This is a genomic window from Bacillus horti, from assembly GCF_030813115.1.
In the GTDB taxonomy this organism is placed as follows: Bacteria; Bacillota; Bacilli; order Caldalkalibacillales; family JCM-10596; genus Bacillus_CH; species Bacillus_CH horti.
This window is the reverse complement of sequence record NZ_JAUSTY010000005.1, coordinates 230,686-288,356: the sequence shown is the minus strand read 5'-3', so window position 1 is coordinate 288,356 and position 57,671 is coordinate 230,686. Positions and strand designations below refer to the sequence as shown.

Sequence of the window (57,671 nt, the reverse complement as noted above, 5' to 3'; positions counted from 1 at the left end):
ACCCTTTCATCATATCAGTACATAAAACTTTTTTATCGTATCTTCATTTACCGGTTACGCCATCCTTAGACTTTAGCTCTCATACTTGATAAGGCTCCGACCAAAAAGATAGATATACAAAGTACTAATCCAAGAAAAATGATCGATGTATCTTCAGCACTATATTTTATTAGTAAAACCAGCCTTTGTCTTGGAGGTAAATAATCTATAACGTTTATGTATTGATTTAATAGGGTTATTGATAAAAAAGAATAGATGATACCAGTGCTGACAGAAGCAACTATTAATTCAGCATGCTTCAGTTTAACTATTTGTTTGATAAATAATAGAGGTGCTACAATAACCACAGGAAGAGAAGCCCAAAAATAATAGATGATTGGGCCAAAATAATCATTCCCAGCAAAACTATCCGCTAACCAAAGCACACCTATTACGAATGAAAATAGGAAAGAAACACTCACAGACAGGAAGCCCAGAACCATGCTTATAAAAGCCGTTCTCCGTAGATAACTCAAAGAATCCCCCCTTTGTTTGGGTATGTCTTTTATAATCGGCTACACCAAATTAGATTAACTAATTTGAAGTTTGACTATTTAAAGCGAAATATTTCCTCCAAGGATTATACTGACTTTTTAAGATATTTCATTGTTGACTCTAACTCGAATAGTCCACTTTCCTCAAGAAATTGATAAAGAATCTGCACATGACCAGCACCAATAATTAACATAATGCGATCGTCACTACTAGTTGCTAAACGAGCAATATTAGAAAACAAAATTAAGTTTCTTTGGTACCACCAAATCAACCAATCCATTCCCACATAGTTATTTATTTCTCTAATCCGCGCCATATTTACATACATCTGATGGTGTTTCTTAATTTCAGAAAGCTCATTACAATTACAATATAGATCGAGTATCGTTGACTCCTTATTTTCATCATTCGCTTTTTGCTTCAGCCAGTTAAAAAGGCTACTGAATAGCTCTGGTTGGTTCGCTTTTGCCCATTCATAAACTTCTCCTACGCTACGTCTCTCCGCGCCTTTTTCCATCCAATCTATCGCGTACACTTTCTCATGATTTAATTCAGCAGCCATACGAAAACCAAGTTGATGTACTTCATTCATTTCAAGCTCAAAGCTTCCAGTGGTATAGTCTCTGTACTTTTTATTTAGGGATTCCTCTTCTGCGGGAACGATCTCTACGGCTATTTTAGTTGGCTTGTATTGTTTGAGTAAATCCACCACTTCACGGATTTCTTGTTGTCTTGTCCTTGATTGAAGATTATCTACTTCAGTCTGATACAAATCGGAAGAAGGGCTCATGTGAAATGTACCAAGAATTAAAACTTTTGGTTTTTTCTCCATCTTAGTACCTACCTTTTTAAGTAAATTGAAATCGGGTTGATATCATTAATGACCAAGGCTCAGCAGGTGTATCATTCTCAAGATGTGTATTCCTACCCTTTATAAACGTATTCTAAATATTCATGCTGATTTTCTTGTTCTAATGGCTTTCCTACTAATCTGTCACCGTTGTTTGTATATAGGGTTAGCACTATCCCTATCCGTAACCTCGTCAGCAAAAGGGACTATTCTCAATAATTAAAAGGCTCTATTTCAACGCTACCAAACTTTTTCTGGTAAAGGGAAGTCACTTCTCCTGATGCAAACCCAAAGTTTATAAAGAGTATATCTTGACCCATTCTATTTCCACTTCCTAAGTATTTCTCACCTTCATAAAGAACTTTTTCCTCGCCAGTATCTATATCCATCCGACTCAGCTGATGTTCACCATTTCCATCATTCACAATAATAGGGGAATTGATACGAGATGAGTCAATAAGCTGATCCACACTATCGGAATTTTCTTTGTGCACCCTCTAAAAGCCAGATTTCCCTTCATAATGATGTGGGCTTCCAGTAAAGTATATGGATCGCCTGTAACATTAAGTCCACGACCATACGCATCATCATATGTTTCAGTTACAGTTCCATTGGTCCTAGCAATCATATTTTCATGATTCACATAGTAAAGCCATTCTCTGTCCTGTGCAGCAAAACCTAAATTTGCCGCATTTATCGGATTGTTACCGTATTGATATGGAGGTTCTAAAACTTTAGAACAGCCAGACAGTATTAATATGATCAATAAAAATATCGATGTGGAGGTTATTTTCATAAGTTCACTCCTATCACTATCTTGCATCACCCTTCACAAAATTCATTTCCGTATTATTCTCATTTCTTATGATCATTCTACTTCTATTTAACTCAATGTCATAAAGCTTCTCATTAATTACAATATGATTTCCTTCCATTAGCTCATAGCCCACTCGTTTTTCATTTTCACCAAATACCATAACCAATTGATCATCCTGCGTCGTATAATAAAAGTACTTTAATATCATTTCATCCTTAAATACTCCTAAATAATTAAACTCCAACAATTCATTTTCTTCAACTATTCCTTCCACCTGACTTACACTTTCTCCTACCCAATAACCTACTATCTTTTTCTCCTCTGAACAGCCTACTAGGAGAATGAGTGTTAGTATAACCTTTATCAAAAATATTGATCTAACCACTTACTTTCTCCTTTCAAAGTTGATTAAAGATAGAGTAACATATAAAAAAATAGAGAATTACATCTATGTAATAGTCTCAGTGAAGTGAAAGTGTCTTTTTATGCGATATGCCTAGATGATGATATTTAATAGTAACCTCTTCAATTGGATTATCATGCACGATTGAAATAGCATAGAGGATATCTTCCTCCGTTGCGGTACCTTCTCTTAACTTAACGATTTGATCAGAAGGAACAGTCCCGGTTTGGAGTGATACAGAATGAAAATCTTCAAACAAAATTGTACTTTGTTCCTCATTAAAAAAGCGATCAGTAACGGTCAACCCAACTAAGGGATTGCTTATCTGAAGCTTTGCATTTGAAGGTACAACATTGTTATTTATAAGCACCTCTTTAATTTGAATATCTCCGAATAACCCTTTATTCCCAACTCCAATCACCTGAATTTGTCTATCCGTTGTATAACCAGTTTGTGTAGCTACTAAGCGTGGGTTTACTTTTAGATATGTATAGCTACCTGCTAATAAAAGAATGACTAGAGCAACAGTAACAAGCACCTTTTTATTCATTTCTATTCTCCTTCTATTCTATTTATTTTCGTTAGAACGATAGAGACGAACTAGTTGATGTGCTGTAGATCCTGATTAACTCCTGATCTCTTTCCCACACTTAGGGCAAAATACATAGGAGCTCCCACTTATTTTATTGCCACAATAAGGACAAAAATTGATCTTGTCTAGTCTCTCAGGCTGACTTGTATTGATTTGCTTATCTTCTTGCTTAACATTATTAATATATTCATTTAAAGGATCGGGTTCATCATTAGCATCAGTAATATCAAATAGAGACATACGATTTTTCCCTGATGCATTTTTAAAGTGATAGATACCTTGAACAATTGCAATACCTACAAATACAACACCAGCTAGAACAAAGAAGCTAGGTGCCCCCATACTGGCTGCTCCAATAGTCCAAAATACCCCTAATACTCCAACAACTACACTGCCAATTCCGCCCAGTGCAGATGGTCCACGTCCAGGTTTTATGCTTTTCATCGCTAGCATCTCTCCTAACAAATACGACTTTAATTAATACTACGAGAAGGAATCAAGAAGGTTACGAATATTCACTACCTGACGTTCTTCTAGCCTTTAAATAATCAAGTGCGTGCCAATAACCATCAAAGACAAAAACCTCTTCACCCTCGAATTCTTCAAGGACACATTCATCACTTTCAATAACGTTCGCTATAAAAGCCACAAATTCATGAATGCTATCTGCTATGACGATCTTTTCATTCTCATCATTTCCAAAGTTAATAATTTGTCCAGAAATCCCTTTTACATCAGGGTCTAGATCAATTCCTATGTAATTTCCACCCGCATCGTCTGCAAGCGGTAGCCACAAATTATTTAAACAGTGACATTTAACCCTTCCAGGATCTAATGACGTACATTGTTCATTCATATTCTGTAGGTCTGCGGCTGAAAGTGATGAAAGGAGCTCTTTTTGTCTATTCCACTCAGAATAGACCTTATCTAGAGACAGGAACTTCATTCCCAAAAAGGAGCCTGCAATAAATGTGTCGTTATCTCCGTTACATAAGGAGTATAGTTCCTTCATTGCCTCAGGTAGTTAAAGTCAAATAGAAGTTCATACCTATTCCATTCACCTTCCTCAATCCCAGCATTAAAATTAGTACTAAATCCACTATATTTTCTTTCACAATTAGTAACTAGTCTCTTCCAATCGTCCTTAAGTCCATTATTTTGGGATAGCACAAATCTTCCTCCTATGAAGTATTATTTTTTATGATTGTTAGAAGAATTCATCCTCTTCTCTTTCTAACTGAGATTCAGTTCCATTACCCTTAATCACTTTACTTGTCGTTCAAGTTGATGATCCTCTACTAATTCTATATTCTTCTTGTTCTCTGCATAGGCTTTAATCTCATTCTTGATGTTAGGAAACAGCAAAATTGAATCTAAGTCATGTAAAGGAACCCACTTTACGGCAGTCTGATGAAGATCAGGCTCAATAGGTAGTTGTGGAGTTGATCCTTCTTTTAACTTACATTCAAATATAAGATGTATTCCATGTGGAGCTTCCTCCCTATATTCACCAGATTGATTGTGTGGAGCCATTTCATAGACTAAAGCAAGTGGTCCAACTGTTACTTCAGCGGTTGTTTCTTCTAATACTTCTCGGGCTACTCCCTCTTTAACTGTTTCACCCTGTTCTAAGCCTCCACCAGGCAGGTTATAATGAATTCCGTTATCATCATATTCAACAAGCAGAACACTGTCATTCTCTATGATTAGACCCGTACATCTTACTCTAACATGCATCAAAAATCAGCCTTCTTCCAAAAGTTATTTGTTTTCTGTTATTCTCTCTGTGCCCGTACAATTGGATAAGACTAACTCCTTATTGCGTGTAAAATCTACTTGCATTCTATCAAGTGTGATATCCAAAACAACTGAGCCATCATCTAAAAATACTAATTTATGAAATAGATCATTATCAAGAGGGTATTCTCCCAAAAAATTCTTACTCTCAATCAGGTATGAAAAATAAGAAGTTGCCGTAGTCCATGTTGTACCAAGTCTCTCCTCCATTTCAGTACGCGTTGTATATGGGTAAAATATGTGTAGTTCATCCCATTGGAAAGGAGTTATATCCTTCATCACAAACGTTGTTTGATCCTTAATCGATCTTAACAAGTTATTTTGAAACTCTGCTCGATGCTCATTTATTATCCTACTCTGCATATATTCTATGTAGCTAGAAAGGAATGGGTAAATGATAAGGCCTAGAACAAGCACTAATGTTACAGTAACAATATGCTTTTTGTTTATTATCTTTATTCTAGAGTCCTTCATAATCTATACGTCCTCTCCATTACCCTTGCACGTTAATCTCATCCAAAGATAAATTTTTCTATTTCACTTCCTAGTTAATACGGACCAACTGTCTTGTTCGTTTAGTAATAACTAGTTTTACTACTTCTTTGGTCACTATCCTGTCAATTACATCTTGATCTCTCACAGTATAACTAACCGTTTTTCCTTTGTCCGTTTCGAACCAATATTTATTTTTATGATTTCTTACCATTTTAGCCTTTTTGATTATCCAGTCTTTTTTATACAAGTCTAAGCTGGTTACTACAAGAAGCAAAGACAAGACTACTAAAATTAATCCATACAAATATACAAGTAATGAAACCTCGTCACTTAAATATCTAATGAATTGAACTAATGTTATGACAAAGTTTAAGGATGAGATTGAAATTATAATCCAAAGTGATTGCTGCGATTTCATGGACTTCTCCTTTTATACATCCAACTTATAGTTCTTTCCATGATAGGTATTTAAATTCTTAATGTATTGTTGAATGTTTCTATAATATTGTTCAGAACTTTCATAGCCCCACTCCCAAAAATGAACACCATTACAAATAATTAATCTTTCCAGCCACCTCTCGAAATTCAAGTTGATTTTAATCGCATCATCTACAAATAACAATTCCGTCCAATATAAATAGGATGAATACCTATCTACATTCTCATTGGAATTGACAAACAGCATATCACCATTATCTGAACCTATTGGAAACCATCCTTTGGGAATTAAACTTCTATAATCATATTCAACATAGTACTGCCAGATCTTATCTAAACCAAAGATCTCTATGCCTCCTCCATACTGTGGATGGACAAACAAATTTGCTCCATTATGCCTTAATAAAAATTTTCTATAATCATGAGGGAGGTTAATCTTTAGTTCTCTAGAAAATTTATTTAGGTCTTCTTCCTCAGCTTGTGGAAAAAAGTGAAATATTGCTCGTTCACTATAACCTGTTTCAGCTTGTATGAGTAAACTATTTTCCTTGTCTAGCCTCTTTTTTAATCCTGCAAGAGTTATATCAATAATACTAAAAGTCTCCGGTTTGCTCATGTTCTTCATCCCTTTGCTTGAGAATTCTCAAAGCTTCTTACAACTGCTTATCAAACATCATACACTCATGTACTCTCTTAAACTGTTCTTTTATTTTTTCTTTTTCTTCTCCTACATAGTGGGCAAAAGCTTGGATTGGATAGAGCTTAGGAATTTCAGGTGTAATGGCATCTTTAATTTCATTTCCACCCTCCATGTAAACATGTAGATACGAATCTCTTTCAATAAAATTATGTTTTATGTACCAATTTCTTACGAATTCATCATCTCTCGTCCATGCTTCAATCCTTTCAATACCATGTTGCTTAGAAAGTTCTTCTGCTTTGTCTAATAGCTTAGACGCGATACCTTGTTTTCTGTAATCAGGGTGAACAGCAATATGCCAAATCATTCCACTTAGAAATTGATCATTTGAGCAAACCTGTCCAATATCAGACTCTAATTCGATATCAATTAATCCTACTATATTACCTTCTTCAACGGCTACAAGTTCGATTGAGTTATTTTCATATTTTTCTTTTTCTTTTAGGACGTTATCAAAATAGGCTGAATCTAAAAATGAAAGCACTCTACATCGAACCCATCCTTTTTCATCCTTCGGTTCATACTTACGAATAATCAATATATCCTCCCCTTTATTAATTCACTATTCTAGTCTATTAAACATTTTCATTAAGAAATCCCTATCCTCTGGAAAACTGAGTACTAAATCTTCTATCTCATTGACTGACTTCCATTGAATATCATGGATTAATCCATCAGGATCCTGAACATTTCTTTCTCCACCAACTACTTGGATTAAAAAATAATGAACCTCATAGGAGAGATTATGTTCTTCAGAAATGCCCTCTTTCACCTTAAGTTTTTTAATAATCTTGATGTCATACCCTGTTTCTTCATGCACTTCTCTGATACAGCATTCTTCAAATGTTTCGTTTCCTTCTTTACCTCCAGATGGGATCGACCAAGTTTTATCTTCATCAGTTTTTCCTTGTAATACCATTAACACTTCACCGTTACTATTCAAACAAACGCCTGATGAGCCAAACCATTTTTTCAATTGAGATGGCCTCCTTGTGTGTGTATTTTAATATCCCAACATAATGACAATGAATTGATTAACCTTTCCATTACTGTAAGCAAGACTTGACCTAATCAGTCACTTCTAATTTCTCTATATTTCAATATATACGGTAATAATAAGATTAACGCTAATGCCATCAATACTACAATTAATACTGAAGTAAAAAGAGAGGAACTATTGAACAAAACATTTCTCAAAGCTAGTGGAATAATAACAACCAAAACTGCTGTTAATACCCTCGACCATAGAGTAATACTATGATCCTGTCCACAAATGTTACACCGAATGTTTTTGTAACCAAATAAGTTGGAACGTAGTATTTCCTTGTATGTAAATGAGTTTTCACATTATAAGTATCTTTGCTTTTGAGAATTGCTCCTTTCTTTAATGCTCACTCATTAATATTATGAATTTATATGCTCCAATGCTAAGCTCACTCTCTCACTTATCGAGGTATCCCCTTCTATTCTTAAAATAGGACACGTTAAGCTAGATATCCAATTCTCGTGTAACTCTTTACTTCTTATGTCTAACCCACCGTTATCATATAAAGCGGACCAATCCAAAAAAGCCCTTGATTGTTCATACAAACTGCCCCCAAGCAATACTTTCTCACCATATCTGAAAATCTCCCTATCCTTTAATCTTTGCAGTCTAATATCACTAGGAACATAGAGAAAGATGACTAATTCAAAATCTGACTTCAAAGCATCTCCCCATCCACATACCGCACCTGATACTATCCATTGTCTGTGTTGAGAGAGATCAGAAGTAAGTAATTGAAGCCTTTCAACTGGTTCTCTAGGCTCACTAAATTTCTCTCTCCAGTAGTAATCATCACCATCAAAATTAATATGTGGCAGACGGCTAGATAGCTCTTGTCCTAATGTTGATGCTCCAGATCCTGAAGCACCAAATATATGTATCCGATTTTTCATAGAGTTAACTCCCCCAAAGCTTAATTCACTCATTAAAATTCACAAAGCATGCTAAAACAATTAAGTATTAAAGGCCGATTCAACATCGGCCTAATCTTATCACTAAGGAATGTCACTAGCAGTACCTCTTACATATTAAAATTTTTAACCATCTTGATTTCTCCCTCAAATCATTCATTGTGCTATTTAATGGTGTCATACAGGTCTACTTCAATTTTACTTAAATCTGTTACTCCCCAATCTTCAAAGATCTCTAAGTGCCATGCCTTGTGAAATCTTTCGAGATTCTGTTCTTCCATCCAGCGATGAAGGCGTTCATATGTGTTTCTAATTTCAGTGTTGGGCCCCTTATGCTTTACAACTGCATAACTCTGTTTAGGGACAACTATATAGACCATACCTTCAGGAATTTGACTTACATCATTTACTTCCACACAAACCCAATAACCATCTTCCTCGTCTGAATAATCGCCTGCGATAAAAGCACCTATTAGCCTTGCAGGACTTTCTTTGTTCTCAATCTCACTAAGCCTTTCTTTTAGACGTAGAGTAGCTTTTGGAATTTCATTGACATACTGATCACCCGGACATACTACCCTAATTCCAACTAACATCATTTCATCTAGTTCAACTACTTTCACAGAACTCACTCTCCCTCTTTAGTTACTTAATAACCAATCCTTGGTCTCCTTTAAAAACTCTCGTTTCTCCCAAGCAGTTATCGCCTTTACCTCACTTTTATTGCGAATTAAACTTTGAAAAAACATATCTCCTATAAAGTACCCTAGTCTACTAAATCCAAATCTTTTACCACCGTTAATAGAAAACCATTCTCGAAACAATGATTGTGGTGTTTCACTTGTATAATCTTTCGCAAACTCAGTAATAATATCTGCTTTGTTTAATTGAGCAAATTGTAGCCATTCATTTCCTTCTTCGTTAAATGAAAAGTAAACGGATTCATGCAATTGTGGAACTGTTCTTCTCGAAAAATGTGTAGCAGCTCCTTCTTGAAAAAGCCAAACAAGAGGACTGGTCCACTGAATTTCCTTCCAGTTAATTGCCGTCTGATTTGAAATGATATTATGAGTAGCATGACCAAATTCATGTGCGACTATCGCTTTTAAATGCTCAGGTATTGGAGACAGCTTTTCTAGAGCAAATGTGATGTTAGGGATAATCTGTCTATAGGTAAAGGCGTTTGAACCAAACCCTCCTACAATCAGATTCACCTCGATTGGAAATGTAACATTAAATATTCTGCTATATTCATCTGTTACTTCATGGATAATAGGAGTAATATTCCTATGAACTTCTTCAATGGTTGTTAAGTATTGAGGATATTTTGAAATGGACTGCTTATGTCGTTCCTCCGTATCTTTGCAATGATAGGCAAAGTATTCTTCAAAAATTTCTGGATATGTATCGTAGTAGCTTCTTAAAAACTGTAATGTCGGTTTATAGTTCTCTTTAAAGAATGGTACCGTATCGATGATTTTCAAGTAAATCCCCTCTTTTATTTTTTACTACAAATATTTTAAAAAGGTGATAACCAAAGACCTACAATCATACCTAATATAAAAATAATGATGTACGTAACCTTTGTTTTATTTCTCAAGAATTACTACCTCCTTCCATTGATGCCACACTTATTATCTATAAATATTCCATTTACCAATATCCCGAAAACCAAGACGCTTATATATCCTACCAGCTGCAGGATCCTCATAAAACAAACATAAGGTCTTGCCCTCACCCAAAACTTCATCACAAAGCGCTGACATGCAAACAGAAGCATAGCCATTATTTCTGTAATCCGCAAGCGTACAAACTCCCACAATCATAGCAGATTGACTGTTTTCAGCCGTTGTTGAAGCAGCAGCAATCATGACCCCATTTTCTTCTAGATAAAAAGTTCTACTGATCCCACTCTCCATCATTTTTAATAAACCTTCGCGAGAATTTTTATTTGAAAAAGTACTAATTTGTAAACGTAGTTCTACTATACGTTCGATATCGTCTAATGTAGCTTTTAGTGCAGCCTTCTCATAATGTCTGTTATGTACGTAGTCCTCAGTCACTAGCTCGCAGAAGTATGTACTCGTTTTTTTACCCAAACAGTTAATTACATTATTTTCGAATTGCTCAACAACAACATCTCTACCAGATAATTCGTAAAAATCCTCATCTGAATTAATTATCTCAGCAAATCCATTAACATTTAGCCCTCCTGTAGAGCTTACGATATACGAGCTATAGAGCCTTAACATGACAGCTATTAATTGTCCACTCTCATTAAATTCTCCCCAAAGATCTTGAAAGTCTGACTCATATCCAAACGCTTCAATATCTCCTATGATAAAGAGATTAAATGACGGCTCCTTAGCTAAATAGCCCATAACTTGCTCATGATCAAATTGGTTGAGCTTTCGAATCAATGTACTCTCCTCCATAAATAGAACTAATACCTAAGCTCTTAACTTCTGTTAGCCTTTTCATTTATATAAATATCTAATGCCTTAATTCCTCTATGAGCAAGTTTAATATGATCTTCTCCCTTGTAAAAAATGAATTTTCACATTGTAAGTAGCTTTGCATTCGAGAGTTACTCCTCTCTCCTAAGATATTTTCATACCATTTAATAGATTCTACTAGATTCTTGACAGGAATAAAAATACTCCCGATTTTTTTGATTACAGATTTCATAGGATCACCTCAAGCATCTAATGAATTGAACGATCTCTCTATCATTAATTTCACCACGTTCTTCTGATAGATTCCCCTGTAATAAGATAATACCCTACGCAAAAAATCAAAGCTAAAATAAAAATAATGATTTGAATAATTCCTGTTTTATTTATCAAAAATAGTACCTCCCTCCGTTTATCTACACTAATAAACTACAAATATTCCATTTGTCAAAATCCCGATCTTTCTGTTGAGCTTGAGGATCATCCAACTCCCATCTCTTGCAACACAGATATCTCTAGCTTCTATTTGTCTTCTCATCAATATAAATGTCTAATGCCGTAATTCCTTTTAATGCGAGCTTAATAAATAAAATGCATCCTTCAAACAGAACCAATAAACACAAAATTTGTAAAACTCACTTTCCTAGTTTCGACACCATCCAGCAAATTCCTTCTAGAAAGTATTATATCTTTAGATTACTGGTAGTCTAACTTCGAAAATCGCCTGTAAATAATAAAAAAGACAAAATGCAATAAGCTCATATAGAAGCATAACTACATTAAGTCATCATTTTGATAGATTTGAGCATATATACCAAGTACTTTTGGGCAATGGAGTTGAATAATGGTAATTTGTACCTGCTTTTATTTGACTGCTCAAAGTCAAACGTAGGTTTATTTAGGCTAACTCCATTTCTTGCTCTAGCATTGATTCGTGTTGTATACAGGGTTACAAGTTCTCATATTTCTTTCTATAATGACTTAACGCAACGAGTGGCCAAATATGCCTGTAACTATGGTAATGAATATAGAACATTCCTGGAAGTCCAGCGCCTGTCGGATAAGAAGTCATCCAATTGTCTTCGTGCAATAATGTGATGAGTTTACGGATTCCTTTGTCTATTTCATCTGTTGGCTGAGGATGAACAGCGATGAGTGCATCGAGGGCCCACGCAGTTTGAGAGGGAGTGCTTGCTCCTAACGGAATATAACGTCGAAGCTTATCGCTTCTGCAGGATTCTCCCCATCCTCCATCCGTGTTTTGAATACTGAGCAGCCACTGGACTCCTTTTTGGATAGTTGCATGTTGGGGAGAGACACCAACGGCCGTTAATCCAGTTAACGCAGCCCATGTACCATAGATGTAACAAATTCCCCATCTTCCGTACCAGGAGCCATCTTGCTCCTGATGATTCATCAGCCACTTGGTGCCTCGTTGGATAAAGTCATGTCCAGTATCAAGCCCGGCGAAGTTCCCGAGATACTCTAGGGTGCGTCCTGTCAGATCCGCTTCCGAAGGATCGATGGCTGCGGATCTTGCGCCATCTATGGCGATCCATGTAAGGATTTCTTTGTTTGTGTTTTTTTCGAAAGCCGGCCATCCTCCATCATCATTTTGCATAGATATGACCCAAAAAAGTCCACGATTCCACGAATCCAGGTAGGAATCACTCGATGCGGAAAAGCTTTCTATCGCCCTTAGAGCCGCCGTTGTGTCATCTACATCTGGATTGATGGTATTGCTCTCCGAGAATCCCCATCCCCCAGGCGATATATTTGGGTTATGAATGCTCCAATCCCCCAATTTATAATGCTGTCTGGTATACAGGTAAGTAGCGGCACTCTGAATCGACTTATTATTCTCGTCAAGTTCAGATTCCTGCATAGCGTAAGCAATTAATGCCGTGTCCCACACGGTCGAGGGAGAGTTTTGAATCGTGGTTATCTGATTCGTACGCCATTGCATCTCAATGATACCTTGAACCGCATGCGTAATGAGGGGATCCTGTCTATCATAACCGAGGGCAAGTAGGGAGAATATCATCAGTATCGTACTGCTCGCATAGCTGTAAAGAGTTCCATCAGGTTCAATCCGCTCCAGCATGAATTGTTCGGCTTTTGTGATGGCAGCATTATGGAGAAAATGGGGAGTGCCTATTAGTTGCTCCAATCCCTTTTGCAGATAGTTGAGGATATTCTGAAACTCACGCGAAAGGGGTTCGGTGTCCAAACGACCTAATTGAAGATCAGTTAGCAGAGGCGTATGCTCGTTCTGAATCGAGAACTTCCTATTGGCCATGATTAGCATCGGGACAAAATGGACTCGAGAATACCCCGAGAAATCAAACAAGTTAATAGGAAACAAAGTAGGGAGAAGAAGACCCTCCAATGGAATAGATGAGATTGAAGCTGGCCATTTTGCTTGTCCTGTAGCTGCCAGGATCGCCTTCGTCAAGATACTCGTAGCTTTGGCGAGTCCCCCTCTGGACTGGATATAGTTTTTTGCTCGTATCATGTGCTCATCAGCCTTGTGACTGTATCCCGAATAGAGTAATGCATAGTAGGCATCGATCGAAGCAGATAGATTACCTTCATGATCATCGTGAAATAATTTCCAGTGACCCTCAGGCTGCTGTTCAATAAGAATTCGGTCATGTAGTTCATGTATAAGTTCTTCGTTAGAAACATTCAGAGATCGAAGAAGGATGATTACAAATGCATCAATGGACATGCCGTTCTCAAAACAAAAATGCCATGAGCCGTCATCCTTCTGCTGCTGAATAAGTGTTGTGGTCAGTCGATGGATTTCCGGACCTATTTCACTTAAAACCTTGCTCATTTCATGGGTACCTCCGAAGTCATTTTTACTAATGTATGATGATCTGCCTAGGGAGGTGTGAATGAAGCAGCACCGTGAAGGATAATTACTCATTACGAGAGGAGATGCCTTCATTTCAATGAATAAACTTCTGCAGGTTTTCCTGAAAACTTATCCATTAACCAATTTCTTGAAAAATCAACCTAGTATTCTTTCACCTTCAGGTAAGTTCCCTTTACATATCCAAGCTTCTAGCATTTCATTAAAAAGATCAGGATTTGCCATAGTAACTCCATGTCCAATTTTAGGTATAATGACACCTTCACAATTTGAGTTGCTTGCCACAATATCTTTTGCAGACTTTTTCATAACGGATTTCTCTTGATCACCTACTGTAACCAATATCTTTCCAGTTGCTGCTTTAAAATTCTTAGGTATTTCAAATGACATATTTTCTTCTAATATTCGAATAAGTGTATCTGCTTTCATTTGACAGCTCTCTTGATAATACTTTTCAAAATGGTCTTCACCAACATACAAAGTTTTGGCTTGTAGCTTAGCAAATGATCGATTACGCATTAATGGAGATGTTAATTTAATAGAAGGCCGAATCCACCCTTTCATAGATGACATTGGTCTTACCAAAGCACTGTTTATCATGGCAAAATCAATCAAATCTGGTTTCATACTTAATAGCTGAATCGTTACTTGAGCCCCCAAAGAAAAGCCAACAACAATCACCTTCTTGCCCATAGCTTTTCCCTGTATTAATTCGATAAGCTGCTCTGCACTATTTTTAATAGAGAAGTCTACCCCATCACCACTCTGACCTTGTTTAGGTAAATCTGGAACCACACAGTGAAAATGAGTAAAGTATTCAATTTGCTTATCCCACATCCAGCCACTCACTCCACCACCATGTATAAATACCATCAGATCAGCGTTTTTATCCCCATATTCTTGATAATATAAAGCCATCCTCATCATCCCTCTCTAATTTAAAGACGTCTATCTAATCTTTCTTAGCTACCTTCATTTACAATGCCTTGTAACTTCCCCAGGATGCTTGCCAACTGTTTCAATTCTTCTAGTGACAGCTTTCCATAAACCTCTCTATTGATCTCATCCTTCAATGAGTCTAAATCGTTAAAATATTGATTGGCTTTATCAGCGAGCTTCAAGACAATTTCACGACGGTTCTTCGGATTAATAAACCTTTCAACGTATCTTTTATCCTCTAATTTATTCAGTAATTGACTTATAGCACTTGTTGAGACATTTAGCTTATCTGCTAGATCCTTTGTTGAGGTAACACCTGTCCTTATTAATTCAAGTATTAATACTTGCTTTGTTGTTAACTCATTATCCAGCCTGTCCTCAAACTTATTGGCTATCTGGATATTTATCTCGTTACGTAAAACGTTTATCTGCTTAATATAGTGATCCTTCACCTTACATAACACCCCGCTTAATTGTTAATACGACTTAACTATAAAGTAACTTTAATAAAAAGTAAATATTTTTGCGCTATTGGATAGCTTGAAGATCGATAAATCCGTCTGGGTTGGATATTTATTGGGGATGCTTCTATGGGTTGAAACCAAGGATCATTGCCGTGCCCCCGTTCATCTAGCATCACCCTATGTGACATGGAAGAAATCAGATACCTTCGCATATGGAAAAGCTAGAAGATCCAGACGCATTCGTGCGTTGTGCTTGAATGGTTGAATAGCCTCTCTGTTGAAACCATTTGAAAATAAAAGGGCTGTCTTCGAAGGACTATATTCCTTTGAGACAACCCTTATTTAAAGCCAGCTAATCTACAAGAGGCTGTGACCCAAACGGGTGATCGATAATATACAACCAGCTTCCGTCTGATTGTCTTCTGGCAACTTCGGAGGAATGTCCTTCAATTTGTGTGGGATTTCCTTCAGGGTCTATGGTATGAATAACAAAGTGACAGCGTAATAGGGCAATGTCTTCAAAGGGAGTACAGTGGATATTTTTTGATACCATTGTCCCTTTAATCTGTAACAGTTTTGCCAACGTTTCTCGTACAGGACCTCTTCCTTGATGTGGCTTGCCTCCGTGATCGAACAGTATAGCATCATGCTCGAACAAAGCTAGCAAATTTTCTAGCTTGCCAGAATTAAACGCTTTGGCGAAGGCAGGGTTCATCTCCTCAGGTTTGTAGACTTTATCATTAGAATTTGATAGTGACATAAGCTCTCCTCTTTCTTTATACTAAGATATAGCTATACGTTACCTTAATCGAGAAAGAAAAGTAAGTAGGCAGAAATCAATGACTAGGTCATCTATTAGTGACTAGGTAGAGGGGGACAGACGATATGCCTTATCAAGATGGAACTTATGGATGCCCAGTAGATGTAGCCGTTCAAATGATCAGTGGAAAATGGAAGCCACGTTTGATCTTTGAATTGCAGGGGCAGACGAGACGGTTTGGGGAACTTCATCGATTGCTTCCGGGAGTTTCGAAGCATGTGCTGACAGTACAGCTCCGAGAGTTAGAAAAAGACGGTATCATAAGTCGTACCGTGATTCCAACTATCCCTCCACAAGTGAACTATAATTTAACAGAATTCGGGTCAAACCTGACTCCTATCCTTGAACAAATGATCAAATTGGGCGAGGTTCGTATCTCCAAAGAAAAGGAAATAAAAGATAAAGATCGAGGAGAGAATTAGGAGGCATTTCTCTTACCAAAAAAAACTCATTTGCAATTTCAAATGAGTTTTTTATTCCTGAAGCGGATTCTCCTTTGGCACTGCTAACAGACTAATCGGTTTGCGCCTAGTTGAAACTGTAATCCCGCCAAACACTATTCTTTTCATAAAATAAAAAGCGACCGTCACAAATTTTATTGCCCACCTGTGATTTTCCTATCCCCAGGTCTGAAGTACCATGAGGCTACAGTTAGAATAAGAAGTAATAAGGACTGATATATGTCTCCAAATGAATCCCCTAATATAATATGTGAAAAGAGCGCTCCTGCCATTGTAAAGAAAAAACCTGCGTAAGCCCATTCTTTTAGCAAAGGAAATTTAGGAACTAATATGGCTATCACGCCCAAAATTTTAGAAGCGCCAAGTAAAACGAGAAAATAGGCGGGATAACCCAAATGTAGCATCATATCAACTTCTCCATCCAATTGGATCAGTTGAACGATTGCTGCTGAAAGCATTCCAAGTGCGAGCCAAACTGTAAAAATCCAATAGATTACTTTTTTTCGCTTTGTTATGTTCGTTTTCTTTTTTTGCTCCGTACTGATTACCGTACTCATATGCTTCCTCCTTCTAATCATTGTTCATGTAGAACTAATTTCAGATTGCAAAATTTATAATAGAGATTATTTTTCAGACACCAAACGGTGTCTCATTTAGTTATAGATCACCATTTGGTGTCGTGTAAAAGAAATTGTGTCTAAGACATTCTAATCTCTGAATGACTTAAACTGCAGTCAGCTATTTGCTACTATTACAACACCTGTTCAAATTTACTGAACCATTCATTCCAGCCATACTTAGCGCCTTCAAGTCCTTCAGCATTTGAGAATCCTGTTTGTTCGAGATGAAGGTTAACCTTCCCGTCCCCTAAATCCTGCAGCTTCCAAGTGACCGTTTGTCGCTCGTCTCCGGTACCCCAAGAATAGGATAAGTGGTTAGGTTCTTCTACACTAAGTACTTCGCCGTCAACGATTCCATCCCAATACTCGTACGGCTGATGGCGAAACTGAAATCGTTCTCCCTCAACAGGCTTAAAATCATTTTCTGTGATCCACTGTGCTAGTTTGCTAGAATCGGTTAAAGCAGACCAAGCCTTCTCCACCGATGTTGTGTACTGAAAATCCAAGGTTAATGTTAAACTCATTTTTCTTCCTCCTCTAATAGTTGGTTTAAGCGCAACATATTCATATTCCAAAACTTACTGTAGAAAGCCACCCAATCTTGTATTTCTTTGAGTGGATGGGCGTTAAGTCTAAATCGAGTTTCTCTCCCGACTTTTCGATCAAGTACCAGTCCTACCTCTTTGAGAATGGTCAAATGCTTGGATACCGCTGTACGGCCTATTGAAAACTGTGATGTCAACTCGTGGAGCGGCAACTCCTCTACCTCTGCTAACAGACGAATTAGTCTGCGTCTAGTAGGATCAGCAATAGCGGCAAACACGTCCCGCAACTGGTTGTTCTCGCTCACAACACCCCCTCCTAAAATTGTACCAAAGGACACTCTTTTTGATTTCAGACCAAGTGTGCGCAAGGATAGAAATCCTAACTTAACTTTTTGTAGTGTCTCTTCGAGATTATGACACCATTCAGTGTCTTTTTAATTATAAGACACCATTCAGTGTCCTGTCAACCTCTATTATTTATTCGTATTTTTGTATCGATTATTTGATAGAATGTATCACTAGGCTCCTGGATACGTATAAAAGCTTCAGCGCAGTAACGCTGAAGCTTCATCTGTAGAGAAATTATTATGTCCATTCGTATTTATTCTTAACTAGTACCCATAAAAGGCATCTTTTTTAATATTCCGTTTTGAAATATCATTACTTTGCAAATAGCTAGTGACTGAATCTACCATTGACTTTGGTCCGGCAACAAAGTATTTACCATCGTTTTTATATTTGGCATTAAACTTATCAATTTCCTGATTTAAATCATGGCTTGAATCAAGGTACGTTACACTAATTGAAGTATTATTAGCCATTTCATCAAGCTCATCTTTATAGATGTATGACTTTTTACCATCCATATAAAGTAGATGTATGGGCATCTTACTGCCATTTCCTTCTGCCTCTAATTGTTTTAGGATCGATCGAAATGGTGTAATTCCGATTCCACCTGCAATCAGAAGGGAAGGACTATTATCTTGTAGACAAAATGACCCTACAGGTCCACCCATCTTAACTTTCATTCCCTGTTTTAATTCTATTAAGGCTTTCTTAAAATCACTTGGGGCATCACTAATACGCGTTGTGATTTTAATAACATTCTCTGTAGGAGCAGAGGCCACACTGAATGGTTTTGTAGGATTTTTTACTTTCTTATGTGTAATACTAAACAAACCATATTGTCCTGCTTCCCAGGTTAAATCTTTGTCTTTTTCAAATAGAAAAGAATATACACCTTCAGATTCTTGGTAGCTTTCTAAAAATAATAGTTCCCTCTTTTTGAAAATTGAGACGAAATCTTTGAAAAAACTCATTTCCCCATCTCCCTTTTTTAAATTTGCAAACCGTACTCTTCTGAAAAAATTCACATTTAACGTAGCAATCTATTGCTGTATTACATCAAGTATCTTCCAGTGATGGACTTCTCCGCATGAATCATCTGTGATGGCTGACCCTCAAATACCACTTGACCACCTTTGCTTCCCCCATCTGGTCCCATATCAATGATCCAATCCGCTTGACTGATTACATCAAGATTATGCTCTATGACAATAACCGTATTGCCCGCATCCACTAGGCGGTTCATGATGCCTAGAAGATGACCAATATCTGACATGTGTAGGCCAGTCGTAGGCTCGTCCATCACATAGATGCTGCCCTTCTTATGCAGTTCGCTTGCTAGCTTAATACGCTGGCATTCCCCGCCAGAAAGAGTACTGAGGGGCTGACCGAGTGTAATATAGTCTAGTCCCACATCGCTCATCGCCTGAAGCTTACGTACAACCTCTTTAAGCTGAAAAAATTCTAACGCCTGCTCCACAGTCATCTCCAGCACCTCAGCTATGGACTTGTCATTTAGCTTGTAAGCGAGTACTTCTTCCTTGAATCGTTTGCCTCCACAAACCTCACATGGAAGCTTTACGCTTTCGAGAAAAGCAAGGTCTGTATAGACAACTCCTAGGCCTTGACAGTTTTCACAAGCTCCCTTGGAGTTGAAGCTAAACAATCCTTGATTGACCTTGTTCGCCGAAGCAAACGCTTTACGCACATCATCCATAATTCCTGTGTAGGTTGCTGGATTCGAACGTGTGGACACGCCAACAGATGATTGATCTATAACGATTGCATCAGGATGCTGACTGAGGAACACCTCGTTAATCAGCGTACTTTTCCCTGAGCCTGCAACGCCAGTAATTACTGTTAGCACGCCGGTTGGAATGTCTACACTCACATTGTGCAGATTATGCAATGTGGCATTCTTAATCGGTAGCTGACCCGATGGCTTTCTGCAATCCTGTTTCAGCACGAGTGGTCTCTTCATATAATTGCCTGTCAGCGTATCGGAATCTAGCAGGTTTTCAAAGCTTCCTTCAAATACAATGGTACCCCCGCGGCTACCGGCGTGAGGACCGACATCAACAATATGATCTGCCACTTTAATCACATCAGGGTCATGCTCGACCACAATGACCGTGTTACCTTTATCACGAAGCTTCTTAAGTAATTCATTTAATCTGTGTACATCACGCGGATGTAAGCCAACGCTTGGCTCATCAAAAATATAGGTAACGTCCACCAAACTACCGCTAAGATGCTTGACCATCTTTACGCGCTGCGACTCGCCCCCGGATAATGTATCCGTCTCACGATCAAGAGACAAGTAGTCAAGTCCGATTTCTACAAGGTGCTGCAATCGCTCAATCAGTGACTTGACTACTGGCGCTGCGACCGGATCGTCAATCTCCCTAATAACACGAATGAGCTGGCCGACCTCCATGGAGGACATCTCCGCAATGTTAAGTCCATTGATCCTGCAGTTAAGAGCGGCTTGACTAAGCCTTGCTCCATGACAAGTAGGACATGAACCTTCTGTGATGAACGGAGCAACTGCTTTTTGTGTGCGCTCAGACTTCGCCTTCACATCCTGCTTGATGTACTTGTTGCTAAATTTCTCTATGACACCTTCCACAGTAATATTCGTTGCCTTCCCGGCAAAATCCATCTTCACTTTCCTCGCCTTGCCATACAGCAGCTCTTCCAGCTCCTCATCAGCATACTCACTTAGCTTCTTATCTGCATCATAAGAGCCTGACTGCACAACCAAGGACCAATCCCAGCTATCTACCTTATAGTCAGGTAATAAAATGGCCCCTTCATTCAACGATTTTGACATGTCTAACGCCTTACTCATATCAACGCCTAATTTACGACCGATCCCGTTACATTCAGGACACATACCTTGCGGATCGTTAAACGAAAACATACTCGCATGTCCAACAATGGGCTGACCCACTCGTGAGAAGAGAAGTCGGAGAATGGGAGAAATATCTGTAATCGTCCCCATTGTTGAATGTGACCCGCCTCCCAACCGCTTCTGATCTACAATAACAGCCATGCTCAAATTTTCGATGGAATCAGCATCAGGCTGTGGATAGGTAGGCAGGAAGCTACGCACAAACATACTGAAATTCTCATTCAACAATCTTGTGGACTCAGCGGCGATTGTGTCGAAGACAATGGACGATTTCCCGGAACCAGATACCCCGGTGAAGATCGTAATCTTACGCTTCGGGATACGCAAGGATACATTCTTTAGATTGTTTTCCCTTGCAGCCGAGATTACGATATATTCCTGATTAGGTTCAGTCATCATTAACATCCTTCCGATTTTGTTAATTTGCTTACTCGAGTATGGGAAGCATACATAAACCGGCTACATACTCTACTTGCACCCGGTTTTTGCAATCGCTTTATGATAAATAAGGTCAAGCTATCTTTCTCAGCTTAAACCGAATACTTTTATTGTCCTAAAACCTTTTCAAGCTCAGTACTCCATGCCGTCCAACCATGCTTGGCTCCTGCTAGACCATGTGGATTTGAGAATCCAGTTTGGTCAAGATGAAGATTAACATTTCCATCTCCTAGATCCTTAAGTGTCCAGATAACTGTGTGTTGTTCATCTCCACTTGCCCAGGTATAGGACAACTGATTTGGTGGGTCTACCATAAGGACTTCACCTTCAATAAGACCATCCCAATATTCGTTCGGCTCTGCCTGAAACTGAAAACAGTGCCCTACAACAGGTTTAAAATCATTAGCCAAAATCCACTTGGCAAGCATTCCTGAATCAGTTAATGCCGTCCAAAGCCTCTCAATCGATGTCTTGTACTGAAAATCCAAAGATAATTTTAAACTCATTCCTCTTCCTCCTGTAATAGTTGTTCCAAGCGTAGCATATTCGCGCTCCAGAATTGGCTGTAGAATGACACCCAATCTTGAACTTCTCTGAGTGGTTTGGGATTCAGCTTAAAGCGCGTTTCCCTGCCGACTTTTCGGTCATGTACTAGTCCTGCCTCTTTAAGGATAGTTAAGTGCTTGGATACCGCTGTACGGCCCATTTGGAACTTAGCCGTTAACTCATAAAGCGGTCTTTCCTCTGCCTCTGCTAAAAGATGAATGAGTTGGCGCCTAGTTGGATCTGCAATCGCGTCAAACACATCACGCTGTTGATTATTCTCGCTCACTACACCCTCTCCTATACATTTATTACTAAGGGATTGATATAATTTCGCCATCACCTCAGTTTAATTTAAGTAAAACTAATCCATATTCCAAACTTCCTAGATAACTACTGTCTAATTGAACACCAATTGGTGGCGTTTTAATTATAGGTCACCTTTTGGTGTCGTGTCAATAATAATTTTAAACTTTGATCAAAAAAATGCCCTTCGTACGGTATTAAAATAAGTACAAAGGGCAAGCGATATTCAACATCTAATGCTTCTTTCTTTTTTCCATACATTTCTTGCTAACGTGAGGTTGATAAGTTGAGCTGTTCTGCACCTCGTCTTTGTCTTGAATTCATTGATCAATTGATCAATCGAGCATGACCTCTAATAACGCATCAAATAGATCGTTCTGTAGGTTCATACTTCTCATCTCGGATAGAATATCTATCTTTTCTTCGTAGCTTGTGAATAATTGATAGAGCTTATCCTTAACCATAGTGGATCTAAGCCTTCGACTCCACTTGTAGTTCCCTGCTCCCAATCAATCCACCAAAAATCCACCCCTCTAGCTTCTTCGGGTCGGTGTAAGTAGGTAAAATACGCGTCTCTAAAGGCTCGACTTGCTATATTAAAAGGAATCGGATGCTCGTTAACGTAATCAATACCTAACTCCTTCGCCATTTCTTCATACATCTCTTCATGAGGTCGTACACCATCCGCAGGATGAACGTTCAGTGTGACTCGCATGTTTTGCTGATGTAGCCAGCATTCATGTTCGGAGTATAATTATATTTCTTTAGTATAGCTTGCACCCGTGCCACTGTTTCAGAGGAAACCTTTGACGTTTTATTGTGGATCACGTTAGAAACAGTCATCACACTAACATTAGCTTCCCTTGCAATATCCTTTAACGTTGCCATATCGTTTCACCTGGTCCTAACTTATCGTAAAATTTTTGAAGCCATCCATTCAGCGAAATAACGCGAACTAATTATATAGTATAACAAACTGGCATAATTAATAAACTTTTTGTTTAAAAAGTATATGGAGCCTTATACCATTCTCGGACTAAAAGTTGCCATCCAAGCCTCTGCATTCAGTTCACTGTTTATGCCTGCCGCGGCAAATGAACCCATAGAAGCAGCAGCAATGGCTTGATGCATACGTGTTGCTGAATCTCCAGCACTATAAATACCAGGTATGTTCGTTTTCCCAAGCTGGTCAATAGCTACCGTTCCTATTTCCGTTATTTCGCATCCGATTTGTTTCGGCAGATCTGAACCCATAACCAAATCTGGCTTGAAGAAGATACCTCTACAAGGAATGCTCGTCCCGTCCTCAAGAATAACCTGCTGCACAATCCCGTCCTTTGATTCTATGTGTTTAATCGGAGAATCGTGCAATGACACCTGGCGCTTCAGTCCCTCACGCTCTGAGTCCGATAACTCATCGGGTCCGTTTGTACAGATTGTAAAATCCTTCGACCATCCAGAAATCAATGGAGCAAAGTGCATAAGCTCTGCCCCCTTATTAATGATAACAAGCGGTTGATCCCTTAGCTCCCATCCATCGCAATATGGACAAACAAACGCGCTTTTTCCATACACTTCAGTCAGCCCTGGAATGTCCAATGGTCGATCCTTCATACCTATAGCAAACAGAACCTTTTTGCTCTCATAAAGCTTACCTTGAGTCGTCATAATTTTAAAATGACCATCTGTTCCCGTAATAGACTCAGCCTTTTCCAGTGCAAAGGAAACAGAGGGATAGGCACTGATCTCTTCCTTCGCAAGTCTTCTAAATTCACTAGGGCTAACTCCGTCACGCGTAAGAAATCCATGGGTCTCGCGAGTCACCGCATTACGCGGTTTCGCTTCATCGATGACGATAACATTTTTTCTAGCTCTACCTAGAACAAGTGCAGCACTCAATCCTGCAGGACCTCCACCGATAATTGTCACATCGTTTAATTGTTCATTTTTCATTATATATATCCTCCTTTTGTAGACCTGCAATATCCATAATATAAGCACAAGAAGTCTATTACTTCTTGTTTGCTTCAGGATTCCAGCCTCTCTTAATCGCCTCGTCCACTACGAACTGAATCGTTTTCTCTTGCAAATATTCGTACAACCGCTGTTCCGCACCTTTCATCACCTGTTCAATCAAACAGCCATTTCTTTTAGGCTGTTCCTGTTCTTCCAGCCCATCTCCTTCATTAGCTAACAGCTGGTGCTGCTGAGATTTTGAATTCGAGCATTCGAACATCTGCTGTCTGCCCTCAATGACTTGGATAACATCAAAAAAAGTGATTTGTTCAGGCGTTCGAGCCAGCTCATAACCACCTTTTACCCCTGGTACAGCTCGTACAATCCCGTCCTGCCTCAGCTTAGACATGATTTTAGATAAATAGCTCTCTGATACCCCGAGTGTGGAGGATAACTCCTTGACACCTACGTTTTGATTACTCTCCGAGTAAGCCAAATGAAATAAGGCATGTAGAGCATAATCAGTACTTTTGGAAAACTGCATATTCCTCCTCCCTTTCTTAAATTATTTGTCTAGGATAACATAATCATATCATTATAGACCTGAGATGTCCATAATAAACGATTTGCTTTTATTTTGCAAGTTTTAAAAGCTTCAAGAAAAAGTCACAATATACTGGCTGTCACCCGATACATTGCGACTATTTCAGGAAGTCTTAGTTCATTTACCTTCCTCGTCAGCAGAAGGGCCATAAAGACCAGGTACTGGGATATCAAGAAGGCGCAAATAAACGCCTAACTGCGCCCTGTGATGAACCATGTGGCTCACTCCAAAAGTGCGAAGTGCCAGTGCCCTAGGTTGACGTAGAATAATATGGTCGCCATTCCGTAAGGTCCATTCCTCACCTAGCGTTTTCTCGTCACATTCAGCTAATAGCTTTTCGAGCTTAACTACGTTCGCATCAAATTCCTCTAGCAGGTCTTCGCGTCTTTCTAAAGGCTCCCGGCGAAGTGGCACGGTCGAAAGATCGAATTCAGGGTATAGAAAAATCGGAGCTTGCCAGTTCAATATGTTGATCAAGTGAGTAGCCAGCCCACCCAACGTCATCGATTTTTCGTGCGGCTTCCAGGTCATATGCTCATTAGGCAAACACTCTAGGATACGGCGGGTAGTAGCAAACTCATGCAAAGCGTCTCCAATGATTAGTTGTTTCAAAATTGATCCCCTCCCTTATATGACTAGCATACTAGAAACAAAGTCGAGTTAAAAGGTTGATCTCCAAGCATTAATTTATTTTTCAATTCTCGCCGAAATTTGGATTTAACATAAAATAGTGACTCTTAAAAAAGAGCCACTACTAAGTAATCGAAAGCTCACCTGTCTATGCTTGTATTCCATTTACAGCTATATTAGGTATTTAGATTAGATTCTTGCTCAACAGCTTTATTTTCATTTTTTTCACTTACTTCTACCACAAATAACCCCTTTAAACTAATTCCCTTTTTAATCTTTAACACAAGACGCATCGGTAAATATAGAATGATCGAAGAAAAAATTCCTAGTAAAAGAATCATGATAGGAGTCACAAATAATAAGAAAAGGATTTGTTGCACTCCTGTTAGCTGTTCTCCATTCAATGTAGCTTCTACCTCAAAGCCTACCAGACTTAGAACGGAAAATAATAGACCAAGTATAATTCCAGCTGATAACGTAACGTAAATACTCCATTTTACCAAAGAACCAAATTTCAAATGTTCCACTCGTATCTCTGTGTGCTTCATTCAAACCTCCATATGTCTTTTTTAGATAGAGCGCTAACATCCTTTCCATTCATCAAGACTATTGATACAACATACTTCATATACTTTTAGAAAATCTATTGTCTTTCTTGCTTGTTCATGTCTAGTTATGTATTCGAGCAATAGGATTCTATATACTTTTATCAATAGGAAACATAAGGATACTTAACGCACTTAGTATAAATACCCCTCATTTTCCATATCAAAACCTACTTATACATATAATTGTTATTTATTATCCAATAATTCTTTTATATCTATTAATATGCTTTCAATTTCTCTAGCATCATCAGGGTGATAAATATGAGAAGACTTTTCTAGCCAAAAAAAATGTTTGCCTGCAGGTGCTTCTAACGCCTCATAAAATTCATCCACTAATTCACCGTATACATGTACATCTTTTCTTCCATGCAGAAAATACACAGGTACCTCAACCTTTTTAATCGTCTCATTAAAATTAATCTCAGCAAAGTCCTCAATCATTCTTTGTGTATATATTTTTTGAAATCCTGCCATCGTGTTTATCGTGTCTTGTATTGAATAATCCGGGGACCTCAGAAGAAGACTTATGGCTAGTTTCATCCCTGGATGTTTTACATGCCCATCTGTGTAAATCATCGTTTTATACTTTGCCATCCATTTTCTTAAAGTAACCCATTGATCAGGACTTTCCGTGTACGGAGGATGACCACATTGTTCTAATTCTCTAATGGCTTTATCATTCTTGTTACTTCTAGCTTTGTTCAGAGTCCATTCTAAACATAATACATCATTTTGAGTCCAGTTCACTATTTGAGATATACCGATATATGCGTGAAAATCACTTGGATTCTCATGAACCAAACGGAGTCCAAGAATAGTACCCCAAGAATACCCAGCAAGATATATTTTCTGCTCATTAAATTTATTCTTCAAAAATTGTACAACCTCATGAGTATCTGAGATAAATTGATCTATATTTAATGATTCCATACTAATTTGTTTGTCAAAAGTCTTTCCAGAACCCCTTTGGTCCCAAAAAATCAATGTGTAGTGCTTGACTAATTCTTTAGTAGTTGTCGCTAGAACAAAGTCGCTTGATCGGCTTGACACCCCTGGAATAGGTAGTCCAGGCCCTCCATGTAGAATAAGTAATACAGGATTAGAAACATTCTCTGACTGTATCAAAAGGTACTGCTGAATTCCTCCAATCATAACTTTTTCAATTTGACTAATACCCTGTTCTGAAATCATAAAATCCTTTTTTGTGCTGAAAAGTTTCATTAGCGTCACCCTATTCTATTCAATTTTGATTTTAGATACTCCACATAAGTTATGGTACCTACTAAAAAACTCCAGCCATAGATAGCACTTAACTTAGGCTGGAGCTTTGATGTCTGATCTTTTTTACTTTATAGTAAATTCGTCAACTATTTGCTTCTTATCTATATTACCAGAATATACTGTTAACTAGTGTGGATTATCTTATCTATAATTTATACAGCTTTTTGAGCAACGATCATAAACCGATGTTCTTTTGTTTCTATAAATCCTTGTCTATCAATAGTAGACTGTAATTTACAAAGCTGTTCAAAGCAATGTTCAACTGAGAAACTCGGGAATTCCCATTCTATGATCTTTGCCAAGTAAACTAAAGCACCAACATCAATGAATTTTAATCTAGGGAAATACTCATTTGAAAATAGAACTTTAAATTTAATCCCTCTAATCCATTCAATAGTACGATCAAGAGCGAAGTCACTATTTGTTATTTCTTCAAAGCTTCCTAATAAATACTCAGCTAGCTCCTTATTATTTTGTCCTCCAACCTGCTGAGTAATAAATAAACCATTTGGTTTTAAAATTCGATTGATTTCATGGATATCAAATGATTCATGCCTGTTAATGATTATATCAAACATACTGTTCTCAAAAGGAAGGTTCGCATCATCAACAACTTGTCTTACTCGAATACCAAGCGGAGATAGCTTCCTTTTACAGAGATCATAATTTGGTGGATAAGCTTCGGTTACATAAGTATTTGAGTATGGATGGTTGAGGGTTAATAAATACTCTCCACCTCCCGTACCCATATCTAGGAGGATAAAGTCTTTTATCAGGTATTGCCGAACGATTTTATCGTAATCCCATGGTAGTGGCTCTCCAATCACTCTCTTTGTTATATATGAAAAGTCCCATCCTTCAAAGCTCTTCTTTTCCTCTGACAACCATTGTTCTTTTAATTTGTTCTTATTCATAACTATGCTCCTTCTCCATGTATTTTTTAAAAATATGGAAACGGTGCAGTTAACTGATAACACATACATTCTTACCTCGGTACAATCTGCTATCAGATTATATGAACTGCACCGAGGAGTTAATTCGTTTCATTCTAGTCATTCGTTCACTTCCTATCTATTCCTTTTATTCTATTGAAATGATTTGCCAGCTAGTAATTTAATCTGTTACTTCCCCTGTAAATCCAATGGCAACTGAAAACTTCCATCCTCCATTAGATTAAACTCATATGTACGCATAACTGCTTCAATATTTAAAACACCGTAAATGTGAGGGTAAAGCTCATTCAGGTCGTAAAGATCCTCCCAAATAACCTTTGGTTTCACAATACTCTCCTGAATTAAAAGAAGTAGTAATTCCGACTCCCCTTTATAGATATTATTTGCCACCTTCACAACTTGTTCTATCGAAGAACAGTGTATAAAGCCTTCTTCTTCAATGCTTTCGTGATCGTAATATCCTTTTACTTTAGCCTGCTCCCATTTTTCTTTTGTAGTTATGTGCGTTATCATATTTTTCTTCCCATCTCTTCTGGTCAAATATCCTCTTTCATTATTACTCTTCATTTTCCATAAAGTTCTGACTGCGTAAGTAATTCAACACCGACTGTGAAAACCCCTGATGAGATTCCTTTGTATATTTCGCAATCGTATAAATCTGAGCAAGATTTTTTAACCCTAATTCCTCAGTCATTTCCTTAAGTCTAGGGACATCCATGTACCGCTGCCATCCCTTTTCGTTTCTCTCCTTATAGATTTCAAGAATATCTTCATCTGAATAATCCTTATACTGCTCATAATGAACAAGCCCCGCTTTCGGCAAACGATCACGTGGCGCAGGATTTTCTGCCGGATATCCTAAAGAATAACCCACAACAGGCACAACATTCGGTGGCAGATTTAAAATTTCACCAATTTGATCACAATTCGCAAGTGTTGATCCCATATAGCAAATACCTAATCCAGCGTTTTCTGCTGCTAGTGCACAGTTTTGAGCGACTAGTGTAGCATCAATAGCTCCTATCATAAAGCTCATGAAGTTATCAAAATGTACGGGGGCATCATTCAGCTCAAGCCACTTTCTCATTCTATTAAAATCAGCACAAAAAGTTAAAAGAACGGGTGCATCAACCACCATCGACTGGTTCATGTGTGGTGTATATAATTTTTCCCTAAGCTCTTTGTCCTTTGTGACCACAATCGAGTAGGATTGCATATTACCACTTGAAGAAGCACGAATACCTGCATCTAATATTTGATCGAGCAGCTCTTGACTTACTTCTCTATCCTCATACCGCCTGATTGATTTGTGCCCGTGAATAACGTCGTTGAATTCCATGACTATCACTCCTTTTTATCTACTAGTGTAATTATGAGTATAAATAAATTTTACAATGATCTCTATCTATCATTTATCTTCTTTAATTCTATTAAAATACAATAAAGTAAAGTAACAAATGTACAAACAATAAAGCTGAAGCTTAGCACCATAATGATGTTCCCATCTAATGAAAATCTAGGATAGAAACTTGGTAATAAGAAAGCTAAAGAAATAGTAATCAAAACACATAAAACAATTAATAGAAAATATCGATATAAAAAAATAAACTACACCACCCTTTTTCTAAAATTAAAGCCTAAAAAGATAATCTTTCTTACGTACCAGTTTACAACAGATCACATGGAAGCTCTAGTTTCAAAAAGAAGATATCTAACAGCCAACAGTAGCATGAATAGGCAGTCGTACATATACTGCCGTTGACTTTAATTTACAAGGAGGATTTTGGTAATGGATAATCAAAAAACTAAGGGGAAAAGCCAGAGAACCCCTTTAAAAAAGCTCCCCCCTTTAAATACTACACAGAGGTTCCCCATAGTTCCTCAAGATAACACTTCTTCCTCAAAATTAACGAACAATGAAGAAAATACATTGATCAAGGATTGCATCGATCGCGCCTTTCGAATTCCGATCTTTTTAAGTACGACAAGTACGCTTAATAGTCTTCAGGAACAATTTTTGAATCGTCTCATTTTAGAAATTGAGGATGCTTTGTTATTCCCACGTACATTGCCGGAAAGTGAACAATATCCCGAAACCATACTAACCAATATCCGTCGCTTAATTATATCTAGCTATGGACTTCTAGCTATAAATTTCCAAAGGTTTTTCGTGCAAATCTTAGAAACAAACGCCGGACAACCGCCTACCACCACTCCGTTTTGGCAAGGCTCTGTTTTTTTACAAATAGAACCCTCCATGGCTTTTCAATTTGGCCTTCCTATATTATTAGTCCGGGAAAAGGGGACTGACGTAAGTAATGGATTATGGCAGGGAGGCATCACGCCACTCAATGTCTTTGTCGAATGGGACTCGCAGAATCAATCTATTGATGAATTTTTTAGCAGTGTACAATGGAGAGAGGTCTTTGTAAATTGGTCGGCAGAGGTAAGAGCTAATTATTATCTTCGAACAGAGCCTTCATTCAGAATTCCAACATAATAGTGGCGCTACCGTCCAAAGAGGACGAATACGCAAAAAAAAAAGCACCACCATGAGGCTTGCTTTTATACGATCGGGGGACCCCTACATTTTTGTATGATGATGATTAAGCATATAACTCTCTCTACTCACCTAGTTAAGCCGTATATCCAATAGGAATGACACGACGTTTGACAACAACTCCATTACGCACAGTGTACTCAATAATATGGAAAATTGGAGTCCGAGTTCCTTTCAGAAACCCTTCCTTCACGAGTGGAGCTCCGGCCCCTCCAGATATGACATAGCGAGTCCCTTGGAAGGTTAACTTATCGAAAGCGTGTACATGACCGACAAGTACGTGGCGTACCTTCCCCCGAATAATTCTAAGAAAGCGAGTCAATTGACCATTTTCATTGCCGAAGGTCGATTCCGGATCCTTAAAATAGTTCGGGTTCGCCCACTTTCCAATCCTAGGTGGTACATGCATCAGCAAAAGCGTGTTTTTCTTAGCCTTTTTTAGCTTCGATTTTAGATAAGTCAATTCTGATGGCGAAAACCCGTAGATAGGTTGATTGTTTGCATCAAGACCCAATTGCTTAACATTATTGAGACCGATGATTGTCGTTTTGATTCGTGGAAGATTGATACTAAAACGGGTTGGACCGATAAAGGTTCTGAAATTTGTAAGTGGACCGTTAATACCTGTTCGATCATGGTTACCAGGTACAATGAAAAAAGGGATGTTGGGTACTCCATTAGTTGGATCTTGAATGAGCTGTAGAAGGCTTTTGACCGGGAGATTATCGGTATAGGTACCTCCCGTTTTAAATTCTTCGGCTGTACCAGTAAAAACAGAATCTCCGCTATGCAAAATAAATAACGGTTTTCTTTTCAAGGAGCGGATTGCAGATAAAGCTAGCCCAAAAATGGTATTGCTCGTTTGCCCATCCCCTGCCCAGCTGTCCCCCAGAAAAATAAACGAGAACTCATTCGGATTTTTCAACTTTTGCACGTTGCGCTGTAAACGTCTCCTGGATGTTCGGAATAGCGACAATTCGGTTTTCCTTGAATCGGAGCTCAAAGCAATCACGTTCCTTTCCTTCAGTTTTATCTATCATATGAATGAGGGAGACGACCCGTTCCGGCCACTACCTATCCCATGCTAGAACCAGCACGGCAAATCAAGTCCAGACACAACAAAAAAAGACTGGTCAAAGTGTTCACCCTCGAAAAGCAACACTTGCGACCAGTCGTATCAAGAATACAACCTTCATTTGGTTAAATTAACTTAATACCTCCGCTGGACCAAAGAATTCAAAGAACCCTCTCGTCAGGTACGCCCCAATCCTTCAATGCATGGTTTACAGCCTTCATAAATGGAACGGGTCCGCAGAAATAAAAATCAGCATTAGCGCCTATTCCTCCCTAATCAGCTAAGGTAATAATAAACAGGACCTATCACTCATATTCTTATAAAAGAATAATAAAGGAGGGTTAAGTTCATTGGCAAAAGTTAAAGTGAGTTTGCGTCCCATTGTTAGTAATCTAAATTTACCTACTGTCTTAAAAACAGCCATACATCCGGATGATTCAACCGAAAGGTTATTTATTGCAACACAGGTAGGAGAGATCTTTTACATAGGAAACGGAGTAATAAAGACTTTTTTAGATATTCGCCAACAAATCATAAAACTAGGTGCTAATGGTGGATATGATGAACGGGGATTGCTAGGACTAGCATTTCATCCAGACTTTCATAATAATCATTTGTTTTACCTTTATTACTCAGTAGCTGGAACCCAAGGTGTAGGTGCTCTCCTAGGTGCTCCTCCTGAACCTTTTCAGCCTAACCCATGTGATCCTAAAACCTTAAATTTAAAGTGGATAAATAGAGAAATTCAATTTGATCATATTAATACCGTTGAGGAATGGATTTTACCTTCGAATAGCCAGCCTCAAAAGCAGCGAACTTTACTCAATATCAGAAGACCATTTGCAAATCATAATGGTGTCAATAGCTTAAACTTTTCACCTGAAACAGGTAAGCTTGTCCTGACAACAGGAGATGGAGGATCAGGCTATGATCCATTTAACTTAAGTCAAGATGATATGGAAATAGCAGGTAAAATAATTGAAATTGATGTAGATAAACCTACATTTATCGATAATCCTCCCGTAGTAACTCGTTTTAATGAACTTCCCATACCTATTCAAGAAACGCTTACAGTAATCGCTAAAGGGATTCGTAATGTACCTGGGATTTCATTTCAAAAATTTTATAATCAGTATATTAAATACGTCGGAAATGTCGGACAGGATTTTGTAGAATCGATTTTCTCATTCATTCAGTATAAGCCGATCCCGGTCACCCAGCTTGTTCAAGCTTCTTTAATGAAATCTGATACTGATCAAGAAGGCTTTATAAACTTCGGATGGCGGGGGTGGGAAGGTGCTTTTCCTACTTCTGTACCCAAAGAGTGCTCAACAAACCCAGATTTAATTGAGAAAACAATTGCTTATTACGACGAAGCACTAAAAACCTCCATACGGCGACTTCAGCCACTAACTAGTTATTATCATGAGGATCCCCGTGCAGATAAGTTTAGAGCTACTGCACTTACAGGAGTCCAGCCCTATATGGGAACGGAAATCCCCAATTTATCGGGGGCCGTTGTGTTTACCGACCTAGCTCGAAAAGAAGAATCTGAACTACCGGTTAGAGGAGCTTTAGCTTATACGAAGGTAAGAATAGATTCTAAGCTAAGCGACTTTAATGTTATTGAAATTGATTATAATTTTGGTTCACAATCAGCTTATTATGTGAGTTTGGGAACAAATCTAAATCAAACTAGACTATTTCTAGGGGTATATGGCTCTATGAAAGTGACTGATTCTAACCAAGGGAAACTTTTTGAAATTGTTCCATGACAAAAAGGATGGTCTTCAAAAAGAAACTGATTTATGATTCCATCCTCAAACAAATATAACTATCATCTATTCATTTCACATCAATTGTCACTCAACCGTTCGTCAATCATCGCTAATTCTAATACACTTCCTGTTCCATAGATTTAGCGACTCTGCCCCGAACCTCGTATGCTAGCTGTGAGGCACGAACTGCAGCTTCCCAAATTGCCGACTCTACTGCCGATCGACTGATGGTTAAAGCTTGTTGAGTTTGCGGCACCATTTGCATTAAAGTTCGTTCAGCTTGGTCGATAGTAGCCGTGTAATGGGGACCAGCTGCACGCCGAAGATTAGCCACCGCCTCAGGAAAGGTTTCCCATAATCGAAGAATCGAGAGCATACAGCCAACTCCCAGTGGAAAATGCGAGTACCTCCCATGTCCGGTTGCCAGGAGCTCCGCTGCTCCCAAGGCAGAGTATAGATGATAGCTTAGGGGTGTGAGATAACGAGCGTGTACAATCTGCAGCTCAGGAAGTCCCCACGCTTCAGGAAGATAACGAAATTCAGAACTCATTCCGCATCCTAAGGCAAGAGCTCTGCTAACGACCTGAAGGTGTTGAAGTACCGAGCTCATAGCCTGTCGAAACGCAGGCGAAGACAAAGGTATATGTTGAAGTATGGGCTGCAATCTGCTCATTTCCGCATTTGCATCACTCAAGTCAGGCTGCGGTCTTGTCTCGAACATGTAGTTATTGTTTAAAACATCCCATTGTGAATATGACATATGATTACTCCTTCCAAGGAAATATACATTATCAAGGATATACGCCTAGGAACCCTAGATATCATGATATATTTATTCTCCTTTCAGCATATGTCTAAGTGAAAGATCAGGTACCAATCTTTCGAGCTTCTTTCATCCTAATAGAAAGCATCCAGATAGGATGCTTCATCTAAAAATTTGAATTCTAGTATTCCTACGTTTCCACAGAACAACAGAGTCATCATGTTGATAATCAGGCTGATGAAAGGAGTACCCTCTGAATGCCGAAGTTTATAAAAAATTACTGGTTTAACCCTGACTGTGTAGGAGTTTCAGAAATTCGCACCCGATTTAAAACAACTGAAGCAACCACAAGGAAAATGGTCACTGTCGCTTTTCTTGCAACGCTGTCCTCCATTTTCCAATCCATGGGAGGGCTTCTGCCTGGAATTGGCTACCTGATTAGTCCCCTCGCCACAGCTCCTATTATGTTAAGCACTATTTTTTCTTTCCGATCAGGTCTGACCGCCTATATACTCACTATTTTTCTTCTCTTTTTTATTCAACCTAGCGAACTGATCATTTTCCCTTTCACGACTGGCCTATTAGGGCTTGGAATTGGGAGCTCACTCTTATATTTTAAAACTCGTTTGTCCGCTGTGTTGGTCGGGTCGTTTTCTTTATTGGGAGGAATCCTTTTGGTGCTTTATGTTTTTCAATTCCCTGTCCTTGGGCCTATAGCTTCATCAACGTTTAGTCTGAGTACAATCGCATTGGTTTACGTATTCTCATTTTTCTACAGCTGGCTATGGATAGAAATAAGTAAGTATTGCATTAAGAAAATAAGTAAAGTGATTACTTAAGTGAGGTAATAGGATAATAAGGTGCCCGCAAAAGCAAGTTTTTTCAAGTGGATGGTTCAAAAGTAGTATCAATGAGAGAGGGCAACCCTAGAAATCTTCTATCCGACTTCATGAAATGTTCCGATTATCCCAAAGAACTGTTATGGAAATGGCCCTAATATAGATCCCTACATACCTAGCTTAAAATCAACAATCTTCTGTTCAGCCATAATTTCATAGCCGAGCCTCTCATAAACGTGCACAGCTGCAAGATTCTGTGCCAGTACTCCTAGATGGACATCCGTTGAAAGCTCTTTACCTAAGGAAGTAAGCTGACTTGTAAGGTGTTTTGCCAGTCCCTTTCCTCTGTAATCTGGTCGAGTATAAATATTTCCAATTTCAACAAGCAGTGAACCATAAAAATGATAACCTCCAACTGCAACATATTGGTTATCAACTTTCACCCCAATATAAGGATACTGTTCAAGCTCCTCTCTAGTAAAAAACCTCATATCCCCGTTCTGTAAAAAGTCCATGACCTCTAAAACATCATTCCTTCCAACTACTTCACCCATGTCTGAATCTAGCAGCTTCATTTGATCAACATGCTTCATCGTTAAAAAGCTCTGGGGAGTACCAGTTATGAGACTATGAGACTGGAATAGTTCAAGATCACGATTAGAAAGGATAGTCCCACAGGTTATGCTATCCTTTAGTTGAATATATTCTCGTGTGAACTTAATAAGGGAAGGAAGATCGACGTCATTTCGATCTATGCAGTGGAATGAAAATGCCGGGAAGCTAAGTCCGCTAAAATATGCTAATACAGCGGTTAAATGTCCGTCTATGTATTGACCAATAAATATAGCCGTCTCTTTGCGTTGAGTTAAGTAGCTATAGAATAATAACTGCTGATCTCTATTAATCTGCTCTGTTAGCTTGTTAATTTCTTCAAGTGTAAGTATGTGATGTGAAATCATTTAGGACTATTCCCCTTCTGGATTCTACTATAGTTTCTCCTGCTTAATCCAAAGATAAATTTGATATGAGCCCACTACTGATAAAGTGAATAAACAAATTTGAATGAAGATAAATAAAGGAAGTCTATTAATTAATTTTAACACCCTTCAATGTTTAAAAATAAATACAAAGACCAACCAATGAAAAACAAATAAAACAAGACATTATGAGCCAGCCAAAAAATCCTCAGATTTTTCTTGTTCTTCATTTGTCTCCCCCTTCTCTATTTTTCTCAGTTCAAGACCTCCATCGCCAATTCAAAAAGCTTGCCGAAGATCTCATATCACAAGAGATTACTGACAAGCTTTTTTTGTTCCTAATCTATTCCTTAAGATATTTTAGATAAAATAGGAGCTCTTTCTCTTTCAATGGGCGCAATAATCTCACGCTGCTTTGAAATCGTAAAGATGACACCCCAGATTAACACAAAGCCTATGAACTGGGCTGCTGTTACGGTTTCTTGGAAAAAAAGCCAGCTAACAAGCATACCTGTCATTGGAAAGCTAAGCTCGGCAAGTGTGGCAACAGAAGCCTTTGTATTCGTTAGACCTTTGTAATACAACAGCATACTGAACAAGCCAGGCAGTAGAGCAGATAATACTAAATTAATACCGATTAACGTTAAGGCTGTTGAATCCGCAGGTATATTCCAGACGGCATTCTGCATGAGCATAATGGCAGTAATAAATGGAGTAGCTAGCACAAACCGCAGTGCTGTCACCGTTTCAAACTTCATTTGCTTTAGCATAATTCTCCCCATCACCGTTGAACCACCCCATAAAGCAGCGGCAGCAAGTGAAAGCAGACTCCCCATTTGAATGACATCCCCTACGTGTCCAAGTGGAAACGAAAATCCAAACGTTAACAAGTAGGTTCCCATCAGCGCGACAACAACCAAGCTCGCAAAGTGCTTTGGAAGCATTTCTTTGAGAAGGATACGCGCTAGAATAATCGCAAAGAGCGGCTGCATTTTTTGCAGTAATAAAACGGCGTTCATATTCCCATACGTTAAACCAGCTGTGAAAAGTAGCGTGGCAAGCGCAGAGCCACCCCATGAAATAAACAATAATGCACCAATATGGATTTTGCGTAATCCTTTTAGCTCATGCCGGTTCTTCCAGAGGATGGGTACAGCAATAAAAGCTAATAGTAGATGCTCAATAAAAACGATCTGAGCAGACGTTAATGTGTCCAAGAGCATCACCCGAAAGAGAGGATTAATACCCCAAAAGGCTGCTCCAATCACAATAAGCCAAAATGTGTTTCTTGATTTTAATGTTGTTCCTGTTGTTCCTTCCATAATTCAAACCCCTTTTAGTTTGAATATGGGATCATCCGTTAAGATACAAAAAATACATGGTCTTCTCTCTACATAACCCACTTAAGCAGCTATTCAAGCTACTAGTCATTCGGGTCAAAAAATAGACTGAGAGTCATCCATGCATCTCAAAGGAAGGCGCACCTAACAAAGGCGTCCCAACTATTATCTTCTCCCATCCGGACTTTAACCGTCGGCTCTGGAATTTCACCAGATCAGTCCAAGCTGTAAAACAGCTTGGAGTCGCGGGCTTGCTTTTTCAAGCTTTACCGCCGGTCAGGAATTTCACCTGCCCCGAAGATCCATATTCGATTGTAATATTCATATTCTAGCGCTTACTATCCGTTTCGTCCAGAGAAATGCTTCTGTATTTATTGAATGTCATGTGTTATCTGCCATAACCGTTTAACATCAACTAATTCATTATCTTGAAATGTCATCCTGTATACATCTGGCTTAGAAGTCTTCATAAGAAAATCAATATTATACTTACTATCAAAATAACCCATCATCAACGTCATAATCGCACCATGAGTACCAAGTATTATTCTTTGACCTTTATATTTGCTTAATATCTCCATAAGAATTGCGATTGATCGATTTTGACAATCTAAGAGTGTTTCTCCTCCTGGGGATGCTAAATTTGGATCGTGAAACATCTTATTCACCAATGGATATAACTCATTGTCTGGAAATATTTGATCTCCACTAGAAAAAACTAACTCCTTTAAATCCTCATAGACCATCACTTCTTTTCCAGAAACCTTAGCTAACTCTTCTATAGTTAATATAGCCCGGGAGTATGGGCTTGAAATGAAAATATCAATTCCCTCGGATAATAGTAGCTCAGTTATTTTCCTTGCATCATCTTCTCCCTTTTGAGTTAACCCACGGGTCCTCTCATTTCCTTCTACTTTAGGCGACTCTCCATGTCTTATCATATAAATGTATGTATTATTCATCATGATACCCTCTCCATCCCGTTTCTTGACTCCACTGATTTGCCTTAGTCATTATGCTCCATATTATCTCTGTTTTACCTTCAACATATTGATCTCTTTGATTTCTATATTGATTTGCAAGAGCATACTTAACCTTCTCATATTCTTTTCTTTCATCTTCATGTTCCCTTAAATAATCCCTAAACAATAAGTTAAACTGTTCTGACCAACTACCATACTCCCTCACATGAATATGTGTTCTATGCATCCCATCTGTTTCTCGATAATACCTCTTAGTTAAATCAGGATTACCCTTTCGACAAATATACCCTAGAGCATTTAGTCCCCTATTGACTTTATCAATGTGATTTAGATTAGGAACCGAAATTTAGAGATCAATAATCGGCTTTGCAGCTAACCCCGGAATAGCAGTGGAACCTATGTGATCAATTCTTATTATCGCTGTTCCGATTTGATGTATCATCTTATTACGAAGTACTTCGAACATCCCTGGCCACTCATTATTGTAAGGATCAATAATTATTTCCTCATTCATCTGGGACTCACCATCCATTATTTATAGATAAGAATAATTTCTCAAGATATTTAAGATTTCTTGTAATCTCATTTTGATCTCCTTCACTCAAATTATGTAGCTAAATCACTTCTTATATTTTTATTTACATATTTCCACGAGAGCTTGTTTTCCTACAGTAATTTTTGGTATTTTAACTTTCGTTTTGAAGGACTAGGGCCTGTAAATTTAATTCGAATCTCATTTCTTTTATTAGTCATCCTGCTTTCAAGGCTACAGTCCACACAATTAAATAGTGTACAGAATATAAAAGATAAGACAATGAAAAGGGGGTGATGCCATGTCACTACGCAGACTAAAAAGATATGTCGGTAAATATGTGTTCGTCCGTATCAGAGGCAAAAGGAAGGGATTTCCTTCCTTTGTAGAAGAGGTACAAACTACTGCACCAGGAAGAAATTGGATCACATTGTGGGAATGTTATAGGTGTGCAGGCCCTGTTCAAATTCTCTATCAAACGAACCAAATTGCCAGCATTCGTGTTGTCAATGATCCTTTGTCAGAAAACAAATGTAATAACTGCAAAAAAAGGAAGAAGAAAAGGTAAACTATCCAAGGTGTATACAGTGTCCTTGAGGGGACTTATATGCCAGTGATACCAGTGATAAATGGGGACTGTAGCATCTCCTATGAAACATCTTCAAAGAAGATGCTCAGACTCTACATCATTCAAATATTACAATAAAATCAACCTTCTCCTTACGTTGAGTTAAATAGCTGTAGAATAATAAGTGCTCGTCTCGATTGATCTAGTCCGTTAATTGGTTAATTTTTTCGTCTGTTAGCAATTGATGTGAAATCATTTTCTATCCTTTCTTTACTCTCTTACTATTCTATCTCTTGTCGAAGAAGTACCTTAAGTTTTTCTGGTGGGTTACAGTGCGGATGATTCATATAAATCTCTTCCATTCTGCCTTTCGCGCTGCAGCCTTTGGCTTTTATTTCTTCCAGAACATATTGCTTGGAAGACTCAATTTGATTGTAGTCCCCAATATGAAGGAACTGCGCACATTTTCGTTTTGGTCGATCATTAAGGCTAAGCGTTAGATCACTCACAAACTCATGTCTCTTCTTTAGATCATTCATTGTCACTTCATACAAATGATCAGATATGTATGCAGGTACCCACATGGCTACTTCAAAATTATTGCCTTGCTCCCCCCACTTTAACTCTAGTGGCATTCGACTAAAGTTTTTACCTAATTCTCTAACTGTGTAATACTTTACACGATTAATAAATCGGCCGACTGTCCAAATCTCTTTATAATCATACATCTTATAAATATCTCTATCCCCATTTCCAGATGACATCAGGTACTTCATTTCTGGTATAGAATATAGGTTCACTTTATTGTCTTTTAAAGAGTATAGCTCCTTATTTGTTTTCCTAACATCTTCTCTATAAACACTAGACCTGCTACTCATCCTCATCCCCCTGATCTATTAAACTACTATATACTTGGATGATCTTCTCAGGTGATTTACTAGTAACTACAAAAATGCTTCCTGATCTCAATAAAATCTCAATACCTTCTTTACCTTCTACAATTAACCCCCACTTAGCACCATTCCACCTTATCCCCCATCCTCCAAACTCCTTAATCGGACTGATTTTCGTGTGTGCCACACTTTGGATATCTTGAAAATCAATCTTCTTCCTGAATATTGGAGTTAAACCAATTGTCATTGAATGAGAGTAGATAGTTACTTGAGCCTTCATAGTCATAAATGCAAGCGGTAAAAGCACCCCAAATATTGCCGTAAATATAATAAGACCAGTGTCCGACATTGGTCTATTTCCAACAGGTTCACCGGTTATGAATTGGACAAGGGCTATACCCCAGACCAAAAATGCAAAAGGTAAGATTATAAAATAAATCCATTTGGGAAGATATTGCTTTTCTTTGTAGATGATCTTCTTACTGCTAGTCATTATGCTCAAAACCTTTTTCATACTTACACTGATCGTGATGTATACCTAAAAAAGTAAAACCAGCATCTCTATAATATTTATTCAACGCTTCATTGGCTGAGACACAATCCAGCCTAATGTATTTCTTATCTCCTCTTTTATATTCACGTTCTATCCAATCAATCATCATTCTTCCTACTCCTTTGTTCTGCTGATCTCGCACCGTAGCAAGACGATGTAAATAAAGCGCATCAGGAGGCATGGTACCCCAAATGTACTTGTCCCAGTCGTTTGGGCTATCATATAAAGTAAAAGTTCCTACTAACTTATCATTATACGTTGCTATATATGTCTTCTGTTGTTGTATTGCCAATCGTAATTCATTATCTTCTTCACCGTTTCTCAAGTAGCTCCACTGATCTATGTTGTTTTCTTGAAGCCAGTTAGCTGTATCCTTCAATAATTTAATTATTTGGTCTGAATCTTCTCTAGTTGCTAGACTTATAGAAATGCTCAATTTTATACCGCCTTTCAGTTTCTAAGAATATTAGTAAAATGTTCATATCTACAGTCTTTGTCTACACACTACTTCCTCATTCTTGAGTCAAATAAAATGTAGCAGTTAATATGAAGCTAAGGTTCTTACCATACTTACTAGTCTCCACCTAATATTTCACTAACTTTCAAATATATATTTCCTGTTTGAGCAGCATGTCTCCGCTTTCTTATGATTAATGAAACAAAATCAATTTGATTTTCTAGCACCGCCATTAAATCTATTCCATCCATTAAGAATAATGTGCTTCTACCAGCTGAATGTATTCTTACTGCATCATCAGAAAAACCATTTATTGAAAGAAACAGTCCAAGAGTATTATCTAATTTCCTTTTTACTTTGCCTTCAAAATCGTTTAAATCTGAAGAATTGATAGCTTTAGACTTCCATTTTGCTTCAAACAAGTAATCTGTACCCTCCAATGAAAATGCACCATCAAGTTGTTCACCAGTATTTCTAAAAGATGCTTTAGGATCCAAATCAAATAGTTCAAATAGATCGTAAAGCACCTTTTCCAATTCAAATCCTCTTTTTTGACTATCCTTCGATGTAACCAATCTGAAATAATTATTTTTTATTTCATCCAATCTACTTAGTACTGCTTGACTAGATCTTATTCTTTCAAGATTATCTATTCTCTTTCTCTTTATTTTTTCCTCCTCTTTACGCTTTTGAACTTGATCTTCAACAACTTTTCTAAGATCCGAGACAGCCTGTTTTGCTCTCTCGACTTTCTTTCTCCCATCTTCAAGCTCTTCAAGATGTCTGAAAGTATTCATTTTAATTACTTCAGAGATTAATCGTCTTATGTCACCAATGTATTTTTCCTGGTCTCGACATAATTCGTCTATAATGTCAGACACTATTTGTCTTTTATATCCGGTCCAATCCGGTCGATTAATTATTGAAGTATTATTAATACAATTACTTAAAAAACTTCTAAGATTACTCTTATACCAATAGATATTACATAAGGCCTCTTTTAATAGTTCAATTGCAACTGCTGATACTTTCTGCTCCACCGTTAAACCCCCAATCTATATCCTATTAATTTTCATGACCCTATAAGTCAAATGGGTTAGGTTAAAGTCACTGCTCTTCGAAAATTTGAATAAATTCTTCTCAAAATTCGTATATAAATACCATCCTCAAAAACAGTTGGTGTATTTTTCCACATTCATTATGTTAAGGTAATGCAATAGATGTTATCGTTGGAAAGTCAGAAATAGAGCCTATAATTATTTGTTAAAATTTATGTTGTTCTTTAAGAGGTCATGAAAGATAATTATCTTTTAGATCCATCTTCAAGTATGAGTGGCTTATTCAATAATTTATCCTTTGCAACAATCATATAATTTTTACAGTTATAATCTTTAAAGTCATTTCCTAATAAATATAAATTATTATCGATAGGATATAATAAATACCATTTTTCATCATCAATTTTTAAAGCTAGAGGTGTTCTATCACTTTTGCTAAAAATATGATTTAGCCCTAGATATTTAAATATGAATCTTAGTATAAATGTTAGATAAAGTGCTGAGAGAAAATAGAAAATGTATACTACTATTAATACTCCTATTCTGTTAACATCTGACTCACTTTCATTATAAAAGTGCCAATGTAGTTGAGTACCAATAAAATATGTAATAGTCACAATTACAATACTTGGATAATATATCATCAACACTAAATGCAGTAACCTGTATTTAAATTTCTTTCTTTTTTCATTTGATAAGTTACTAAAGAATGATTTTTCTCTGAAAAGTTGTATAAGTGGCCAAACTAATGATCCGATTGTAACAATTAATAAGAATAGCGATATCCAACCATGATATAATCCTGGATTTGTAAAAAAAGTGTCTGATACCATAAATAAAAAGACACTTAAAAATATTCCCTGTAAAACATAATGTACTAGGTTATAATAGAATCTTTTATCTTTTTAATTCCACTGAACTAGCAGAAATGAAAGTTAAAATTTTAGTTTTAAACAGTAGTATAATACCTGATATAATTAAGCCAATCCATCCGTAATTTTCAAACAAATTTATTATTTTATCTAGCATCTATCTTTTCTCCTCGGTAATAATCAATTTAATGTTTCTTATACTTATAGTAAACTAACATTTAACACCACAATCTTATAAATCATCATTTCTTATCCTTTTATATTTTAAATAATATTCATAATCATCAATAATATCATTGATAGAGGATGGGATTACTTCCCCCGTGAACACCCTTCTTAATTCGTTTGCATTAGGAAGTTTATCTGAATTATAGTTTTTTAATTCTGATAATCTTTTCCTAATCTCTACATCAGTATCATTGTTGTTATATACTTCCCTTTCTATATCTGATATATAATCTAATGCATGATATTTATGAAAAGTATCAACAGCATCCTTTATATCGTTATCTAAAATTGATAGTTTTTGTGCAATGTTATTTAGTTCTGTTTTCATCTTATGTTTTTCATCAATTCCAATACCACCATATCTTCCTCCATAAGTTAAATTTTTTATTGTTGAGATGATTAATGGTTTAGTTATTTCCTTTAAAGTGTCAACAGTTGCATATGCTTCTTCTATTGTTCTTCTCATCTCTGCTTCAAAACCTGCACCTTTAAATCTCTGAATCTTATCAATATTTATAAAACAAGCCGCTATCGCTCCAGCAATAATAGCAAGTCCCATTTCAGTAGGTTTTCCACCCCATCCAAAATATAGGCTTGGGACGAGTATTACTAATATTGAAAAAGAAACTCTCACAGTTCATCCCTTCTTTCAATTATGTTATACTTTCTTTTTTTAAATTTACAACAGGTGTATTCCCTTTAACTCAGATCCAATGATTAATTACTTGTACTTCAACCTTCAGATTCCAATCCTTTTAGATACCAATCTTAGTATAGAAGTTCAACTAAAAAGTTACTTTGAATTCATTTAAATGAATCAATTTCATAATGCTACTTCTTAAAAACGCTCACAAGAGCAGAATTCCTAAAACTTCTTTTTAAAGTAGGTTATGCAGCTTCCTGTACTTCCTGTAATCTATGATTAATCCGATCAGAAGCTAATTTTGAAGCATTGTAAACAAGGGTAACTAGATCAAAGTGAAACTTAGCTTTCTTTCCTGTTCTATAACGAATGTTATTTAACTGAAAGTAGGATTTTAAGTATCCAATAACCCGTTCTACAGAAGATCGTTCCTTATAGACATTTTTCCATGCCTGTGAGCCTCGTGCTGGGGCTGTATAACGTCTTAAATCCGTTTTAATTCTTATCTTGTAGACACTTTGACAAAGAGAATCATGGGCGAGTGGGCAATCCTTACATTCCTTGGGACGTGTGTATTTTAAACTCTCGTATTTGGCATCGAAGCTATCATACTTATACGAATGCTCACGTACACAAGTAGGAGCAAAGTGCTTATCGAACCCGACGGGTTCCGATTCATTCTTTTTGTTATACGCAATAACAGACTGTGCTCGGATACGAGAAACTTGTTTGTAAACAGCGGCGTAGTCGTAACCCGAGTCCATGATGGCATGTTTGACTAGAAAATTTGGAAGCCGTTCTTGAAGCCCTTTTAACAGAGGAATAGCGGCTTTTCCATCATTCTGGCTTCCAGATGAAAGCATCGATTGTAGGATGTATTGTCTCTCAGTTCCTACAGCCAAATGGCTTTTGTAGCCAAACCAGAATACATTTTTTCCTGCACTATTTTTCTTCACTCCCCATTCGGGAGTAAGTGGAGTAGATATTCTAAGCTCTTCAAGAGTTATGTCTAGTTGATCTTCAATTGTTTTTTCATAGATGGTGGCATTTGCTTCTTGTTCCGCTTTCTCTACAAGCCATTGTTCATGCTCTGCTTTTGTTTTACGACCCCGTTTTTTGGGCTTGGGTTCTACCTTTTCCTCCTTCGGAGGAGCTTGATCCCTCGCTGCTATATGCGTGGAATCAATAGCTATGTTATGATCTTGGATAAACCCTTCCGATATCGCTTGAATTAAGAGTTTTTCTTGAACTTTTTCTAAGACGTCACTTTCACTTAATTTAGCAGCCATTCGAGAGTAAGAAGCCTCGGACGGAACATCATCTGATAACAGAAACCCACAATCTAAGCGAAAGATGAAGTCGTTTTTGAGCCGCTTAATTAGATCCTTTATAGTAGGAATTCTTTCCGTGATTCTAGCGACCAAAGAATAAATCATGGCAGGGTAATTCAATTCAACAGGAGCACCATAAACCGATTTCTTAGATACCACAACTAAGATGGGATAGATGTCAACGGTAGAAAACACTTCTTCAAATCGATGGGTAGGTTCTAAATCATATAATTCTTCTAGGCTAAACAGGCTTCCTTGTCTTATAATGGACATAGGGAGTTTCCCTCCAATCTCTTTAGTGGTTTAGTCACTTACTATTTCGAGATATGGGGAGGTACTCCTTTTTTCGTGCTTAAAAAGCCTTGAGCCCGTTGGGCTCAGATTTATGAAATTGATTCAAATAAAAGTTTTTAAGAATTTTTTTTATTTACTATTAGAAATTATCAATAAAATCTAATGATCTTATCTTTGAATCTATTAATCTATTTTTTATGTCAAGCATTTCTTCATCTACTTTGTCACTACAATATCTAATTATGGTATCTTTATTACCTGTAAATTCTTTAATAATTTGAGAACTTATCCCTACTTTCATTAATTCTATAATGGCGTATTTTGAGACCCTACTGGTACTAAACGATTTAGATTCAACAAGACTATTTTTTATAAATGCCCCAATACTGTTATTGTTATCTATACTACTACCATCATAATTTACAAATAAATTACCATCCTCCGAAAGTAAATTTCCAACAATAGAGTGATATTTTTTTAGCTGAAGTGCGTAGTTATCTGGTAACCTGATCCAGTAATTATTTATTCTAATTTTGTTCAATTCCATAATATAATCTTTAGATTTTATACTGTAAATTATGCTAACTTTTATACCGGTAAACATAATGAACTTTGTCATTAATGCTGCTACAAAATTAGTATAATCACCATAATACTTTCCTTTACCATATAAAATACTATGATCAGTGGTATTAATTGTATTATCGCAAGCCTGAAGTAGTTCAAAAAATTCTTTGGCACTAATTGGTGTTTTGGACAATGAAAATTTTAACTGCTTACTTTCCAATAATTCAAATATGTATTTATCAATAACAAAATTGAATGAGTTCTCATCCTTCTTTGTTAATCCGATTGAATTAATCAATATGGGATTCTGAATGTATTTATATTTATATAAATATCTCATAAATTCTCTCACTACTGATACATATAACCTCATAGTGTCTTCATGCTTTATACCTATTAAGTCAATATAATAGAGCATACTTTTTTTTATATCCTCTATTCCCATACCATTTAAGTATACTAACACTCCCTCTTTTGATACATTCATTCTCTCTTCGATATACATTCTAAATATCTCAAGCTTTCTTTCATATGTAGTTTGAGACTTCCCTTTTACAAATCCCTCTATTTCTTGATGATTTAGAAATCTTTCAATGAGGACTTTCATTAATAACCTCCCTTTCTTCATTTCAAAATTAAGTAATTTTGTACTAAAACCTTTCCATGTTTACGACAGTCATTTATGTCAACTTGATTCAACTTCTAAAACATAGGAAGGGAACTTTTATATATTACTATTTATAAGGGATAGTTCATCAAGATAAATGTTACTAAATCTATTTCGACATATTCCAGCAATATCCTTTTAAAGTTTTTATTATTCATTCTATATTTTGTTATATTTTACTGTAGAGTCAAGCACATTTTTATACTATGGCATATTCCTAAACTTTCAGGTATTCATAAATGAAATAAATAGAGATGCTTAATCTATCCCTCTGTCCTTTCAAACTAAAAACAAAAATAAAAAGACCGCCGGTAAACCGGCAGTCCCGCAAAACATAAAATCATTAAATTGGTACATCTCCAAACCCCTCAAGCGTTCGATCGTTGCAGGAATTATTTATCTTTCTTGAACACACCTATAAAGACCCTCACGATGCTCCCAATAAATCTAGGAAGCTTGATCGTGTAGAACTTCATAATAATCCCCTCCTTTAGGTGAGCAGAGCCTGTAATAGACCTCAAACCTATGTGCAATAGTATATTCCGCCCGTATTGCTCATGTTCATCGATGAGAAGGAAACTATGCAATCCCTTAGTCTATAGATATGTCCACGGTTATAAGTTAGAACAGGAACTTATCCACGTATCGCTGCTAGCGCCTGCTGTCGGTCTGACTGATTAAAGATCGCTGATCCTGCTACCAGAACATTCGCTCCGGCCTCCACACACTGTTTGGCAGTTACCGAATTTACCCCTCCATCTACTTGTATGTCTAGGTGACCTAAATTATGCTCAACAAGCATTTGACGACAAGCTTTAATTTTCTCTAATACAGATGGGATAAAAGCCTGCCCTCCAAAACCAGGGTTTACGGTCATCAGCAAAATATAATCGATGTCATGCAGGATATGGCGTATCGTTTCCAGAGGAGTAGCTGGATTTAAGACAACACCCGCATTGACTCCTAATTCCTTAATCTGATAAATCGTCCGGTGCAAATGTGGACACGCTTCTTGATGAACGGAGATTAAATCAGCTCCGCTTTTTACAAAGTCTGGGATATAGGCTCCAGGGTTTTCGATCATCAGGTGCACATCAAGTGGTAGCTTCGTATATGGACGAATGGCATCAACAATTAAAGGACCAATTGAAATATTAGGTACAAAATGACCGTCCATCACATCTACATGAATCCAGTCCGCTCCTGCTTGATCAACCTCTTGAATCTCTGCTCCTAGCTTAGCAAAGTCTGCTGCTAGAATAGATGGAGTGATTTTAATCATCCTTAATACCCCCTCTTCTGCTTCTCTTGCTCTATCGTTTCTAAAAATTGCAGGTAGTGCTTATACCGATGCTCAGCAATCTCTCCCTGCTCCACAGCGTCTTTAACTCCACATTTCGGTTCGTTTTTATGCAAACACTCTCGAAACTTACAGCTCGGACTCAACTCATTAAATTCAATAAAGAGTGAGCCAAGCTCCTCTGGTGCTATGTCTATAAAATCTAGCTGACTAAATCCCGGTGTATCTGCTACTAGACCGCCCTTCGGTAGTTTAATCAGTTCAACATGGCGAGTAGTATGCCGACCACGTCCTAAGCGAGTAGAAATTTCCGCCGTTTCAATGTCTAGCTCAGGATTAATGGCATTAAGTAGGGTGGATTTTCCCACCCCTGATTGCCCAGCAAATACAGTAATTTTATTAGCTAAAAAATCTTCTATCTCCTCTACCCCATGCTTTGATACACTACTGGTCATATAGAACGGGTAGCCTAGCTTCTGGTACACTTCAATTTCAGGATACTCAGTCAATGGAGTCACTGAAAGGTCAAGCTTTGTTAGGCAAATAACGGGTGTTATATTCGCTTTTTCGATATGCACCAAGAACTTGTCCAAAAGGATTGGGCTAAACTCAGGCTCATCTACTGAAAAGACAAGTAGGGCTTGATCTACGTTAGCAATGGGAGGACGGATTAATTCATTTTTGCGCTCATGAATTTCAGTTACCGTCCCTTCCTCCTCCACCGAGCCTTCAAAGGATACATGATCTCCTACAAGGGGAGTGATTTTTTTCTTTTTGAACACCCCTCTTGCTCGGCATTGCCATACGGTTCCAGTTGTCTTTTCTGCTACATAGTAAAATCCGCTTAAAGCCTTCACAATTTGACCTTCAGGCATTCATTCATCCCCCATCATTAGTTTACACAGCACATTCCTCCGTTACTGCTACTTGCTTAACTCTTATATTTGTTCACTTCTATTTACTTCATTTCTTTCTCAATAATTTCTCATTACTTTGCTTTATCCTCTTACTACAACGCCCATATTATTTTACTCATGCTTCGATATTCTTATCTTTATTCTCCCGTATCAAACGGAATCCGAATCGTCTCTTGAATCTGCTCTCCGTTCTTAAATACGCGGATAGCTGCTTGCTTCTCCCGACTTACACGTACATCAATGGAATATTCCTTGCTCTCGTGAATATGCTCATCGACAACTGTACGGTCTGCACCATTTTCATCATCTACATGAATAATGATTCTGGCTACTTCATTTTCCTCTAATTCTATATTCAAAGTATGGGTACGATCCTGATACACCTCTTCATAGCCTTTACTAATCCAAATCTTAATTGGTGTTCCTTCCGCTACTTCCATATTTGGATCTACAGGACCCTGGCGATAGACCTGACCTTCAGGCGCATCCGAGAATTCCTCCACGGCTTCATCAAGGACAAGATTATTCTGCTCAAGTAAGGCTACTGCTTCATCTTTTGTACTACCGATTAGGTTTGGCATTGGGAACTTACTTTTCCCTTTGCTTACGTACAACGTAACCGTTGTTTCCTCAGGAATGACCTCTTCACCAATGTCTGGCTCATGACGAATCACATGTCCGGCTTGTACTGAATCATGATCCTCTTCAATTACCTCTACATCAGCAAAGTTTAGACGATCAATTAAGAAATCCTCTGCCGTTGATCTAAGATAACCACTGAAATCTCTCATAGTGTGTAATTCAGGCCCTAAGCTTACCGTTAATCGAACGGTTGTCCCTTCCTTAATTGATGTACCAGGAGTAGGTGTTTGACTGACAACATGCCCCTCTTCAATCTCAGTATGATGGGTTGTCTGTGTGGAGTTGACTACAAAGCCCTGTTCCTCAAGAATTTCCTCTGCTTCCTCTAAAGGCAATCCAACAACCTCTTCCACTTCTTTTTCAGGCACATAGAACAATCCAAGCACGTAGTTAGCTCCCTGATACACACCAACACCAAGCAAAAGCAGGATCGCTAGAATGATTCCTACCTTCAGCCAAATGGAACGCTTCTTCTTCGGCTTACTGTCCTCTTCATCCTCATATTCATCTAGTTCATCATCTTCAACAATTTCATTTTTCGGCTCCTCTTTACGATTAGGTGCAACCTTCGTATCGAACATATCGTCACTTATTGCAGGTATGACTTTAGTCGCTTCCTCATCATAAATGCTCTCATCAATGACAAGCTTTCGCTCTGATTGGCGCTCATCATTTAAGCACGTATCTAAATCCTTCATCAATTCTCTAGCTGAAGCATAACGGTACGTTGGGTCCTTAGCTAACGAACGAATGATAATATTCTCCACGCTTTGAGGAATATTTTCATTAAGTAGCTTTGGCTCTGTGTACGTTTCCTGTAAATGCTTTAAGGCAACACTGATCGGTGAGTCTCCACCAAAAGGAAGCTTCCCCGTTAGCATTTCATACAGAACAATTCCCAAGGAATAGATATCTGACTTTTCTCCTGTCACTCCACCACGAGCCTGCTCTGGAGAAAAATAATGCACGGAGCCCATAACAGATCCAGTATGGGTAATCGTTGCTGATGTAACAGCCCTAGCAATACCGAAGTCTGTCACCTTCACACGTAGGTTTTTACCAATTAATATATTATGAGGCTTAATATCTCTATGAATAATCCGGTTATGATGGGCGTGATCTAGCGCTTCGGCGATCTGTCTAGTAATCTGAATCGCTTCGTACGCTGAAAGAGTTGTATGGTTGTTTATGTACTCCTTGAGTGTGGAGCCTTCAACATATTCCATAACAATATAATGAATGTCTTCTTCTATACCCACATCATAGATGCTTACAATGTTTGGGTGAGATAGACTGGCAGCCGCCTGTGCCTCTCGTCTAAAGCGATGCACAAAATCGTCATCAATAGCGTATTGAGGACGTAGCACCTTTAAAGCAACAACACGATCTAACCAGACATCCTTGGCCTTGTATACAACGGCCATTCCACCGCCACCAACGCGATCAAGGATTTCATAGCGACCAGCGATTTTTTTTCCGATCATGTTCTCACCTCTCTTCTTGTGCAGACGGACTAGATGTAGGTTGAACAAGACAAAGCGTAATATTGTCATCTCCACCAGCCTCAAGAGCGGCATCAATCAGCTCTGAAGCTTTCTCTTCTAAACCTTTATCCTGCTTTAGGATATCTAGCATATGTTGCTCATTAATCATATCACTTAGACCGTCTGAGCATAAAAGGATACATTCGTCCCCTAAGTAGCCCATTGTCTTTACGTCAACCTTTACGTCCTCTTGGGTACCTAAGGAGCGTGTAATCCAGCTACGCTGCGGATGAACATCTGCCTCAGCCTTCGTAATTTCACCACTTTTAACAAGCTCATTGACTAAGGAATGATCCTCGGTAATACTAGTTAATTGCTGCTGCTCCTGCTCATAGCGATAAATCCTACTGTCTCCAACATGGGCCACGATATAATAGTCTTCTAAAAACAAAGAGGTAACAATAGTAGTACCCATTCCTTGATAGGCTTGATCCTGTTCAGCGTAGTCGTAGATATAACGGTTAGTCTCAGAGATCGTTTGAATCAGCCACTCTTCCCATGTCACTGCACTACTATGAAGCTCAGCCTTCATAAAGGCCTGCTTCACATATTTCACAGCTAGCTGACTAGCCACATCCCCAGCCTGATGACCACCCATACCATCGGCTACAATAACTAGCGTTGTATTTGATTCACGTTTGACCACCTCAGCCGTGTCCTCATTCACCTGACGGACACGACCGATATGTGTTTTTAACACGACTTCCACGCTACTGCTCACCTCGTCTCCTCTTTCCTTTCCTGTGCACGAAGCTGACCACACGCTGCGGCAATATCGCTACCATGCTCCCTACGAATCGTACACGTTACACCGTTCTTCTCAAGTGTTTTTTGGAACTTAAAGATGTCTTCTCTCGGTGTTCTTACATAATCTCGTTCAGGAACATAGTTCACTGGAATTAAGTTCACAAAGCAATTGATGTCCTTAATCAGTGCGGCTAGCTCTTCAGCATGCTCCACCTGATCATTTACACCACCAAATAGCCCGTATTCGAACGTAATTCTTCTACCAGTTTTATCGATATAGTAACGGATCGCATCCATCAGCTTTTCTAATGGAAACGCCCTGTTGATCGGCATTAAACGAGAGCGTATTTCTGAGTTTGGTGCGTGCAAGGAAATAGCTAGGTTAATTTGTAGATTCTGATCGGCAAACTCATAAATTTTTGGCACGATTCCACTTGTGGAAACAGTAATATGACGCGCCCCAATATTTAAGCCCTTGTCATGGTTAATAATATTCAAAAACGAAAGCATCGGATTAAAATTCTCAAAAGGCTCGCCAATCCCCATAATCACTACATGGGACGCTCTTTCTTCCTTCTCATCCAACGTACGCTGTGCCTCAAGCACCTGTGCTACAATTTCACCTGCCGTTAGGTTACGCTTAAGTCCTCCTAATGTGGAAGCACAAAACGTACAGCCAATCTGACAGCCCACCTGAGTCGTTACACACACACTATTCCCGTAATTATGACGCATGATCACCGTTTCAATGGAGTAGCCATCACGAAGCTCAAAAAGAAATTTGATTGTCCCATCTGTTGATCTCTGACTCATCGCCTGTGTCAAAGCGTGCAAAGAGAAGGATTCATCAAGCTTCGCTCTTAGCTCCTTGGATAGATTCGTCATTTCCTCAAAGCCTTTGACCCGTTTCACGTACAGCCAATCGAAAATCTGACTTGCTCTGAACTTGGGCTCACGCACTGACTCAAGCCATGCTTGAAGCTGAGCAAATGTGTAGTCATACAGCAAGGGCTTTTCAGCAAGGATTTGATTTTCCCTCTCTTTTCTCGTCATAGGTCGTGTTGTTTCCGTACTCATTGTTCATCACCAATTCTTTCAAGTTTAGTCATATAAAATCCGTCCGATCCAAAATCCTGCGGTAAAATAAGCTTCTGCTCCCCTTCAATCTGTCTAAAGGAAGGCTCATTCTCTAAAAACTTCTGCACAACATCCTGATTCTCTATTTCTTCAAGCGTACATGTACTGTACACCAATTGTCCACCTGGCTTTAGTAGCTTAGATACGGCTACTAATAAATCATATTGAATCGCCGCGATATCGGCACTGTCCGTTTCCTTCTTCTTCCACTTCAAGTCTGGCTTACGTCTAATGACCCCAAGACCAGAGCAAGGTGCGTCTAGGAGAATACGATCATACTCTGTCTGGCGTGCATCAGGAAGCTTTCTGGCATCCATCGTCTGTGTCTCAATACAAGTCAATCCTAGTCTATTTATATTCGTGCGAATGAGCTTTTCTTTGTGCGGATGCATATCCACAGCTAGAACGCTCCCCTCATCCTTCATGTATTCAGCTAGGTGAGTTGTTTTTCCACCGGGAGCCGCACAAGCATCAAGGACGACCATTCCAGGCTTAGGGTCTACAAATGGAGCAACAAGCATAGAGCTTTCATCCTGAATCGTGAAATATCCTTGCTCAAACCACTTAGATTGAACAACATGTCCACCAGACTGAACAATGATACCATATGGTGAATCTGTTGTTTCCTTGACCTCAAAGCCTTCCTCTTGTAGCTTTTCTATCAGTTCTGCCCTGCTATCCTTGATCGTATTCGTCCGTATCGTCACCTGAGGCGGCCTATTATTATCCTCACAGAGCTGCTTCGTTTTCTCCCAGCCAAACTGCTTGACCCAGCGCTTTATCATCCAATCCGGATGAGACGTTTCCATACCTAAACGAGTAACATCATCCTTAATCGTTTCCGTTGAACGTAAAGGCGTACGCAGAAAGCTGCGTAAAACCCCATTCACCATACCCGAAATCCCACGGTGACCTTTCTTTTTCGCTATCTCTACCGCTTCGTGTACAACCGCATGAGAAGGGATACGATCTAGCTTAACAAACTGATAGACACTCACACGAAGTAGCTGCTTGACCCACTGATCTAACGCATCTACTCCTTTTTTCAGAAAGGGCTGGAGTAAAAAATCAATATAACGCTGATGCTGAATTGTCCCGTACACGAGCTCCGTCACTAAATGACGATCTCTGCTATCCTCGAGCTTGTTCTTCTGCAAAAGCTTTTGTAAGGTGAGATTGCTATATGCGCCTCCCTGTTCAATTTGAATCAAGGCGTCTAAAGCGATTGTTCTTGCCGTTGCTTTCATTCATTATCTCCTAATCTAAGTCCTGTTGACCATGAGCTCCCTGTTCCTCTTAGAAAGTCGGCAGCCATCATTCTCTTTTTGCCGGCAGGCTGAATTTCCGTAAGATAGACACCCTGACCATCCCCCGCTACAACTCCAATGCCCTGCTCATCCAATTTATAAATCGCACCCGATGAATCAGTCAGTCCTTGATCCCCAGAAAGAGCCGTTTGCCATACCTTCAAAACCTCTCCGTTAATCACCGTATACGCTCCCGGAAACGGGTTCATCCCACGAACATGGTTAAATATAGCTTTACCACTTTTCGTCCAATCTATCTCCTCATCCTCACGTTTAATGTTATAGGCATACGTGACCAGATCAGCATCCTGCGGAATCGGAGTAAGCTCTCCAGCAACTAGCTTTGGCAAAGTATCTGCTAAAAGCTCAGCACCAACGATACTAAGCTTTTGGAACATCGTAGCTACATTATCATCATCTAAAATAGGCAAGCTGCGCTGAGTTAATATATCTCCAGCATCCAAAGCCTTAACCATATACATAATCGTTACACCTGTCTCCTGCTGTCCATCAATAATAGCCTGATGGATCGGTGCTCCTCCACGATACTGTGGTAAAAGTGAGGCATGAACATTAATACACCCTAGCTTAGGAAGCTGTAAAACCTCCTCAGGAAGAAGCTGTCCAAAGGCAGCTGTAACGATTAGGTCTGGAGCCCACTCAATTAATTGCTCCTGTTCTGGTGAACCTTTTAAACGCTCTGGCTGTAAAACTGGAAGGTTATGCTTTAAAGCAGCTTCCTTAACAGGAGGAGGAGTTAACGTGCGTTTTCTCCCCTTTGGTCTATCTGGCTGTGTGACTACCCCAATCACGTCATATCCGTCAGCGATTAATCGATCTAAGGATGGAACGGCAAAATCAGGTGTACCCATAAAAACAATTTTCAACGTCAATCTCCTCCAGTTGCTTTTTTATAGCTCTTAGCTCTTAACTTGTAACTTCTACCTTCTATTTGTCTTCATTCATTACTCAAATACTATCTCTAATTATCTTATCTCCTAGAAGGAAAATGCTCTCTACTTACCAGCCTCATCCTCTGACTCAGATTCATAATAACGCTCAACAAAATCAACGAACAGCACACCATTTAGGTGATCAATTTCATGCTGCAACGCTCGAGCAAGTAAATCCTCACCTTCAACCTCAAACTTTTCTCCATGGCGATCAAACGCTTCTACCTTACACGTTTGAGCTCGGCGTACATCCCCCACAAGACCTGGAAAGCTTAAGCAGCCCTCTGGTCCAAGCTGCTCTCCAGACTTAGAAACAATGACTGGATTAACCAGCTCAATTAGACCGTGCTCACTCCCTGCATCAATCACAGCCACTCTTTTCGAAATACCAACCTGTGGAGCCGCTAAGCCCACACCATCAGCCTGATACATCGTTTCAGCCATATCATCTAACAGCTTGTGCAGATTAGCGTTGAAATTCTTAACCTCAATAGTTTTTTCTCTCAGAATTGGATCTGGATTTTTCACAATAACTCGAACACCCATTGTTCAATCACTCCTACATTAACATTTGTGGATTTCTATCTATTTGAATATGAAGCTTTGATTTTTCAATTAACTGCTTATGCTTTTGTAAAAATCCTGACAAAACATGGGCCAATTGAGGCTCATCCTTATATTTTAACATGCATTGAAATCGATATCTATCCTTGATCTTAGGGATAGCTGATGCTGCCGGACCAAGCACAAGCGTATTCGGTGAAACCTGCTGCTTTAGCCAACGTACAGCCTGATCACTTTCCTTAATTAAAAAAGGTAAATCCTCATGCGTAAACGTAATTAACGTCAGATAATAGTAAGGTGGATACCCTCTTTGCTTGCGATGCTGCATTTCATGGTTAAAAAAAGCTTCATAATCATGCTGTGCAGCCGTCTGAATACTATAATGCTCAGGTGTATAGGTTTGAACAACGACATGACCAGGAAGCTTATGTCTTCCTGCACGTCCACTAACCTGTGTAAGCAACTGAAACGTCTTTTCAGCAGAACGAAAATCAGGCAGGTGAAGCAAGGAGTCAGCAGCAATCACACCTACAAGTGTTACTTTTTCAAAATCTAGTCCCTTAGCTATCATTTGTGTTCCTAGTAAAACATCTGCTTGATGATCACCAAAGCGCTTTAATAGCTTTTCATGCGCTCCCTTTTGCTGAGTGGTGTCCACATCCATCCTGACAACTCGTATTCCTGGAAAATGCTTATACAGCTCTTCCTCAACCTTCTGCGTTCCAGTTCCAAAGAAACGTATATGATCACTGGCACACTCTGGACATTCATGAAGCTTAGGCTGTGTATAGCCACAGTAATGACAGCGATGAGAGTTATTTGATTTATGGTAGGTAAGAGAGATATCACAATGGGGACATTGCAAAACATAGCCACAATCACGGCACATCACAAACGTAGAAAAACCTCTCCGATTTAGAAAAAGCACCATCTGCTCCTTCTTCTCCAAGCATTGGTTAATGAGCTCATGCAGCGTTTTGCTGAACATCGTCCTATTCCCAGCATGAAGCTCCTCACGCATATCCACGATCGATACGGGTGGTAGCTCCTGCCCAAAAATCCGTTCCTGTAAGCTAAGTAATGTATATACACCCTTCTTCGCACGAGCAAAGCTTTCTAAGCATGGTGTTGCACTCCCAAGTATAACAGGCGCTTGGTGATATTGCCCGCGAAACATAGCAATATCTCTAGCATGGTATTTCGGTGTTTCCTCCTGCTTATATGAAGCTTCATGTTCTTCAT

At 38.4% G+C, this 57,671-nt stretch carries 66 protein-coding genes, 2 pseudogenes and 1 riboswitch (1 of these 69 running past the window's edge); of the genes and pseudogenes, 5 read left to right on the top strand and 63 right to left on the bottom strand.

The window, feature by feature from the left end; all coding sequences use genetic code 11:
* Positions 1-65 precede the first annotated feature (65 nt).
* From J2S11_RS08155 to J2S11_RS08055, 22 genes and pseudogenes are all read right to left on the bottom strand, one after another.
* Positions 66-515, bottom strand: a complete 450-nt coding sequence (locus J2S11_RS08155; RefSeq protein WP_307393255.1) for a hypothetical protein — start codon at positions 513-515, stop codon at positions 66-68.
* A 104-nt stretch (positions 516-619) separates the two neighbouring features.
* Positions 620-1,366 carry a DUF5694 domain-containing protein gene (locus J2S11_RS08150; RefSeq protein WP_307393253.1) on the bottom strand — a complete coding sequence of 249 codons (747 nt, stop codon included), beginning with the start codon at positions 1,364-1,366 and terminating at the stop codon, positions 620-622.
* Between the two features lie 439 nt (positions 1,367-1,805).
* Positions 1,806-2,180 carry a hypothetical protein gene (locus J2S11_RS08145; RefSeq protein WP_307393251.1) on the bottom strand — a complete coding sequence of 125 codons (375 nt, stop codon included), beginning with the start codon at positions 2,178-2,180 and terminating at the stop codon, positions 1,806-1,808.
* A 16-nt stretch (positions 2,181-2,196) separates the two neighbouring features.
* Positions 2,197-2,586, bottom strand: coding sequence for a hypothetical protein (locus tag J2S11_RS08140; protein ID WP_307393249.1), 390 nt, complete (start codon positions 2,584-2,586; stop codon positions 2,197-2,199).
* 76 nt (positions 2,587-2,662) lie between these two features.
* Positions 2,663-3,154, bottom strand: a complete 492-nt coding sequence (locus tag J2S11_RS08135; RefSeq protein WP_307393245.1) for a hypothetical protein — start codon at positions 3,152-3,154, stop codon at positions 2,663-2,665.
* Between the two features lie 75 nt (positions 3,155-3,229).
* Positions 3,230-3,640 carry a zinc ribbon domain-containing protein gene (locus J2S11_RS08130; protein WP_307393242.1) on the bottom strand — a complete coding sequence of 137 codons (411 nt, stop codon included), beginning with the start codon at positions 3,638-3,640 and terminating at the stop codon, positions 3,230-3,232.
* A 61-nt stretch (positions 3,641-3,701) separates the two neighbouring features.
* The gene (locus tag J2S11_RS08125; RefSeq protein WP_307393239.1) at positions 3,702-4,208 is read right to left on the bottom strand and encodes an SMI1/KNR4 family protein; all 507 of its coding nucleotides are present in this window, start codon (positions 4,206-4,208) and stop codon (positions 3,702-3,704) included.
* Between the two features lie 251 nt (positions 4,209-4,459).
* Positions 4,460-4,933 carry an NUDIX domain-containing protein gene (locus J2S11_RS08120; RefSeq protein WP_307393292.1) on the bottom strand — a complete coding sequence of 158 codons (474 nt, stop codon included), beginning with the start codon at positions 4,931-4,933 and terminating at the stop codon, positions 4,460-4,462.
* 24 nt (positions 4,934-4,957) lie between these two features.
* Complete coding sequence (locus J2S11_RS08115) at positions 4,958-5,467, bottom strand: hypothetical protein (protein ID WP_307393236.1); 510 nt, start codon at positions 5,465-5,467, stop codon at positions 4,958-4,960.
* A 70-nt stretch (positions 5,468-5,537) separates the two neighbouring features.
* Positions 5,538-5,906: a hypothetical protein gene (locus J2S11_RS08110; protein WP_307393234.1), complete on the bottom strand. Its 369-nt coding sequence runs from the start codon at positions 5,904-5,906 to the stop codon at positions 5,538-5,540.
* Between the two features lie 12 nt (positions 5,907-5,918).
* Positions 5,919-6,542, bottom strand: a complete 624-nt coding sequence (locus tag J2S11_RS08105) for an SMI1/KNR4 family protein (RefSeq protein ID WP_307393232.1) — start codon at positions 6,540-6,542, stop codon at positions 5,919-5,921.
* Between the two features lie 37 nt (positions 6,543-6,579).
* Positions 6,580-7,164 (bottom strand): GNAT family N-acetyltransferase, encoded by a 585-nt coding sequence (locus J2S11_RS08100; protein ID WP_307393230.1) that lies wholly within the window; start codon positions 7,162-7,164, stop codon positions 6,580-6,582.
* Positions 7,165-7,188: 24 nt separating this feature from the next.
* Positions 7,189-7,602 (bottom strand): NUDIX hydrolase, encoded by a 414-nt coding sequence (locus J2S11_RS08095; protein ID WP_307393227.1) that lies wholly within the window; start codon positions 7,600-7,602, stop codon positions 7,189-7,191.
* Positions 7,603-7,697: 95 nt separating this feature from the next.
* Positions 7,698-7,961 (bottom strand): annotated as a pseudogene (locus tag J2S11_RS22285) (TIGR04104 family putative zinc finger protein); the annotation flags it as partial.
* A 69-nt stretch (positions 7,962-8,030) separates the two neighbouring features.
* Positions 8,031-8,564: an AAA family ATPase gene (locus J2S11_RS08090; RefSeq protein WP_307393224.1), complete on the bottom strand. Its 534-nt coding sequence runs from the start codon at positions 8,562-8,564 to the stop codon at positions 8,031-8,033.
* Positions 8,565-8,746: 182 nt separating this feature from the next.
* On the bottom strand, positions 8,747-9,205 hold the full coding sequence (locus J2S11_RS08085) for a GyrI-like domain-containing protein (protein WP_307393221.1): 459 nt from the start codon (positions 9,203-9,205) through the stop codon (positions 8,747-8,749).
* A gap of 18 nt (positions 9,206-9,223) precedes the next feature.
* Complete coding sequence (locus J2S11_RS08080; protein ID WP_307393218.1) at positions 9,224-10,066, bottom strand: M48 family metallopeptidase; 843 nt, start codon at positions 10,064-10,066, stop codon at positions 9,224-9,226.
* A gap of 150 nt (positions 10,067-10,216) precedes the next feature.
* Positions 10,217-11,002, bottom strand: a complete 786-nt coding sequence (locus J2S11_RS08075; protein ID WP_307393215.1) for a GNAT family N-acetyltransferase — start codon at positions 11,000-11,002, stop codon at positions 10,217-10,219.
* Positions 11,003-11,984: 982 nt separating this feature from the next.
* On the bottom strand, positions 11,985-13,874 hold the full coding sequence (gene shc / locus J2S11_RS08070) for a squalene--hopene cyclase (protein WP_307393213.1): 1,890 nt from the start codon (positions 13,872-13,874) through the stop codon (positions 11,985-11,987).
* A 177-nt stretch (positions 13,875-14,051) separates the two neighbouring features.
* Complete coding sequence (locus J2S11_RS08065) at positions 14,052-14,831, bottom strand: alpha/beta fold hydrolase (protein WP_307393210.1); 780 nt, start codon at positions 14,829-14,831, stop codon at positions 14,052-14,054.
* 44 nt (positions 14,832-14,875) lie between these two features.
* A complete protein-coding gene (locus tag J2S11_RS08060; protein WP_307393207.1) occupies positions 14,876-15,304 on the bottom strand; it encodes a MarR family winged helix-turn-helix transcriptional regulator in 429 nt (142 codons plus the stop codon).
* 364 nt (positions 15,305-15,668) lie between these two features.
* Positions 15,669-16,076, bottom strand: coding sequence for a YybH family protein (locus tag J2S11_RS08055; RefSeq protein WP_307393205.1), 408 nt, complete (start codon positions 16,074-16,076; stop codon positions 15,669-15,671).
* A 125-nt stretch (positions 16,077-16,201) separates the two neighbouring features.
* On the opposite strand from J2S11_RS08055, the gene J2S11_RS08050 reads away from it, so the two are divergent.
* Positions 16,202-16,558 (top strand): winged helix-turn-helix transcriptional regulator, encoded by a 357-nt coding sequence (locus J2S11_RS08050; protein WP_307393202.1) that lies wholly within the window; start codon positions 16,202-16,204, stop codon positions 16,556-16,558.
* A gap of 173 nt (positions 16,559-16,731) precedes the next feature.
* On the opposite strand, the gene J2S11_RS08045 is transcribed toward J2S11_RS08050, so the two are convergent.
* The 17 genes from J2S11_RS08045 to J2S11_RS07965 all read right to left on the bottom strand — a co-directional run bounded on the left by J2S11_RS08045 (position 16,732) and on the right by J2S11_RS07965 (position 29,679).
* A complete protein-coding gene (locus J2S11_RS08045; RefSeq protein ID WP_307393200.1) occupies positions 16,732-17,154 on the bottom strand; it encodes a DoxX family protein in 423 nt (140 codons plus the stop codon).
* A gap of 194 nt (positions 17,155-17,348) precedes the next feature.
* Complete coding sequence (locus J2S11_RS08040) at positions 17,349-17,741, bottom strand: SRPBCC family protein (RefSeq protein WP_307393199.1); 393 nt, start codon at positions 17,739-17,741, stop codon at positions 17,349-17,351.
* Positions 17,738-18,067 carry an ArsR/SmtB family transcription factor gene (locus tag J2S11_RS08035; RefSeq protein ID WP_307393196.1) on the bottom strand — a complete coding sequence of 110 codons (330 nt, stop codon included), beginning with the start codon at positions 18,065-18,067 and terminating at the stop codon, positions 17,738-17,740. The genes J2S11_RS08040 and J2S11_RS08035 overlap by 4 nt, the downstream gene beginning before the upstream one ends.
* 306 nt (positions 18,068-18,373) lie before the next feature.
* The gene (locus J2S11_RS08030; RefSeq protein WP_307393193.1) at positions 18,374-19,081 is read right to left on the bottom strand and encodes an FAD-dependent oxidoreductase; all 708 of its coding nucleotides are present in this window, start codon (positions 19,079-19,081) and stop codon (positions 18,374-18,376) included.
* An 80-nt stretch (positions 19,082-19,161) separates the two neighbouring features.
* On the bottom strand, positions 19,162-21,417 hold the full coding sequence (locus J2S11_RS08025) for an ATP-binding cassette domain-containing protein (protein ID WP_307393190.1): 2,256 nt from the start codon (positions 21,415-21,417) through the stop codon (positions 19,162-19,164).
* Positions 21,418-21,566: 149 nt separating this feature from the next.
* Positions 21,567-21,965: an SRPBCC family protein gene (locus tag J2S11_RS08020; RefSeq protein WP_307393187.1), complete on the bottom strand. Its 399-nt coding sequence runs from the start codon at positions 21,963-21,965 to the stop codon at positions 21,567-21,569.
* Entirely contained in the window at positions 21,962-22,291 is a 330-nt protein-coding gene (locus J2S11_RS08015) for an ArsR/SmtB family transcription factor (RefSeq protein WP_307393183.1), read from the bottom strand. Before J2S11_RS08015 ends, J2S11_RS08020 begins: the two co-directional genes overlap by 4 nt.
* Positions 22,292-22,720: 429 nt before the next feature.
* Complete coding sequence (locus J2S11_RS08010) at positions 22,721-23,023, bottom strand: alpha-amylase family protein (RefSeq protein WP_307393181.1); 303 nt, start codon at positions 23,021-23,023, stop codon at positions 22,721-22,723.
* Positions 23,008-23,196 (bottom strand): LacI family DNA-binding transcriptional regulator, encoded by a 189-nt coding sequence (locus tag J2S11_RS08005; RefSeq protein WP_307393178.1) that lies wholly within the window; start codon positions 23,194-23,196, stop codon positions 23,008-23,010. Before J2S11_RS08005 ends, J2S11_RS08010 begins: the two co-directional genes overlap by 16 nt.
* Before the next feature lie 132 nt (positions 23,197-23,328).
* Positions 23,329-24,261 (bottom strand): NAD(P)/FAD-dependent oxidoreductase, encoded by a 933-nt coding sequence (locus J2S11_RS08000; RefSeq protein ID WP_307393176.1) that lies wholly within the window; start codon positions 24,259-24,261, stop codon positions 23,329-23,331.
* Positions 24,262-24,319: 58 nt separating this feature from the next.
* On the bottom strand, positions 24,320-24,808 hold the full coding sequence (locus tag J2S11_RS07995; RefSeq protein ID WP_307393174.1) for an RrF2 family transcriptional regulator: 489 nt from the start codon (positions 24,806-24,808) through the stop codon (positions 24,320-24,322).
* Between the two features lie 177 nt (positions 24,809-24,985).
* Positions 24,986-25,483 (bottom strand): DinB family protein, encoded by a 498-nt coding sequence (locus tag J2S11_RS07990; protein WP_307393289.1) that lies wholly within the window; start codon positions 25,481-25,483, stop codon positions 24,986-24,988.
* Between the two features lie 191 nt (positions 25,484-25,674).
* Entirely contained in the window at positions 25,675-26,046 is a 372-nt protein-coding gene (locus J2S11_RS07985; protein ID WP_307393172.1) for a hypothetical protein, read from the bottom strand.
* Between the two features lie 246 nt (positions 26,047-26,292).
* Positions 26,293-27,327, bottom strand: coding sequence for an alpha/beta fold hydrolase (locus J2S11_RS07980; RefSeq protein ID WP_307393169.1), 1,035 nt, complete (start codon positions 27,325-27,327; stop codon positions 26,293-26,295).
* 212 nt (positions 27,328-27,539) lie between these two features.
* Positions 27,540-28,301: a class I SAM-dependent methyltransferase gene (locus tag J2S11_RS07975; RefSeq protein WP_307393166.1), complete on the bottom strand. Its 762-nt coding sequence runs from the start codon at positions 28,299-28,301 to the stop codon at positions 27,540-27,542.
* Between the two features lie 207 nt (positions 28,302-28,508).
* Positions 28,509-28,853, bottom strand: a complete 345-nt coding sequence (locus tag J2S11_RS07970) for a DUF952 domain-containing protein (RefSeq protein WP_307393163.1) — start codon at positions 28,851-28,853, stop codon at positions 28,509-28,511.
* A gap of 43 nt (positions 28,854-28,896) precedes the next feature.
* On the bottom strand, positions 28,897-29,679 hold the full coding sequence (locus J2S11_RS07965; RefSeq protein WP_307393161.1) for a nitroreductase family protein: 783 nt from the start codon (positions 29,677-29,679) through the stop codon (positions 28,897-28,899).
* A gap of 450 nt (positions 29,680-30,129) precedes the next feature.
* Between J2S11_RS07965 and J2S11_RS07960 the strand changes: the two genes are divergently transcribed.
* Positions 30,130-30,840 (top strand): hypothetical protein, encoded by a 711-nt coding sequence (locus J2S11_RS07960; RefSeq protein ID WP_307393158.1) that lies wholly within the window; start codon positions 30,130-30,132, stop codon positions 30,838-30,840.
* 136 nt (positions 30,841-30,976) lie between these two features.
* Here J2S11_RS07960 and J2S11_RS07955 read toward each other — a convergent pair whose 3' ends face one another.
* A complete protein-coding gene (locus J2S11_RS07955; protein WP_307393155.1) occupies positions 30,977-31,876 on the bottom strand; it encodes a metallophosphoesterase family protein in 900 nt (299 codons plus the stop codon).
* Between the two features lie 449 nt (positions 31,877-32,325).
* On the opposite strand from J2S11_RS07955, the gene J2S11_RS07950 reads away from it, so the two are divergent.
* Complete coding sequence (locus tag J2S11_RS07950; protein WP_307393152.1) at positions 32,326-33,750, top strand: PQQ-dependent sugar dehydrogenase; 1,425 nt, start codon at positions 32,326-32,328, stop codon at positions 33,748-33,750.
* A 118-nt stretch (positions 33,751-33,868) separates the two neighbouring features.
* Here the strand turns inward: J2S11_RS07950 and J2S11_RS07945 are convergent, their stop codons facing one another.
* Positions 33,869-34,513 carry a hypothetical protein gene (locus J2S11_RS07945; RefSeq protein WP_307393149.1) on the bottom strand — a complete coding sequence of 215 codons (645 nt, stop codon included), beginning with the start codon at positions 34,511-34,513 and terminating at the stop codon, positions 33,869-33,871.
* A 260-nt stretch (positions 34,514-34,773) separates the two neighbouring features.
* Between J2S11_RS07945 and J2S11_RS07940 the strand changes: the two genes are divergently transcribed.
* Positions 34,774-35,355, top strand: coding sequence for a hypothetical protein (locus tag J2S11_RS07940; RefSeq protein WP_307393146.1), 582 nt, complete (start codon positions 34,774-34,776; stop codon positions 35,353-35,355).
* Between the two features lie 167 nt (positions 35,356-35,522).
* On the opposite strand, the gene J2S11_RS07935 is transcribed toward J2S11_RS07940, so the two are convergent.
* The 4 genes and pseudogenes from J2S11_RS07935 to J2S11_RS07920 all read right to left on the bottom strand — a co-directional run bounded on the left by J2S11_RS07935 (position 35,523) and on the right by J2S11_RS07920 (position 39,169).
* Positions 35,523-36,314: a GNAT family N-acetyltransferase gene (locus J2S11_RS07935; protein WP_307393143.1), complete on the bottom strand. Its 792-nt coding sequence runs from the start codon at positions 36,312-36,314 to the stop codon at positions 35,523-35,525.
* A 368-nt stretch (positions 36,315-36,682) separates the two neighbouring features.
* Positions 36,683-37,654, bottom strand: coding sequence for a DMT family transporter (locus J2S11_RS07930; protein ID WP_307393140.1), 972 nt, complete (start codon positions 37,652-37,654; stop codon positions 36,683-36,685).
* 181 nt (positions 37,655-37,835) lie between these two features.
* A riboswitch (FMN riboswitch) is annotated at positions 37,836-37,978 on the bottom strand.
* 65 nt (positions 37,979-38,043) lie between these two features.
* Entirely contained in the window at positions 38,044-38,637 is a 594-nt protein-coding gene (locus tag J2S11_RS07925; RefSeq protein ID WP_307393137.1) for a histidine phosphatase family protein, read from the bottom strand.
* A pseudogene (locus J2S11_RS07920) lies at positions 38,627-39,169 on the bottom strand (GrpB family protein). The gene J2S11_RS07925 and the pseudogene J2S11_RS07920 overlap by 11 nt, the downstream one beginning before the upstream one ends.
* 319 nt (positions 39,170-39,488) lie before the next feature.
* Between J2S11_RS07920 and J2S11_RS07915 the strand changes: the two are divergent.
* Positions 39,489-39,755: a hypothetical protein gene (locus J2S11_RS07915; protein WP_307393134.1), complete on the top strand. Its 267-nt coding sequence runs from the start codon at positions 39,489-39,491 to the stop codon at positions 39,753-39,755.
* A gap of 281 nt (positions 39,756-40,036) precedes the next feature.
* Here the strand turns inward: J2S11_RS07915 and J2S11_RS07910 are convergent, their stop codons facing one another.
* The 18 genes from J2S11_RS07910 to priA all read right to left on the bottom strand — a co-directional run.
* A complete protein-coding gene (locus J2S11_RS07910) occupies positions 40,037-40,633 on the bottom strand; it encodes a GyrI-like domain-containing protein (RefSeq protein WP_307393131.1) in 597 nt (198 codons plus the stop codon).
* Positions 40,626-41,141, bottom strand: a complete 516-nt coding sequence (locus J2S11_RS07905) for a DUF6141 family protein (protein ID WP_307393128.1) — start codon at positions 41,139-41,141, stop codon at positions 40,626-40,628. Before J2S11_RS07905 ends, J2S11_RS07910 begins: the two co-directional genes overlap by 8 nt.
* Positions 41,134-41,637: a GNAT family N-acetyltransferase gene (locus tag J2S11_RS07900; protein WP_307393125.1), complete on the bottom strand. Its 504-nt coding sequence runs from the start codon at positions 41,635-41,637 to the stop codon at positions 41,134-41,136. Before J2S11_RS07900 ends, J2S11_RS07905 begins: the two co-directional genes overlap by 8 nt.
* Before the next feature lie 137 nt (positions 41,638-41,774).
* Positions 41,775-42,698: a restriction endonuclease gene (locus J2S11_RS07895; RefSeq protein ID WP_307393123.1), complete on the bottom strand. Its 924-nt coding sequence runs from the start codon at positions 42,696-42,698 to the stop codon at positions 41,775-41,777.
* Between the two features lie 263 nt (positions 42,699-42,961).
* Positions 42,962-43,549 carry a hypothetical protein gene (locus J2S11_RS07890; protein WP_307393121.1) on the bottom strand — a complete coding sequence of 196 codons (588 nt, stop codon included), beginning with the start codon at positions 43,547-43,549 and terminating at the stop codon, positions 42,962-42,964.
* A 271-nt stretch (positions 43,550-43,820) separates the two neighbouring features.
* A complete protein-coding gene (locus J2S11_RS07885) occupies positions 43,821-44,450 on the bottom strand; it encodes a hypothetical protein (RefSeq protein WP_307393118.1) in 630 nt (209 codons plus the stop codon).
* 254 nt (positions 44,451-44,704) lie between these two features.
* The gene (locus J2S11_RS07880; RefSeq protein ID WP_307393116.1) at positions 44,705-46,063 is read right to left on the bottom strand and encodes a transposase; all 1,359 of its coding nucleotides are present in this window, start codon (positions 46,061-46,063) and stop codon (positions 44,705-44,707) included.
* Positions 46,064-46,223: 160 nt separating this feature from the next.
* Positions 46,224-47,258, bottom strand: coding sequence for a hypothetical protein (locus tag J2S11_RS07875; RefSeq protein WP_307393113.1), 1,035 nt, complete (start codon positions 47,256-47,258; stop codon positions 46,224-46,226).
* 452 nt (positions 47,259-47,710) lie between these two features.
* Positions 47,711-47,794 carry a stage V sporulation protein SpoVM gene (gene spoVM, locus J2S11_RS07870; protein ID WP_307393286.1) on the bottom strand — a complete coding sequence of 28 codons (84 nt, stop codon included), beginning with the start codon at positions 47,792-47,794 and terminating at the stop codon, positions 47,711-47,713.
* 158 nt (positions 47,795-47,952) lie between these two features.
* A complete protein-coding gene (gene rpe, locus J2S11_RS07865) occupies positions 47,953-48,600 on the bottom strand; it encodes a ribulose-phosphate 3-epimerase (RefSeq protein WP_307393111.1) in 648 nt (215 codons plus the stop codon).
* Positions 48,601-48,602: 2 nt separating this feature from the next.
* Positions 48,603-49,493 (bottom strand): ribosome small subunit-dependent GTPase A, encoded by an 891-nt coding sequence (gene rsgA, locus J2S11_RS07860; protein WP_307393108.1) that lies wholly within the window; start codon positions 49,491-49,493, stop codon positions 48,603-48,605.
* 179 nt (positions 49,494-49,672) lie between these two features.
* Positions 49,673-51,661, bottom strand: a complete 1,989-nt coding sequence (gene pknB, locus J2S11_RS07855; RefSeq protein WP_307393104.1) for a Stk1 family PASTA domain-containing Ser/Thr kinase — start codon at positions 51,659-51,661, stop codon at positions 49,673-49,675.
* 4 nt (positions 51,662-51,665) lie between these two features.
* Entirely contained in the window at positions 51,666-52,442 is a 777-nt protein-coding gene (locus tag J2S11_RS07850; RefSeq protein ID WP_307393101.1) for a Stp1/IreP family PP2C-type Ser/Thr phosphatase, read from the bottom strand.
* Positions 52,439-53,545, bottom strand: a complete 1,107-nt coding sequence (rlmN, locus tag J2S11_RS07845) for a dual-specificity RNA methyltransferase RlmN (RefSeq protein WP_370875482.1) — start codon at positions 53,543-53,545, stop codon at positions 52,439-52,441. Before rlmN ends, J2S11_RS07850 begins: the two co-directional genes overlap by 4 nt.
* Positions 53,542-54,852: a 16S rRNA (cytosine(967)-C(5))-methyltransferase RsmB gene (gene rsmB / locus J2S11_RS07840; protein WP_307393097.1), complete on the bottom strand. Its 1,311-nt coding sequence runs from the start codon at positions 54,850-54,852 to the stop codon at positions 53,542-53,544. Before rsmB ends, rlmN begins: the two co-directional genes overlap by 4 nt.
* Positions 54,849-55,799 (bottom strand): methionyl-tRNA formyltransferase, encoded by a 951-nt coding sequence (fmt, locus tag J2S11_RS07835; protein ID WP_307393094.1) that lies wholly within the window; start codon positions 55,797-55,799, stop codon positions 54,849-54,851. The genes rsmB and fmt overlap by 4 nt, the downstream gene beginning before the upstream one ends.
* Positions 55,800-55,928: 129 nt before the next feature.
* Entirely contained in the window at positions 55,929-56,411 is a 483-nt protein-coding gene (gene def / locus J2S11_RS07830; RefSeq protein WP_307393091.1) for a peptide deformylase, read from the bottom strand.
* A gap of 13 nt (positions 56,412-56,424) precedes the next feature.
* Positions 56,425-57,671: the 3' portion of a primosomal protein N' gene (gene priA, locus J2S11_RS07825; protein WP_307393088.1), read on the bottom strand. It continues 1,246 nt past the right edge of the window; only the last 1,247 of its 2,493 coding nucleotides appear in the window; the start codon falls outside the window, past its right edge; the stop codon is at positions 56,425-56,427.

Coding starts and splice junctions, on each gene's coding strand:
- J2S11_RS08150 (WP_307393253.1), bottom strand. CDS start 1,366: ATGGAGAAAAAACCAAAAGTTTTAATTCTTGGTACATTTCACATGAGC.
- J2S11_RS08145 (WP_307393251.1), bottom strand. CDS start 2,180: ATGAAAATAACCTCCACATCGATATTTTTATTGATCATATTAATACTG.
- J2S11_RS08135 (WP_307393245.1), bottom strand. CDS start 3,154: ATGAATAAAAAGGTGCTTGTTACTGTTGCTCTAGTCATTCTTTTATTA.
- J2S11_RS08130 (WP_307393242.1), bottom strand. CDS start 3,640: ATGAAAAGCATAAAACCTGGACGTGGACCATCTGCACTGGGCGGAATT.
- J2S11_RS08125 (WP_307393239.1), bottom strand. CDS start 4,208: ATGAAGGAACTATACTCCTTATGTAACGGAGATAACGACACATTTATT.
- J2S11_RS08120 (WP_307393292.1), bottom strand. CDS start 4,933: ATGCATGTTAGAGTAAGATGTACGGGTCTAATCATAGAGAATGACAGT.
- J2S11_RS08115 (WP_307393236.1), bottom strand. CDS start 5,467: ATGAAGGACTCTAGAATAAAGATAATAAACAAAAAGCATATTGTTACT.
- J2S11_RS08110 (WP_307393234.1), bottom strand. CDS start 5,906: ATGAAATCGCAGCAATCACTTTGGATTATAATTTCAATCTCATCCTTA.
- J2S11_RS08105 (WP_307393232.1), bottom strand. CDS start 6,542: ATGAGCAAACCGGAGACTTTTAGTATTATTGATATAACTCTTGCAGGA.
- J2S11_RS08090 (WP_307393224.1), bottom strand. CDS start 8,564: ATGAAAAATCGGATACATATATTTGGTGCTTCAGGATCTGGAGCATCA.
- shc (WP_307393213.1), bottom strand. CDS start 13,874: ATGAGCAAGGTTTTAAGTGAAATAGGTCCGGAAATCCATCGACTGACC.
- J2S11_RS08065 (WP_307393210.1), bottom strand. CDS start 14,831: ATGGCTTTATATTATCAAGAATATGGGGATAAAAACGCTGATCTGATG.
- J2S11_RS08055 (WP_307393205.1), bottom strand. CDS start 16,076: ATGTCACTATCAAATTCTAATGATAAAGTCTACAAACCTGAGGAGATG.
- J2S11_RS08050 (WP_307393202.1), top strand. CDS start 16,202: ATGCCTTATCAAGATGGAACTTATGGATGCCCAGTAGATGTAGCCGTT.
- J2S11_RS08045 (WP_307393200.1), bottom strand. CDS start 17,154: ATGAGTACGGTAATCAGTACGGAGCAAAAAAAGAAAACGAACATAACA.
- J2S11_RS08040 (WP_307393199.1), bottom strand. CDS start 17,741: ATGAGTTTAACATTAACCTTGGATTTTCAGTACACAACATCGGTGGAG.
- J2S11_RS08030 (WP_307393193.1), bottom strand. CDS start 19,081: ATGAGTTTTTTCAAAGATTTCGTCTCAATTTTCAAAAAGAGGGAACTA.
- J2S11_RS08025 (WP_307393190.1), bottom strand. CDS start 21,417: ATGACTGAACCTAATCAGGAATATATCGTAATCTCGGCTGCAAGGGAA.
- J2S11_RS08020 (WP_307393187.1), bottom strand. CDS start 21,965: ATGAGTTTAAAATTATCTTTGGATTTTCAGTACAAGACATCGATTGAG.
- J2S11_RS08010 (WP_307393181.1), bottom strand. CDS start 23,023: ATGCGAGTCACACTGAACGTTCATCCTGCGGATGGTGTACGACCTCAT.
- J2S11_RS08005 (WP_307393178.1), bottom strand. CDS start 23,196: ATGGCAACGTTAAAGGATATTGCAAGGGAAGCTAATGTTAGTGTGATG.
- J2S11_RS08000 (WP_307393176.1), bottom strand. CDS start 24,261: ATGAAAAATGAACAATTAAACGATGTGACAATTATCGGTGGAGGTCCT.
- J2S11_RS07995 (WP_307393174.1), bottom strand. CDS start 24,808: ATGCAGTTTTCCAAAAGTACTGATTATGCTCTACATGCCTTATTTCAT.
- J2S11_RS07985 (WP_307393172.1), bottom strand. CDS start 26,046: ATGAAGCACACAGAGATACGAGTGGAACATTTGAAATTTGGTTCTTTG.
- J2S11_RS07980 (WP_307393169.1), bottom strand. CDS start 27,327: ATGAAACTTTTCAGCACAAAAAAGGATTTTATGATTTCAGAACAGGGT.
- J2S11_RS07975 (WP_307393166.1), bottom strand. CDS start 28,301: ATGAATAAGAACAAATTAAAAGAACAATGGTTGTCAGAGGAAAAGAAG.
- J2S11_RS07970 (WP_307393163.1), bottom strand. CDS start 28,853: ATGATAACGCACATAACTACAAAAGAAAAATGGGAGCAGGCTAAAGTA.
- J2S11_RS07965 (WP_307393161.1), bottom strand. CDS start 29,679: ATGGAATTCAACGACGTTATTCACGGGCACAAATCAATCAGGCGGTAT.
- J2S11_RS07960 (WP_307393158.1), top strand. CDS start 30,130: ATGGATAATCAAAAAACTAAGGGGAAAAGCCAGAGAACCCCTTTAAAA.
- J2S11_RS07945 (WP_307393149.1), bottom strand. CDS start 34,513: ATGTCATATTCACAATGGGATGTTTTAAACAATAACTACATGTTCGAG.
- J2S11_RS07940 (WP_307393146.1), top strand. CDS start 34,774: ATGCCGAAGTTTATAAAAAATTACTGGTTTAACCCTGACTGTGTAGGA.
- J2S11_RS07935 (WP_307393143.1), bottom strand. CDS start 36,314: ATGATTTCACATCACATACTTACACTTGAAGAAATTAACAAGCTAACA.
- J2S11_RS07930 (WP_307393140.1), bottom strand. CDS start 37,654: ATGGAAGGAACAACAGGAACAACATTAAAATCAAGAAACACATTTTGG.
- J2S11_RS07925 (WP_307393137.1), bottom strand. CDS start 38,637: ATGATGAATAATACATACATTTATATGATAAGACATGGAGAGTCGCCT.
- J2S11_RS07915 (WP_307393134.1), top strand. CDS start 39,489: ATGTCACTACGCAGACTAAAAAGATATGTCGGTAAATATGTGTTCGTC.
- J2S11_RS07910 (WP_307393131.1), bottom strand. CDS start 40,633: ATGAGTAGCAGGTCTAGTGTTTATAGAGAAGATGTTAGGAAAACAAAT.
- J2S11_RS07905 (WP_307393128.1), bottom strand. CDS start 41,141: ATGACTAGCAGTAAGAAGATCATCTACAAAGAAAAGCAATATCTTCCC.
- J2S11_RS07890 (WP_307393121.1), bottom strand. CDS start 43,549: ATGGTATCAGACACTTTTTTTACAAATCCAGGATTATATCATGGTTGG.
- J2S11_RS07880 (WP_307393116.1), bottom strand. CDS start 46,063: ATGTCCATTATAAGACAAGGAAGCCTGTTTAGCCTAGAAGAATTATAT.
- J2S11_RS07875 (WP_307393113.1), bottom strand. CDS start 47,258: ATGAAAGTCCTCATTGAAAGATTTCTAAATCATCAAGAAATAGAGGGA.
- spoVM (WP_307393286.1), bottom strand. CDS start 47,794: ATGAAGTTCTACACGATCAAGCTTCCTAGATTTATTGGGAGCATCGTG.
- rpe (WP_307393111.1), bottom strand. CDS start 48,600: ATGATTAAAATCACTCCATCTATTCTAGCAGCAGACTTTGCTAAGCTA.
- rsgA (WP_307393108.1), bottom strand. CDS start 49,493: ATGCCTGAAGGTCAAATTGTGAAGGCTTTAAGCGGATTTTACTATGTA.
- pknB (WP_307393104.1), bottom strand. CDS start 51,661: ATGATCGGAAAAAAAATCGCTGGTCGCTATGAAATCCTTGATCGCGTT.
- rlmN (WP_370875482.1), bottom strand. CDS start 53,545: ATGAGTACGGAAACAACACGACCTATGACGAGAAAAGAGAGGGAAAAT.
- rsmB (WP_307393097.1), bottom strand. CDS start 54,852: ATGAAAGCAACGGCAAGAACAATCGCTTTAGACGCCTTGATTCAAATT.
- def (WP_307393091.1), bottom strand. CDS start 56,411: ATGGGTGTTCGAGTTATTGTGAAAAATCCAGATCCAATTCTGAGAGAA.